This is a genomic window from Hansschlegelia beijingensis (assembly GCF_014196425.1).
Classification (GTDB): Bacteria; Pseudomonadota; Alphaproteobacteria; order Rhizobiales; family Methylopilaceae; genus Methylopila; species Methylopila beijingensis.
On the sequence record NZ_JACIDR010000005.1, the window covers coordinates 1 to 55,551 of the forward strand.

Annotated in this window: 52 protein-coding genes, 2 pseudogenes and 1 riboswitch (1 of these 55 only partly in view); of the genes and pseudogenes, 34 read left to right on the forward strand and 20 right to left on the reverse strand. The window is 67.6% G+C overall.

Going from position 1 to position 55,551, the window contains the following annotated elements; translation table 11 throughout:
* Window positions 1-410 (forward strand): annotated as a pseudogene (locus GGR24_RS14180) (vitamin B12-dependent ribonucleotide reductase); the annotation flags it as partial.
* On the opposite strand, the gene GGR24_RS17945 reads toward GGR24_RS14180, so the two are convergent.
* Entirely contained in the window at window positions 407-613 is a 207-nt protein-coding gene (locus GGR24_RS17945; RefSeq protein WP_183396039.1) for a transposase, read from the reverse strand. The pseudogene GGR24_RS14180 and the gene GGR24_RS17945 sit on opposite strands and share 4 nt — an antisense overlap.
* Window positions 614-633: 20 nt before the next feature.
* The gene (locus tag GGR24_RS14190) at window positions 634-1,101 is read right to left on the reverse strand and encodes a DUF411 domain-containing protein (protein ID WP_183396040.1); all 468 of its coding nucleotides are present in this window, start codon (window positions 1,099-1,101) and stop codon (window positions 634-636) included.
* 378 nt (window positions 1,102-1,479) lie between these two features.
* On the opposite strand from GGR24_RS14190, the gene dsbD reads away from it, so the two are divergent.
* Window positions 1,480-3,300 (forward strand): protein-disulfide reductase DsbD, encoded by a 1,821-nt coding sequence (gene dsbD / locus GGR24_RS14195; protein WP_246398510.1) that lies wholly within the window; start codon window positions 1,480-1,482, stop codon window positions 3,298-3,300.
* 9 nt (window positions 3,301-3,309) lie between these two features.
* Here dsbD and GGR24_RS14200 read toward each other — a convergent pair whose 3' ends face one another.
* Window positions 3,310-4,686, reverse strand: coding sequence for an ATP-binding protein (locus GGR24_RS14200; RefSeq protein WP_183396041.1), 1,377 nt, complete (start codon window positions 4,684-4,686; stop codon window positions 3,310-3,312).
* On the reverse strand, window positions 4,683-5,345 hold the full coding sequence (locus tag GGR24_RS14205; protein ID WP_183396042.1) for a response regulator: 663 nt from the start codon (window positions 5,343-5,345) through the stop codon (window positions 4,683-4,685). Before GGR24_RS14205 ends, GGR24_RS14200 begins: the two co-directional genes overlap by 4 nt.
* Window positions 5,346-5,464: 119 nt before the next feature.
* On the opposite strand from GGR24_RS14205, the gene GGR24_RS14210 reads away from it, so the two are divergent.
* The 3 genes and pseudogenes from GGR24_RS14210 to GGR24_RS14220 all read left to right on the forward strand — a co-directional run bounded on the left by GGR24_RS14210 (window position 5,465) and on the right by GGR24_RS14220 (window position 8,206).
* Window positions 5,465-6,103, forward strand: a complete 639-nt coding sequence (locus GGR24_RS14210; protein ID WP_183396043.1) for a DsbA family protein — start codon at window positions 5,465-5,467, stop codon at window positions 6,101-6,103.
* A gap of 18 nt (window positions 6,104-6,121) precedes the next feature.
* Window positions 6,122-6,784: pseudogene (locus GGR24_RS14215) on the forward strand (L,D-transpeptidase family protein); the annotation flags it as partial.
* 66 nt (window positions 6,785-6,850) lie between these two features.
* Complete coding sequence (locus GGR24_RS14220; protein WP_183396044.1) at window positions 6,851-8,206, forward strand: ferredoxin reductase family protein; 1,356 nt, start codon at window positions 6,851-6,853, stop codon at window positions 8,204-8,206.
* An 84-nt stretch (window positions 8,207-8,290) separates the two neighbouring features.
* On the opposite strand, the gene GGR24_RS14225 is transcribed toward GGR24_RS14220, so the two are convergent.
* On the reverse strand, window positions 8,291-8,986 hold the full coding sequence (locus tag GGR24_RS14225; RefSeq protein ID WP_183396235.1) for a VIT1/CCC1 transporter family protein: 696 nt from the start codon (window positions 8,984-8,986) through the stop codon (window positions 8,291-8,293).
* Between the two features lie 288 nt (window positions 8,987-9,274).
* Between GGR24_RS14225 and GGR24_RS14230 the strand changes: the two genes are divergently transcribed.
* The 9 genes from GGR24_RS14230 to GGR24_RS14270 all read left to right on the forward strand — a co-directional run bounded on the left by GGR24_RS14230 (window position 9,275) and on the right by GGR24_RS14270 (window position 18,307).
* Window positions 9,275-9,607: an ArsR/SmtB family transcription factor gene (locus GGR24_RS14230; RefSeq protein ID WP_183396045.1), complete on the forward strand. Its 333-nt coding sequence runs from the start codon at window positions 9,275-9,277 to the stop codon at window positions 9,605-9,607.
* Window positions 9,608-9,611: 4 nt separating this feature from the next.
* The gene (locus GGR24_RS14235; RefSeq protein ID WP_183396046.1) at window positions 9,612-10,037 is read left to right on the forward strand and encodes a YeeE/YedE family protein; all 426 of its coding nucleotides are present in this window, start codon (window positions 9,612-9,614) and stop codon (window positions 10,035-10,037) included.
* A gap of 1 nt (window position 10,038) precedes the next feature.
* On the forward strand, window positions 10,039-10,485 hold the full coding sequence (locus GGR24_RS14240; protein ID WP_183396047.1) for a DUF6691 family protein: 447 nt from the start codon (window positions 10,039-10,041) through the stop codon (window positions 10,483-10,485).
* Between the two features lie 356 nt (window positions 10,486-10,841).
* Entirely contained in the window at window positions 10,842-11,054 is a 213-nt protein-coding gene (locus GGR24_RS14245; protein WP_183396048.1) for a hypothetical protein, read from the forward strand.
* A gap of 450 nt (window positions 11,055-11,504) precedes the next feature.
* Window positions 11,505-13,754, forward strand: coding sequence for a TonB-dependent hemoglobin/transferrin/lactoferrin family receptor (locus GGR24_RS14250; protein WP_183396049.1), 2,250 nt, complete (start codon window positions 11,505-11,507; stop codon window positions 13,752-13,754).
* A 54-nt stretch (window positions 13,755-13,808) separates the two neighbouring features.
* A complete protein-coding gene (locus GGR24_RS14255; protein WP_183396050.1) occupies window positions 13,809-14,531 on the forward strand; it encodes a ChuX/HutX family heme-like substrate-binding protein in 723 nt (240 codons plus the stop codon).
* Between the two features lie 41 nt (window positions 14,532-14,572).
* Window positions 14,573-15,397 (forward strand): ChaN family lipoprotein, encoded by an 825-nt coding sequence (locus GGR24_RS14260; RefSeq protein WP_210286208.1) that lies wholly within the window; start codon window positions 14,573-14,575, stop codon window positions 15,395-15,397.
* A 9-nt stretch (window positions 15,398-15,406) separates the two neighbouring features.
* On the forward strand, window positions 15,407-17,107 hold the full coding sequence (locus GGR24_RS14265) for an ABC transporter ATP-binding protein/permease (protein ID WP_183396052.1): 1,701 nt from the start codon (window positions 15,407-15,409) through the stop codon (window positions 17,105-17,107).
* Between the two features lie 936 nt (window positions 17,108-18,043).
* Entirely contained in the window at window positions 18,044-18,307 is a 264-nt protein-coding gene (locus tag GGR24_RS14270) for a PepSY domain-containing protein (protein ID WP_183396053.1), read from the forward strand.
* Window positions 18,308-18,442: 135 nt separating this feature from the next.
* Here GGR24_RS14270 and GGR24_RS14275 read toward each other — a convergent pair whose 3' ends face one another.
* The 7 genes from GGR24_RS14275 to GGR24_RS14305 all read right to left on the reverse strand — a co-directional run bounded on the left by GGR24_RS14275 (window position 18,443) and on the right by GGR24_RS14305 (window position 25,193).
* Window positions 18,443-18,862, reverse strand: a complete 420-nt coding sequence (locus GGR24_RS14275; RefSeq protein ID WP_183396054.1) for an EF-hand domain-containing protein — start codon at window positions 18,860-18,862, stop codon at window positions 18,443-18,445.
* 226 nt (window positions 18,863-19,088) lie between these two features.
* Complete coding sequence (locus GGR24_RS14280; RefSeq protein WP_183396055.1) at window positions 19,089-19,997, reverse strand: DUF6925 family protein; 909 nt, start codon at window positions 19,995-19,997, stop codon at window positions 19,089-19,091.
* Window positions 19,994-20,788: an ABC transporter ATP-binding protein gene (locus tag GGR24_RS14285; RefSeq protein WP_183396056.1), complete on the reverse strand. Its 795-nt coding sequence runs from the start codon at window positions 20,786-20,788 to the stop codon at window positions 19,994-19,996. Before GGR24_RS14285 ends, GGR24_RS14280 begins: the two co-directional genes overlap by 4 nt.
* Window positions 20,788-21,786 carry a FecCD family ABC transporter permease gene (locus tag GGR24_RS14290; RefSeq protein WP_183396057.1) on the reverse strand — a complete coding sequence of 333 codons (999 nt, stop codon included), beginning with the start codon at window positions 21,784-21,786 and terminating at the stop codon, window positions 20,788-20,790. The genes GGR24_RS14285 and GGR24_RS14290 overlap by 1 nt, the downstream gene beginning before the upstream one ends.
* Window positions 21,783-22,619, reverse strand: coding sequence for an ABC transporter substrate-binding protein (locus GGR24_RS14295; protein WP_183396058.1), 837 nt, complete (start codon window positions 22,617-22,619; stop codon window positions 21,783-21,785). The genes GGR24_RS14290 and GGR24_RS14295 overlap by 4 nt, the downstream gene beginning before the upstream one ends.
* Window positions 22,612-23,208 carry a DUF7676 family protein gene (locus GGR24_RS14300; RefSeq protein ID WP_183396059.1) on the reverse strand — a complete coding sequence of 199 codons (597 nt, stop codon included), beginning with the start codon at window positions 23,206-23,208 and terminating at the stop codon, window positions 22,612-22,614. Before GGR24_RS14300 ends, GGR24_RS14295 begins: the two co-directional genes overlap by 8 nt.
* A 59-nt stretch (window positions 23,209-23,267) precedes the next feature.
* On the reverse strand, window positions 23,268-25,193 hold the full coding sequence (locus GGR24_RS14305; protein ID WP_183396060.1) for a TonB-dependent receptor plug domain-containing protein: 1,926 nt from the start codon (window positions 25,191-25,193) through the stop codon (window positions 23,268-23,270).
* 222 nt (window positions 25,194-25,415) lie between these two features.
* Window positions 25,416-25,616, reverse strand: a riboswitch (cobalamin riboswitch).
* A 167-nt stretch (window positions 25,617-25,783) separates the two neighbouring features.
* On the opposite strand from GGR24_RS14305, the gene GGR24_RS14310 reads away from it, so the two are divergent.
* The gene (locus GGR24_RS14310) at window positions 25,784-26,359 is read left to right on the forward strand and encodes a DUF2062 domain-containing protein (protein WP_183396236.1); all 576 of its coding nucleotides are present in this window, start codon (window positions 25,784-25,786) and stop codon (window positions 26,357-26,359) included.
* A gap of 95 nt (window positions 26,360-26,454) precedes the next feature.
* Here the strand turns inward: GGR24_RS14310 and GGR24_RS14315 are convergent, their stop codons facing one another.
* The 4 genes from GGR24_RS14315 to GGR24_RS14330 form a co-directional block, all read right to left on the reverse strand.
* Complete coding sequence (locus GGR24_RS14315; RefSeq protein WP_210286210.1) at window positions 26,455-27,915, reverse strand: aspartate ammonia-lyase; 1,461 nt, start codon at window positions 27,913-27,915, stop codon at window positions 26,455-26,457.
* A gap of 135 nt (window positions 27,916-28,050) precedes the next feature.
* A complete protein-coding gene (locus GGR24_RS14320; protein ID WP_343066262.1) occupies window positions 28,051-29,529 on the reverse strand; it encodes a sodium:solute symporter family protein in 1,479 nt (492 codons plus the stop codon).
* A gap of 196 nt (window positions 29,530-29,725) precedes the next feature.
* Entirely contained in the window at window positions 29,726-30,208 is a 483-nt protein-coding gene (locus GGR24_RS14325; RefSeq protein WP_183396061.1) for a cupin domain-containing protein, read from the reverse strand.
* Window positions 30,209-30,272: 64 nt separating this feature from the next.
* Window positions 30,273-30,992, reverse strand: coding sequence for an FCD domain-containing protein (locus GGR24_RS14330; RefSeq protein WP_183396062.1), 720 nt, complete (start codon window positions 30,990-30,992; stop codon window positions 30,273-30,275).
* Window positions 30,993-31,228: 236 nt separating this feature from the next.
* On the opposite strand from GGR24_RS14330, the gene GGR24_RS14335 reads away from it, so the two are divergent.
* The 10 genes from GGR24_RS14335 (at window position 31,229) to mnhG (ending at window position 42,588) form a co-directional block, all read left to right on the forward strand.
* Window positions 31,229-32,233, forward strand: a complete 1,005-nt coding sequence (locus tag GGR24_RS14335) for a zinc-binding dehydrogenase (protein WP_183396239.1) — start codon at window positions 31,229-31,231, stop codon at window positions 32,231-32,233.
* A 48-nt stretch (window positions 32,234-32,281) separates the two neighbouring features.
* Complete coding sequence (locus GGR24_RS14340) at window positions 32,282-32,701, forward strand: PaaI family thioesterase (protein ID WP_183396063.1); 420 nt, start codon at window positions 32,282-32,284, stop codon at window positions 32,699-32,701.
* Between the two features lie 473 nt (window positions 32,702-33,174).
* Window positions 33,175-34,668 carry a class I adenylate-forming enzyme family protein gene (locus tag GGR24_RS14345; protein ID WP_183396064.1) on the forward strand — a complete coding sequence of 498 codons (1,494 nt, stop codon included), beginning with the start codon at window positions 33,175-33,177 and terminating at the stop codon, window positions 34,666-34,668.
* A gap of 25 nt (window positions 34,669-34,693) precedes the next feature.
* Window positions 34,694-35,965 (forward strand): pyridoxal phosphate-dependent aminotransferase, encoded by a 1,272-nt coding sequence (locus tag GGR24_RS14350; RefSeq protein WP_210286211.1) that lies wholly within the window; start codon window positions 34,694-34,696, stop codon window positions 35,963-35,965.
* Between the two features lie 553 nt (window positions 35,966-36,518).
* Window positions 36,519-39,461, forward strand: a complete 2,943-nt coding sequence (locus GGR24_RS14355) for a monovalent cation/H+ antiporter subunit A (RefSeq protein WP_428978231.1) — start codon at window positions 36,519-36,521, stop codon at window positions 39,459-39,461.
* Window positions 39,458-39,805 (forward strand): Na+/H+ antiporter subunit C, encoded by a 348-nt coding sequence (locus GGR24_RS14360; protein ID WP_183396067.1) that lies wholly within the window; start codon window positions 39,458-39,460, stop codon window positions 39,803-39,805. The genes GGR24_RS14355 and GGR24_RS14360 overlap by 4 nt, the downstream gene beginning before the upstream one ends.
* Window positions 39,802-41,427 carry a monovalent cation/H+ antiporter subunit D gene (locus GGR24_RS14365; protein WP_183396068.1) on the forward strand — a complete coding sequence of 542 codons (1,626 nt, stop codon included), beginning with the start codon at window positions 39,802-39,804 and terminating at the stop codon, window positions 41,425-41,427. Before GGR24_RS14360 ends, GGR24_RS14365 begins: the two co-directional genes overlap by 4 nt.
* On the forward strand, window positions 41,424-41,915 hold the full coding sequence (locus GGR24_RS14370) for a Na+/H+ antiporter subunit E (RefSeq protein WP_183396069.1): 492 nt from the start codon (window positions 41,424-41,426) through the stop codon (window positions 41,913-41,915). Before GGR24_RS14365 ends, GGR24_RS14370 begins: the two co-directional genes overlap by 4 nt.
* Window positions 41,912-42,193 carry a K+/H+ antiporter subunit F gene (locus tag GGR24_RS14375; RefSeq protein WP_183396070.1) on the forward strand — a complete coding sequence of 94 codons (282 nt, stop codon included), beginning with the start codon at window positions 41,912-41,914 and terminating at the stop codon, window positions 42,191-42,193. Before GGR24_RS14370 ends, GGR24_RS14375 begins: the two co-directional genes overlap by 4 nt.
* The gene (mnhG, locus tag GGR24_RS14380; RefSeq protein WP_183396071.1) at window positions 42,190-42,588 is read left to right on the forward strand and encodes a monovalent cation/H(+) antiporter subunit G; all 399 of its coding nucleotides are present in this window, start codon (window positions 42,190-42,192) and stop codon (window positions 42,586-42,588) included. Before GGR24_RS14375 ends, mnhG begins: the two co-directional genes overlap by 4 nt.
* Before the next feature lie 123 nt (window positions 42,589-42,711).
* Here mnhG and GGR24_RS17880 read toward each other — a convergent pair whose 3' ends face one another.
* On the reverse strand, window positions 42,712-43,749 hold the full coding sequence (locus GGR24_RS17880; RefSeq protein WP_183396072.1) for a LuxR C-terminal-related transcriptional regulator: 1,038 nt from the start codon (window positions 43,747-43,749) through the stop codon (window positions 42,712-42,714).
* On the reverse strand, window positions 43,746-44,780 hold the full coding sequence (locus tag GGR24_RS14390) for a LuxR C-terminal-related transcriptional regulator (protein WP_183396073.1): 1,035 nt from the start codon (window positions 44,778-44,780) through the stop codon (window positions 43,746-43,748). The genes GGR24_RS17880 and GGR24_RS14390 overlap by 4 nt, the downstream gene beginning before the upstream one ends.
* A 355-nt stretch (window positions 44,781-45,135) precedes the next feature.
* On the opposite strand from GGR24_RS14390, the gene GGR24_RS14395 reads away from it, so the two are divergent.
* The 5 genes from GGR24_RS14395 (at window position 45,136) to GGR24_RS14415 (ending at window position 50,734) form a co-directional block, all read left to right on the forward strand.
* Entirely contained in the window at window positions 45,136-46,752 is a 1,617-nt protein-coding gene (locus GGR24_RS14395) for a trimethylamine N-oxide permease (protein ID WP_183396074.1), read from the forward strand.
* A gap of 62 nt (window positions 46,753-46,814) precedes the next feature.
* Window positions 46,815-47,414 carry a dimethylamine monooxygenase subunit DmmA family protein gene (locus GGR24_RS14400; RefSeq protein WP_183396075.1) on the forward strand — a complete coding sequence of 200 codons (600 nt, stop codon included), beginning with the start codon at window positions 46,815-46,817 and terminating at the stop codon, window positions 47,412-47,414.
* Window positions 47,411-48,373: a 2Fe-2S iron-sulfur cluster-binding protein gene (locus GGR24_RS14405; protein WP_183396076.1), complete on the forward strand. Its 963-nt coding sequence runs from the start codon at window positions 47,411-47,413 to the stop codon at window positions 48,371-48,373. The genes GGR24_RS14400 and GGR24_RS14405 overlap by 4 nt, the downstream gene beginning before the upstream one ends.
* Window positions 48,374-48,440: 67 nt before the next feature.
* Window positions 48,441-49,481, forward strand: a complete 1,041-nt coding sequence (locus tag GGR24_RS14410) for a heme-dependent oxidative N-demethylase family protein (RefSeq protein WP_183396077.1) — start codon at window positions 48,441-48,443, stop codon at window positions 49,479-49,481.
* A gap of 95 nt (window positions 49,482-49,576) precedes the next feature.
* A complete protein-coding gene (locus GGR24_RS14415; protein ID WP_183396078.1) occupies window positions 49,577-50,734 on the forward strand; it encodes an aminomethyl transferase family protein in 1,158 nt (385 codons plus the stop codon).
* A gap of 149 nt (window positions 50,735-50,883) precedes the next feature.
* On the opposite strand, the gene GGR24_RS14420 is transcribed toward GGR24_RS14415, so the two are convergent.
* Window positions 50,884-51,147 (reverse strand): PepSY domain-containing protein, encoded by a 264-nt coding sequence (locus GGR24_RS14420; RefSeq protein WP_183396079.1) that lies wholly within the window; start codon window positions 51,145-51,147, stop codon window positions 50,884-50,886.
* A 109-nt stretch (window positions 51,148-51,256) separates the two neighbouring features.
* On the opposite strand from GGR24_RS14420, the gene GGR24_RS14425 reads away from it, so the two are divergent.
* The 3 genes from GGR24_RS14425 to GGR24_RS14435 are packed head-to-tail and all read left to right on the forward strand — an operon-like array spanning window position 51,257 to window position 53,582.
* Entirely contained in the window at window positions 51,257-51,565 is a 309-nt protein-coding gene (locus GGR24_RS14425) for a PepSY domain-containing protein (protein ID WP_183396080.1), read from the forward strand.
* A 2-nt stretch (window positions 51,566-51,567) separates the two neighbouring features.
* Window positions 51,568-52,233: a response regulator gene (locus GGR24_RS14430; protein WP_183396081.1), complete on the forward strand. Its 666-nt coding sequence runs from the start codon at window positions 51,568-51,570 to the stop codon at window positions 52,231-52,233.
* Entirely contained in the window at window positions 52,230-53,582 is a 1,353-nt protein-coding gene (locus tag GGR24_RS14435; protein ID WP_183396082.1) for an ATP-binding protein, read from the forward strand. The genes GGR24_RS14430 and GGR24_RS14435 overlap by 4 nt, the downstream gene beginning before the upstream one ends.
* 43 nt (window positions 53,583-53,625) lie before the next feature.
* Here GGR24_RS14435 and GGR24_RS14440 read toward each other — a convergent pair whose 3' ends face one another.
* Window positions 53,626-54,510, reverse strand: coding sequence for a LysR family transcriptional regulator (locus GGR24_RS14440; protein ID WP_183396083.1), 885 nt, complete (start codon window positions 54,508-54,510; stop codon window positions 53,626-53,628).
* Between the two features lie 399 nt (window positions 54,511-54,909).
* On the opposite strand from GGR24_RS14440, the gene GGR24_RS14445 reads away from it, so the two are divergent.
* Window positions 54,910-55,551, forward strand: the 5' end (the start) of a protein-coding gene (locus GGR24_RS14445) for a sodium:solute symporter family transporter (protein ID WP_183396084.1). The gene runs 840 nt beyond the window's last position; the window shows 642 of its 1,482 coding nt (coding positions 1-642); its start codon is at window positions 54,910-54,912; its stop codon lies off the right edge, out of view.

Here is a 55,551-nt window from a genome sequence, read left to right on the forward strand (position 1 = left end):
GCGGCGACTGCCAGCAAACGGCCCCGGCGCCCGCCCCCTTCACCACGGGGAGTGTGCGCGGGCGGCAGCTGCCGGGGGTCGTGCCGCCTGCTCCTGCGGCCGCGCCGCGCGGCTCGGCCGCCGCCTCCAACGTCACCGCCATCGGCGGCCGGCCGGCCGCGACCGCGATCTCCGGCCAGACCGCGACCGCGCTCAAGCGCGACCCGGCGCCCGAGGAGGCCCTCAGCCACCTCGCCTGGGAGGCCCCCTCCCCGGCCCCGGCCGCCAAGACCGCCGACGCCCGCCGCATGGAGGCCCGCCTCAAGGGCTACGAGGGCGAAAGCTGCTCCGAATGCGGCAACTTCACCATGGTGCGCAACGGCACCTGTCTGAAGTGCGACACCTGCGGCTCGACGAGCGGCTGCAGCTAAGAGACCGGTCGGTCAGCAATGTGGAGGCGACCAAAGTTTCCACGAAATGTGACCCAGGTTTCTACGTGAAGACAAAAAGTCGCCTGGAAGCTGCTGGGGCGGCAAGTGGGACCCGTCGGGCGTTTTCGCCCGGCGGCGGACTTCTTCCAACGATAGAAAGTCGCCACCGAGACGCCCAGCTTGCGGCAGATCTCCTCGCCCAACGTCCCGTTCTCAGGGATGGCTAAACGGGTGTCACACCGCGGAAAGCCATGAAGACACTGGCTCCGTCCTCGCCGAACGCCATCACGTCATATCTCTCGGGAGCACGGCCCTCGACTTCCATACCCGGCGAGCCGATCGGCATGCCGGGCACCGCGAGGCCGTGGACCTTCGGACGCTGGGCCAGCAGGCGGGCGATGGCCGCGGCTGGGACGTGCCCTTCGAGGACGTAGCCGTCGATCTCGGCGGTGTGGCAGGACCTCAAGGCGATCGGGACCCCAAACTTCGCCTTGATCGCGTTGATGGCCGGAACAACTGCGACCTGCGCCTCGTAGCCGGCCGCCCGGACGTGCTCGAGCCACGCTTCGCAGCAGGCGCAGTTCGGATCCTTGTGGACCTTCATCACCTGAGCCGCCCTTGCAACGCCTGCAGCCACAAGCGGAGCGATCAAGGCGCCCACCACGAAACTTCTCCGGCCAATCTGCGTCATCGGTTCTCTCCTGCGCCAGACCCTCGTGGCCAGACCGGCCCGAGCGAGTCGCCGCTCGGTCCGTGGGCATGCCCGGAGTGGTCCTCGCCACCATGATCGTGCCCGGCATGGTCATTGTGTGCGCTCATCGTCGCCCCGTCCTCAACCGCGACCTTGGCGGGCGTCCCTCAGCATATGCTCGAAGAATTCGCGCCGCGCAGCGAAGTCGGGGGTCGACCTTGACGCAAACGGCCGTGAAGTCCGGGCGAGGAAAACCGAGGACAGAACGTTGCGCATCGGAGGGCTGATCGCGGGGGACAGCCGCCGCCAGCCGGCTCTTTAAGATCGCCGTAAGCTTCGACACCGACACGCGGCGCTCTTTGGTCGGAGAGCTCCGCTATGTCTTTCGATCGGTTCGTCGTCGCGGCCGGCATGGCTCTAAGCATCATTACGTCGACCGCGGCTTATGGGGCGGTGGACGCGCCGCCGCCTGCAGAGGAGGCGATCTCGCTGACCGCGAGCCGAGCATCGGACGGGATGCTCAAACTGTCTTGGACCCTTGCGCCCGGCGTGTACCTCTACCGCGACAAGATCGCGGCGACGTCGGGCGGCCGGCCGGTCCCGGTCGACACGCCGTCGCCGAAATCAAAAGGCGATCCGGCCTTCGGCGTCGTCGAGATTTACGACGCGAGCTTCACCGGGCTGATCAAGGACCGCCTCGTCGATGCGTCCTTGCCGCTTGAGGTGACCTATCAGGGCTGCGCGGAGCGAGGGATCTGCTATCCGCCGGTCACACAGCAGATCAACGTCGCCGAAATCGAGCAGCCTGGCGCGCCGACTTTCTTGACGTCCCGCCCGGCGCCTACCGCCGCCGACGATCGGGCGGCGGCTGAGTCCAGCCCCTCGCCGCGGATCGCGACTCCATCGTCTACGCTGGGCATCGGGTCCGATCTGCGAGGCGATCTCACGATCGTGCTGGCGACATTCTTCGGTCTCGGCCTGCTGCTGGCGCTGACGCCTTGCGTCTATCCGATGATCCCGATTCTCGTCGGCGTTCTTGCGCGTTCGGGCGAAGCGTTGTCGCCGCGGCGGGGGCTGGCGCTATCGCTCGCCTACGTGATGGCCATGGCGAGCGCGTACGCCGCGCTGGGCGTCGCTGCGGCCTGGACGGGGCAGAACCTGCAGACCACCCTGCAGACGCCTGCCGCGCTGACCGTGGCGAGCCTCGTCTTCGTCGGGCTCGCGCTGTCGATGTTCGACGTGTTCCAGCTGCAGGCGCCGTCAGCGATCGCGTCGCGGATCGCGCCGTTCGGGTCCCGGGCGCGAGGCTCCGTGCTCGGCGCCGCGTCGCTTGGCTTCGTTTCGGCGCTGATCGTCGGCCCTTGCGTGACGCCGCCGCTTGCCGCGGCGCTCGTCTATGTCGCCCAGACCGGCGAAGTCGCGCGCGGATCGTCCGCGCTCTTCGCACTCGGGCTCGGCATGGGCGCTCCGCTCGTGGCCGTCGGCGTCTTCGGCGCGAAGATCCTGCCGAAGTCGGGCGGGTGGCTGACGGGGATCAAACACGGCTTTGGCGTCGTGTTCCTTGGGGTCGCCATCGCTCTTGTCGGACGCGTCGCGCCGCCGGCCCTTACGCTGACGCTCTGGGCGCTGCTTGCGATCGGGCTCGGCGTATTCCTCGGCGCCTTCGAGGCCGTCGGAGGAGACGCCGCCGCCGGGCGGCGCCTCTCAAAGACCGCCGGCGTCGCCGCGGTCGTCTATGGCGCGACGCTGGTCGTCGGAGCGGCCTCCGGCGCCGACGACGCGCTGCGCCCGCTGTCGCGTCTTGCTGTAGCGCGGGCGCAATCCGAAACCCACTCGACGGGCGTCACCGTCGACAATGCCGAAGGACTGGCGGCCGCCTTGAAGGAGGCGCGCGCGTCCGGGCGCCCGAGCCTCGTCCTGTTCACCGCAGACTGGTGCGCAGCGTGCGCCGAGAACGAAGCCGCGATGGAGGCGAGCGGCGCGGTCCAGGCGAGGCTGCAAGACTTCGCGGTGATCAGGGTCGACGTTACTGACAACGATCCCGACGCCAAGGCCGTCATGAAAGACCAGAGGGTTGTCGGCCCACCAACAGCACTGCTCTACGACCGTATGGGCGCTGAACTGCCCGGTCTTCGCTCGATCGGCGCGATCGATCTGGAGGTCTTCCAAGAAAACCTGCGGCGGGCATCCGGTGGTTGAACGCAATCTTCAGGCGGCCGCTTCAGGCCGTCGCGCCGCGACGGCTGACCGCCCTGCGTCGAAAGCAATGCGCGCGATGAGCCCGGCCCGATCCGTGCGGTTCTGGAAGACCAGCCGGGCGCCGCATTGGTCCGCCGCCGCCGCCGCGATTGCGAGGCCGAGCCCCGCGCCCTCGCCGGTTGCGACCTTGGCTGATCCGCGAAAGAAACGTTGCGTTAGGCGATCAAGCTCTTCCTCTGGCGCGCCCGGCCCTTCGTCGACAACGTCCAGCACTGTCCCGCCGGAGCCGACGCGGCAGGCGACGACGCCCTGCGGCGGCGTGTGCTCGAGGGCGTTTTCGAGCAGGTTGCGCAACATCAGCAGGAGGTGCTCACGGGGAGCGCATATGGTCGCGGCGCGAGCGTCGCTCGTGACCTCCACCCGCGCCGACCCAGCGGGCCTCGAAAGTTCGAGCGCGTCCTGGATCGCGGCGCTGAGGGTGATCGTCTCTGGCGCCGCCCGGATCGCCTCGGCGTCCAGCCGGGCCAGCGCGAGAAGCTGGCTAACCAGTCGGCCCGTCCGGTCGACGGCCGACAGGATCTGCTTCAGCGCCCTGTCGCGGATAGCAGGCTCCTTCGCGGCCACGGCGATCTGCGCCTGCGTCTTCAGACCTGCGAGCGGCGTGCGCAGTTCGTGCGCGGCGAAGGCCGTGACGTCACGCTCGTGACGGCGCGCCCGCTCGACCTTGTCGAACAGCCCGTTCAAAGCGACCGTCAGAGGCCTGATTTCGGAGGGCGCCGCTCCGGCGTCGACCGGACTCATGTCCTCCGCGTCACGCCGAGCAAGTTCATGCGCGATACGGTTGAGCGGCTTCAGTCCCCGTCCTACGCTCGCCCAGATGATGAGGCCGAGCAGCGGCAGGATCAGCGCCGCGGGCCAGAGCAGCCCCTTGATGAGGTCCGCGACGAGCTTCTCGCGCAGGCCGAGCCGATCGCCGACCAGCACGCGGATCCCCTTGGCCTCGTCCTCAACCGCATAGACGCGCCACAACTCGCCGTTGACGACGCGCTCAGAGAACCCGGCGCCCCGGTCGCTGAGCTTCTGGTCCGGCGCGCCGCTCGACCGCGCGACGAGCCGGTCGTCAAGCGACCAGATCTGACATGACAGCTGCCGCTCGTAACCGCCGGGAGCTGGGAGCGTCGCGGGCGCGCCTGCGTCCGGCTTCGCCGGCATGTCGCCGCTCGCCACAAGGGACGCGACCATGCGCGCCGCTTCCTGCAGGCGGGTGTCGAGCACATGCTCGACCTCCTGGCGCGCGCCCACATAGATCCAGGCGGCGGCGATTAGCCAGAGCGCGCCGGTCGCCCCGATCAGCGTCGCGAACAGGCGGACGCGCAGCGAGCTCACGCGGGGCCTCCCATCCGATAGCCAAGGCCGCGCACGGTCTCGATCGCCTCCCGGCCGAGCTTCGCCCTGAGGTGGTGGACATGCACTTCGACGGCGTTGCTCTCGACCTCCTCCTGCCACCCATAGAGCCGGTCTTCGATCTCTGCGCGCGAGGCGATCGCGCCTCGCCGCTCCATGAGCGTCGACAGGACGGCGAACTCCCGGCGCGAGAGAGCGAGCGGCGCGCCGCCACGCGCCGCCGTCCTGGCCGCCGGATCGAGCGTCACGTCGCGCCAGGCGAGTATCGCGCTCGCCCGGCCGGCGCCACGTCGAGCGATCGCCCGGATCCGGGCCGCGAGTTCGTCGAGGTCGAACGGCTTGCCGAGATAATCGTCCGCGCCGGCGTCGAGACCATCGATCCGGTCAATGATGTCGTCGAGCGCTGTGAGCAGCAGGATCGGCGTCCGGTCGCCGCCGGCCCTCAGCCGCTTCAGCACGTCAAGACCGCAGCCGTCCGGCAGCATGCGGTCGAGCACCACGGCGTCGAAGGCGCTGGTCGCGAGCGCGGCTTCGGCATCTCCGCATGAGGAGACGACGTCACACGTCGCTCCGGCCAAGCCGAGACCGACCCTGAGGCCGTCAAGCAGCACGGGGTCGTCCTCAACGACCAGCACCCTCATCGTGATGGCTCCCGTTCGATCTGTCTTGTCCGTTTCGGTGCGGTTCGCCGCTTAAGCCTGGCTTAAGGCGGCTGAAGCCTCTGGCGCGGGTCTGAAGCAATCGCCGGAGCTCGATCTTCATGTTCTGCACGTTCGTCACCAGACGCTTCGCTTTCGCGTTCGTCCTCGCGCTAACGGCGGCGCTGCCGTCGATCGCCTTCGCCGATGACGCCGATGTCACCCGTGAGATGATCGTCAACGACCCGGCGGCTCCGATGGCCGGCAATCCGCAAGGGGACGTCACGATCGTGGCCTATTTCGACTACAACTGCCCCTTCTGCAAAAAGTCAGCGCCGGCGCTCGAGAAACTGGTGAAGTCGGACGGCAACGTCCGGGTGGTCTACAAGGACTGGCCGATCCTCACCGAAGCCTCGATCTATGGCGCGAAGCTTGCGCTGGCGGCGAAGTACCAAGGCAAGTACGACGAGGTCCACAAGGCGCTGATGTCGATCTCCGGGCGCAGAATCCCGGAGGCTCAGATGCTCGCCGCGGTGAAGGCGTCGGGCGTCGACATGGCTCGGCTCGAAGCTGACGCAAAGGCGTATGCGGCGGAAATCTCGGCGCTGCTCAAGCGCAACGACGCCCAGGCAAGGGGCCTTCGCCTGCAGGGCACGCCTGTCTATCTGATCGGACCGCTTCTGGTCGCCGCCGCGCCGGACTATGCGCAGTTCAAGGATGCCGTCGCCGAGGCGCGTAAGCGCGCCGACAAGCCGTCCTGACCGCGGAAGCCCATAGTCATGTCGGTTCCCGCCTGCTCCCGTAGGGCGATGATCATCGCTCTGCCGCTGCTGCTCAGCGCGTGCGCCAGCCTGCGCTCGCCGGTCCAGCCCGTCGGCGCGCCGCCGACGCCGCCCATCGATCCGTTTCAAGCCGCGCGCTATGGCGCGATGCCCGACGAGCCCTTTGAAATTCAGCCGGTCGATCTCAGAAAGATGGACCCGAAACACCTCAAGCAGGAAGTCGATTTCCCCACCGACCAGCCGCCCGGAACCATCGTGGTCGACCCGCATTCCCGCTTTCTCTATCTCGTCCGGGAGAACGGCAAGGCGCTCCGTTACGGTGTCGGGGTCGGCAAGGCCGGGCTCGAGTTCCAAGGCTCGGCGTCGATCCAGATGAAGCGGGAATGGCCCCGCTGGACGCCGACGCCCGACATGATCAGGCGGGAGCCCGAACGCTACGGCCCCTGGAGGGCCGGCATGGATGGCGGCGCGCGGAACCCGCTCGGCGCGCGCGCCCTTTATCTGTTCAAGGACGGCAAAGACACGCTCTATCGTATCCATGGCACCAACGAACCGCAGAGCATCGGCAAGGCGGTCTCGTCGGGCTGCATACGAATGCTGAACCAGGACGTCATCGATCTCTACGGCCGCGTGCCGCAAGGCTCGAAGGTCGTCGTGCTCTGACGCCGCCTTCGCTGGTTCGTCGAAGCTTGCCTGGCAACGGAGCTTCGGAGGGCGGAGGGAGGCATGAGACGCATCACGATCGCATTCTGGGCCACCCTTCTGCTCGCCGGAGCGCTGTGGCTCGCGGCCGATCCGGAGAGCCTGCGCCCGTCCGGCTTCTTCCCCCTCCGCGGCTCGATGGTTCAGCTCAGCGGCGTCCTGGCGATCATCTGCATGAGCCTCGCCATGATCCTCGCCACCCGCCCGAAATGGCCGGAGGGCTGGATGGGCGGGCTCGACAAGATGTACCGGCTGCACAAGTGGCTCGGCATCGGCGCCCTGGTCCTGGCCGTCGTGCACTGGCTCTGGTCGGAAGCGCCGAAATGGGCCGTGCGCCTCGGCTGGCTCGAGCGGCCGCAGCGCGGACCCCGGCCGGTTCCGGATCATGCGATCGAGCAATTCCTCCGAACGTGGCGGGGGACGGCGGAAACGATCGGCGAATGGGCCTTCTACGCTGCCGTGTTGCTGATCGCGGCGGCGCTCATCCACCGCATCCCGTACCGTCTGTTCTACAAGACGCACCGCCTGCTGGCTGTGGTCTACGTGGCCCTGGTGCTGCACGCGCTCATTCTGGTCCGGCCGGCATATTGGTTATCGCCGCTCGGCGTCGTGCTCGCGGTTTCCCTGGCATGGGCCACATGGGCCGCCCTGGTAGTGCTCTTCCGGCGCGTCGGCGCCGGTCGGAAGGCGGCCGGGACAATCGAGCGGTTGCACTACGATCCGGCCCTTCGCGTGATCGAGGGCATCGTTGACGTTCCGCAGGGTTGGCCCGGCCACAAGCCGGGGCAATTCGCTTTCGTCACCTCGGATGAGGACGAGGGAGCGCATCCATACACGATAGCGTCCGCCTGGCGCCCGTCCGACCACCGGCTGACCTTCATCGTGAAGGAGCTCGGCGACCATACGAGGCGCCTGCCGGACAGGTTGCGGATCGGGCAGCCGGTGACGGTTGAGGGACCCTACGGGTACTTCACCTTCGATGACGACTGTGCGCGCCAGATCTGGGTCGGCGGCGGCATCGGGATCACGCCCTTCATCGCCCGCATGAAGCAGTTGGCGATGGACCGGCGCGACTATCCGGACCGGCCGCACGGACAGGCGGTCGACCTGTTCCACGGCACGGCCGAATACAGCGAAGATGCGATCCGCAAACTGACCGCGGACGCGGCTGCCGCCGGAGTGCGCCTCCACGTCCTGCACGACCCCCGCGACGGAAGGCTTAGCGGCGACGCGATCCGGGCCGCCGTTCCCGGCTGGCAAGCGGCCAGCGTGTGGTTCTGCGGCCCCCCGGGCTTCGGGGCGGCGCTGCGAGACGACCTGGGGCGACATGGCCTGCGGGTCTCCGAGCGCTTCCATCAGGAACTGTTCGAGATGCGGTGAGTGCGCAGTCCGCCCGGCCGAAGCGGGCGGAAGGACGTTCGTGTCCGAGGAGGCGCGCTTGAGCTCGCGCGAGCTCCGCGCCGCTCAGATGGCGCGCCCCACAAGCGCGCCGATGAGTGCTGTCGCGCCCATCGCGACGGCGCCCCAGAAGGTCACGCGAAGCATCGGGCGCAGCACACCTGCCCCGCCCGCCCGTGCCCCGACGGCCCCGAGCACCGCCAGCCCGGCAAGGGAGCCGATCGACACCGCCGCGCCCGTCAGTTGCGTCGGAGCCAGCACGGCTATGACGAGAGGGAGAAGAGCCCCGCTTGCGAAGGTCGCGGCGGAGGTGAGCGCAGCCTGCACCGGTCGCGCGGCGACGTGCTCGGCAAGGCCGAGCTCGTCGCGGGCATGGGCGGCGAACGCGTCCTTCGCGGTCATTTGCTCGGCCACCTTGCGGGCGAGGTCGGGCTCGACGCCGCGTTCCACATAGATCTGCGTCAGCTCGTTCAGCTCGGCATCCGGCATGGTCGCGAGCTCATGCCGCTCGCGCTCGAGGTCGGCCTGTTCCGTATCGGCCTGGGAACTGACGGAAACATACTCGCCCGCCGCCATCGACATCGCGCCGGCGACGAGGCTTGCGATGCCGGCCACAATGACCTCGCCGGGCCCCTTCGCCGCGGCCGCGACACCGACCACCAGGCTGGCGGTCGAGATGATCCCGTCATTGGCGCCGAGCACGGCGGCGCGAAGCCAGCCGATCCGATGGATGAGGTGCGTTTCCCGATGCAAAGGGTGCATGTCGTCCCCTCGTGAACCCGACAACCCTATTCTCGCGGCGAAGAGGCGCAACGCGCGTCGCTCTCTCCCGTGCTCAGGCGAACCGGATTTCCTCCTGACGGCTGGGAGCATCGTCCCGATACCTCGGGCTCAGCGTCGCCCCGCCGCGTCGGACCGTCGCCGGATTCGCCAGCTGGGCGTCGGCGCTGCGCGCTCAGGCAAGACAAGAAGCGAGCAGGATCGCTCCCCCCGCCCTTGCGGGCATATGAGATCTCTCTAAATTAGCATTTGCTGTATTAATTAGCTCCGATGACCCGCTCCCCCGTTTCCCTCGATGATCTCGAGACCGCGACCGAAGTCGCGGACATCCTCCGTGCGCTCGCCAACGAGCGCCGGCTGATGATCGCCTGCAAGCTCGTGGAGTGGGGGGAGGCGAACGTCACGACGCTCGCGGGAGCCGTCGGGCTCTCGCAATCCGCTCTGTCGCAGCATCTGGCGAAGATGCGCGAGGAGGGAATTGTGACCTTTCGCCGGGAGAGCCAGACGCTCTGGTATCGGATCGCCGATCCCCGGATCGAGCAGCTTTTTGCGACCCTGCACGGGCTCTTCTGCAGCCCGAAAGCCACGGGCGCTTCGGAGTAGCCTCATGACCGCGTTCACACCTCTCTCAGCGCTGGCGGGCGGCCTGATGATCGGCGCCGCCGCCGCGCTCCTGCTGCTGCTGAACGGCCGGATCGCCGGGATCAGCGGCATCCTCGGGGGCCTCCTGCCGCCGCAGGCCGGCGACGCCGCATGGCGCGTCGCCTTCGTCGCGGGGCTCCTTCTCGCGCCGGTCGCCTACGCGGCGCTCGGCCATGCGACGCCGGCCGTTTCGCTCGAGGCCTCCACGCCGCTGCTCGTCGTCTCGGGGCTCCTCGTCGGGTTCGGCGCCCGGCTGGGATCGGGCTGCACCAGCGGGCACGGCGTCTGCGGCATCGGACGCGGGTCGCGCCGCTCGCTCGTCGCGACCGCGATCTTCATGGCGGTCGCCGTCGCGACCGTCTTCGTCACCCGCCACGTCCTCGGAGCCTGAGATGGCGCGCATCCTCTCCGCCTTCGCCATTGGCCTGCTCTTCGGCTTCGGCCTCCTCGCCTCGCAGATGGCGAACCCCGCTAAGGTGCTCGCCTTCCTGGACGTCTTCGGCGCCTGGGACCCGAGCCTCGCCTTCGTGATGGGCGGCGCCGTGATCGTCTCGTCCTTGGGCTATCTCGCGGCGCGCCGCCTGGGCCACGCCGTGCTGGCGCCCAAGCTCGACATCCCGAGCCGCCGGGACATCGACCCGCGCCTCGTCGCGGGCGCCGCGCTCTTCGGTCTCGGCTGGGGCCTTGTCGGGATCTGCCCCGGCCCCGCCCTGACGCTGCTGTCGATCCTCCCCCGCGAGGCCAGCATCTTCGTGGCCTCTATGCTCGTCGGGATGGCGCTGTTCCGGCTCGTGCCGCAGAGCGGGGTGGCGTCCACGCTCCGGGAGGCGGATGCGTGACCCTCCGCTCGTCACGGCGGGACGCCCGACAGCCCGTTGCCGGAGATCTCCCCGGACAACTGCCGGGAGGGGCGTCCTGGCTCTTACGGGGCTTCAAGGAGCGCGCTGCTGACTGCCTCCGGAAAGCAGGCGCCCTCAGCTTCTGAATAGGGTCAGCCGCAGCCGGTCTTCAGCAGCCGCTTGGCGCCAGCAAAGAAGGATGCGATTCGTCCGGTTTTCCTCGGTCCTAAGGAGAACACTGCCGGACTCTCGATGTTCCGCTTCTGCTTGGCGCCTTTAATCCGCGGCCCAACATGGCGCGGGCGCTGATCCGTCCTAGTTGTCCGCCAACAAGCAGACAACCCAGGAAGATTGCGATGGCCACCATAGATGCGGCGTCGATCGTTCAAGCCCGCAGAACGGTTCTTGCGGCCTTGAACGAAGCATTCGCTGACCACACCAGTCGGGGCTTCAAGCCCTACGAATTCGGATCCGATGTCTCCCCGTTGATCAACGCCTTCGCCGCTTTGGCGATCCTCGAACAAGAGGAGCCCTCTGAGCCTGGCGCAGCAAGCCGCTCCGATGATTGAGGCGGCCCGGCCTGGCGGGCGGACTGTTCCAAGACGGCCACCGGAACGCCGAGGAACCGCGCCTCGGCTGAAGATCCCTCGCTAGAAAGTGACGACGGCCGCGGACGACGGGAGGCGGGTGCGCATCCGGCGTCAGCCTTCGACATGAGCGAGGGCTGGCGTGGCGGGTGCTCGGCGCGGATCGGACGAGCAGTCGTCATCGGGGCTCGCGCCCCCGACGACCTTGTAATTTTTCCATCTATAAGAAAGAGCGGTCGCTTCTTCCAAGTATTCCAAGTTGAAGCCCATCAACTCTCTTGATCGCATCTTGTCTGGCGCAAGGTCTTTGCCCTAAACGGCTCGGGCAAATCGGGGCTTCGCGTTATGACCAGACTTCTCCTTGCCGCCGCGGGCGTCGCGGCGGGTGTGGGCGCTTACGTCTTTTCGTGTGCGGCTTCAGCTCAACCGCAGATGGCCGAGAACAATGCGCTCGACACGCGGCGACTGGAGCCAAGTGCGGACTCCGAGCCGCTGGAAGAGATTTCAGTCACGGCTACACGGCAGCCGACGCAGGTGCTCGACGTGCCAGGCGTTGTATCCGTCACCACACGCAAGCAGATCGACGAGCGGCAGATCCGCGACGCTCAGGACCTGGTGCGCTACGAACCTGGCATCAACGTGCCGCGGCAGACCTCGGGCACGGATCCATTCGGCAACCTCGGGTCGTTTAACATCCGCGGGGTGTCCGGCAACCGCGTGCAGATCCAAGTCGACGGGACACGTGTCCAGGAGCAGATCACCGACGGCAACCGCGGCTTCTTCGACTTCCCGACGCTAAAGGCGGTGGAGATCCAGCGCGGCCCCGGATCGGTGCTCTGGGGGGCGGACGCGCTCGGCGGCGTGGTGTCGTTCCGCACGCTCGACCCCGGGGATCTGCTAGACGGAACGAGGCCGGTCGCCGGCCGGACGGAGACCTCCTTCGACAGCTTCAATGACCGCTTCAGCAAGACCGGCATGGCGGCGTCCCAGCTGACGCCGGAACTGCAGGCGATCTTGATCCTGAACCAGGCGAGTTACCACGAGGGCAAGCTCCGCAAGGCGCGCGCGGACGGCGGCGACTGGGGATGCCCACGCGTCCCGGATGCAATCCGCTGCGACGAACTGAACCCGCTCGACGGCACGTCGTGGAACGCGCTCAGCAAATTTGTCTGGACGCCGACCGACGACCACAAAGTTACGTTGACAGGCGAGATCTTCGACTCGACTGGCAAGATCCAGCAGTTGTATGATTACGGACTTCAGCCGACCGGCGCCTTCAACGGCGAATACGAACGCAAGCAGGACCAGACGCGCGAGCGTCTGTCGCTTGCGCATGAATGGAACGTCGGGACGACGTGGCTGGACCAGCTGCGCTGGCAGGTCTCGTTCTCGCCGCAGAAGCGGGAGCTGAATTCCGATCGGTTCACGCGCACCGCGCTTGGCGTCGAGCGTCGGACCTACGATCTCCTGAGATACGAGGAGAAGTTCCTGCAAGGCGACCTGCAACTGACCTCGGTCGCCGAGACTGGGCCAGTCAGCCACCGCTTCACCTACGGCTTCCAGGGCGACTTCACGAAGACGAATTATGAGCGGCGGACGCTTGTCACCGACATCGCCACGGGCGTGACCACGCCCGGCGTTGTCAGCGGCTTCGCCAACGCCGAAACTATGCGCGGCGATCTTTACCTGCAGGACGAGATCAAGCTCTTCGGCGACCGGCTGAAGGTCACGCCGGGCGCGCGATGGGCGAACTACCAGATCGATCCGAAGGGAGGCGTCTACACGCCGATCCCCGGCTTCGGCGATCCCGAGAAGCAGAACTCCAGCAGACTGATCCCGCAGATCGGCGCGCTCTACAAGCTGACCGACGAGTACTCGGTCTACGGACGCTACGCCGAGGGCTTCAAGATGCCGACGGCGCAACAGCTCTACACGTCCTCGCCTGGCGTCGCCTTCAACCTCATCCCGGCCCCCGACCTCAAGCCTGAAAGCGTCAAGTCCTATGAGGCCGGATTGCGGGCTCAGTATGGTGCGTCAGACTATTTCCAAGAAGCGTGGTTCTCGGCAGGCGTCTTCAAGGCGGATTATGCCAATTTCATCCAGAGTTTCTACAACGTCCCTGGCACCAACGACTATACCTACCGCAACCTGTCCCAGGTTAAGATCTGGGGCCTCGAGGCGTCCGGCGAGGTGCGGCTGTCCGATCGCTGGTCCGTCAACGGCACGTTGTCCTGGCAACGCGCGAACCAGCGCGCGGAACGCGGCGCGGCCAAGACGCCATTCGACGGCGCGATCCCGTTGGTCGGCGTGCTCGGCGTAAAGTGGCGCGATCCCGCGCTCGGGCTCGAGATCGAGGGCGTCGGCACCTTCGCGCAAGGGGTGAAGCGTGCGAGCTCCGACGGCCAAGACCTGCCGGAAACGCTGCAGATCTTCAAGCCGGGCGGCTACGCCGTATTCGACCTGTTCGCCAACTGGTCCCCCCCGATCGCGGTTTCGGGCTCGATCAGGGCGGTGACGTTCCGCGGCGCGATTCTGAACATGTTCGACAGGCGCTACTTCAAGACGCCGCTGCCCTACACGTTCAACGTCAGGCCCTCGAGCGCGGTCGCGATCTCCAACCCTCTGGAGCTTCAGACCGCGCCCGGCCGGACCTTCAAGATCAGCGCCTCCGTCGACTTCTGATCGCACGCGTCGTCGCCCGCGCGAGCGACACCTGTTCCTCATTGGAGATTCATCATGACCGAACCTGCCACCCGGCCGGAGCGCGAAGCGCTGCCCATTGCGCCGCGCGAACTCATCGACCGCCTGCCGCTGCTCGGCCGCGCAATGCTCACCGCTACCAAGGGCGGCGCGACGCATGAGCGGATAGGCCTGGTCCAGAAAACGGCGGTGGAGGGCGACGCTGCCTTGCTTTCGGGCGATTGCCACGACGCGCGCATCGATCTCGGCACCCTCGCGCGCGTCGTTGCGGACCGCTCCGGCAAAATGAAGGACCGCGTGCTGCCGCGGTTGGAGTTCCAGACCGCGGACGGCGAAACGGTCTTCAGCGTGATTGCGCTGGACGGGATCGAGCCGTTCGAGGCGGCGCTCGCCTCGACCCCCGTCGGAAAGAGCCTGCCGCCAAAAGAGAAGCCCGCCGCGGGCCCAGCTGAACTCGCGGAGGATGACCCGGGTCAGGCGCCCTTCGCCGCGGCCCGCGACGCCGGCGGCGAGGTCACGATCGCGCTCGCGCTGCCGGGGCTGGCCCAGCGTTGGCGCGGCCGCGTCGCCGAGATCACGCCGGCGATGGGCTTCATCAACGTGATGACTTCGGACTTCCACCTGCACCTACGCGGCGGCGCTATCGCGTCGTGGAGGCGAGAGGAAATGGAGGACGGGCTCATGTTCTCGGCCGAGGATCATCTCGGCGCACCGACCGGCCTCACCATTTCTGGCCCCGCATCATCGTTTTCGGCATGATCCGCGAGGTTCCTCACGCCCGCGCCGCCTGGCTTGACCCCATGACCGGCGCGCCAGTAGAGCAGGGCGAACTGCTGCGCGGCCTCGCGGCCAAGCGCGCAGTCCTGCTCGGCGAGACCCATGACGTTGCGGAGATCCACCGGTGGCAGCTGCAGGTCACGACCTGCCTTCATCTGCTGCAGCCGCGGCTCGCGGTCGGATTCGAGATGTTTCCGCGGCGCCTTCAGGGCGCGCTCGACGCCTGGGTCGACGGCGCATTCACTACGCAGGAATTTCTCGAGGCCTGCGAGTGGCGATCAGTTTGGGGATTTGATCCCGAACTCTACCTGCCGCTGCTTCACTTCTGCCGGCAGCAACGCGTTCCGATGATTGCGCTAAACTGCCGCCGCGCCCTCGTGACCGAAGTCGGCCGCGACGGCTGGGACGGGATCCCAGAGGCTGAGCGCGACGGGCTGACGCCGTCTTCGCCGGCGCAGCCCGCCCATCGCGAATGGCTGTTCGGGCTCGTCGACGGAAAGCGCATAGGCGGAGCGGCCTCGGCCGCGGATCCCGGCTTTGACCGCTTCGTGCGCGCGCAGCAGGCGTGGGACCGCGCCTTCGCCTGCAACATCGAACGCGCCCTGGCAGAAGATCGAGCAACGCTCGTGGTCGGGATCATCGGTCGCGGGCATCTGGAATACGGATACGGCACGCCGTTTCAGCTCGCGGACCTCGGCGTGAACGACGTCGCCGTCCTGCTGCCGAACGAGGAGCCGACGCTGAGGGTGCAGCCGGACCGGAAGCGCGCCGACGCGATCTTCCGGCTTGATCGGCCGGAGCCGCCGTCCTCGTTGAGGTCGACGCCGCCCGGCCGGATCTCGGCGTGAGGCGGTTCGATGATCGCGTTCCTCCGCCGCCTGCTCCGACTTCTGCGGCTGTGCGCCTCCGGGGCGCGGGGCCGGATCGGGCTGGTCTATCTCGTGGCCGTGCTGGCGCTCGGCTTTGCCGGCATCTGGATTTCCGTCCGCATCATCGCCTGGAACGCGGCCTTCTATAACGCGCTCCAGCAGGTGAACGGCGCGGAGATCCTGGCGCAGATCGGCGTCTTTGGTCTGCTCACCGCCGCGAGCGCGACGCTCTATCTCGTGGGCCGCTATTTGCAGAAGTTGCTGGAAATCACTTGGCGGCAGCGGATCACCGAAATCGCGCTGGATCGGTGGTTGCGGGACCAAGCCTACTGGCGGCTGCGCGCCGGCAATGGGTCGGAGGTGGAGATCGACAACCCTGACCAACGCATCGCCGACGACTGCCGGATCTTCGTGGAGCGCGCCACCGGCGAAGGCCTGGAGTTCATCCAGGCCCTCGTCGCAGTCGTGTCCTACTTTGCGGTGCTGTGGGGCCTTTCAACCTTCACGCTTGCCTTCGACGTGGGGGGCGTCAACGTCGAGATTCCGCGTTACATGGTGTGGGCCGCGCCGATCTACGTGGCGCTCGCGAGCGGGCTGACGCACTGGTTGGGCGCCCCGCTGAAGCTGCTGAACTTCGAGCAGCAGAAGCGCGAAGCCAACTTCCGCTTCGCTCTCGCGCATCTCAGGGAAGCGGCGGAGGCCGTTGCGTTGCACCGGGGAGAAGCGGCGGAGCGACGGAGCCTCGACGTCCACTTCGCCGCGATCGCTGCGAACTGGCGCAGCCTCATCAGGCGCGAATTCATCCTTGGCTGCTTCACGCGGCCCTACATGCAGACCGTCCTGCGCATCCCTATGTTCCTGGCGCTGCCCGCCTTCATCGCCGGCAAGGTGACGCTGGGCGGTCTCATGCAGGTTGCGTCGGCGTTCTCCAATGTGGTGACGACGCTGTCGTGGTTCATCTTCTCCTACCGCGATCTTGCGGAACTTGCGGCGACCGCAAGCCGTCTCGATCAGTTCTTGCTGGAAACCGACACGGCCGCCGCCGGCAAGACGGGAGCGCTGTCCGTTTTCCCCTCAGCGGACGGCGCTCTGCGGCTGAAGGGCGTGAGGCTCGAAGCGCCGAACGGCGACGTAATCGCGCAACTGCCCGACTTAACCGCCACGCCAGGGTCGTGTTTGTGGATCAAGGGTCCATCGGGCCTTGGCAAGAGCACGCTCATCAAGGCCATTGCGGGGCTCTGGCCGCACGGCGCTGGAACGATCGAGCGCCCCAGCGGAATACTGGCCTTCCTTCCGCAGCGTCCTTACACGCCGCTTGGCGGGATAACCGCCGCGGCGCTCTATCCCGCGCCGGAGGACGAGAACGCGGCCGAGCGAGCGCGACGCGTGCTTGAGGGACTCGGTCGCGATCCTGAGAGTGAACAATCGAGCTCCTCGGCGTCCGCACAGCTTGGTCTCTCTGGCGGCGAACTCCAGAAGCTCGCGCTCCGCCGGCTAATGGAGGAGCGCCCTGACTGGGCGTTTCTCGACGAACCGACCAGCGCGATGGATGAGGAGAGCGAACGCTCCGCGCTCGTGGCGCTCAGGGCGACGCTTCCTCGTTCAGCGCTCGTGATCGTTTCGCACCGACGGCCCGCAGGCCTGGAAGAAGTCATAGAACTCGATCTCGGCAGCTGCAGGCGGAGCTGAAGTCCTTTTTCGTCTGCGAGGCTTTCCGCCCTTCTCTGAGCTTGGGCAGCATCTGCTTCCAGCAAATCCGCTTTGCCGCTCGCGGCCGACCCGCAGCGATCCCGATCGGTCAGGACCAACTCGCATTCCACATGTGCGAAGAGGCGAACTAAAGGTGCATGCTCCTCCGTCGACATCAGCGAAGGGTCAGCAGCACTCGAGGCCAAGGCCACTGCTGAGAGATGCCGCCACAGCGCGCCAACGCGATGGAACCCGACCTGGCAAGCGGATCCTCCCGCGCGGGGAGCAGATCCGGACCGCGGAACGGATTCAACACCGGGTCACTCGGATCCCGCTTCGCGCTTGGCCACCAACCCGTGATCCGAATCTGCCCGGCCTGAAGCCCTGCGCGCTCACGACGATTTCAAGCACTTCTACTGGACGGCGAGAACCGGAGCGCGCCGGGATCTTCCCAACTTTGGGTCCGGTTCTCAGGCGGCTCCAAAATGCCAGAACCCTTCTCGGCGCTCGGGCATCTCTCGAGCGCTGGGAGGCTGAACGTTCCGGGCGGCCTTGTGGCTGCCCGGAATAGCCTTGAGCACGTCGCCAGCGTGCAACGGCTTGAACGATCGACGCCGCATCGGTGGCGGTCATCGCTGTTTGCTTTTCTGGCAGACCATCAGACGGATCGCCCCCTCGCGCGATCCCAGCGCCGGGCCGCAGGCGCCAGGCAGAAGCGGAACATCCAGAACCCGGCAGTGTTCTCCCTCCCATCAAGGGAGACGAGATGGATCGCATCTTTCAGCGACCATGGTCATCACCGCGCCCGGGCGCACGGCGATGAGCGTTGCGTCCGCGCGCCAAAACGGGCGGCGTCTCCAAAGGACCGTAAAGCTGCGCCCCTCGGCCGGCCCAAGGCGGCGAGGCGCCAACCTCGCAGAACGCAGGAGACGTCATATGACCACCACCTCCAGGATCGGGCTCGCCGCCCTGCTCTCGCTCGTCCTCGCTTCTCCGGCGCTGGCCGACCGCGCCGGCCCCGACTGGATCAGCGCCGAGCAGGCGACCCAGAAGGCCAAGGCCGCGGGTTACTCCTCCGTCACGAAGATCGAGGCCGATGACGGCCACTGGGAGGCCAAGGGCGTCAAGAACGGCCGCGTCTACGAGTTTCACATCGACCCGAAGACCGGCGCGATCTCGAACGAGCATCTCGACGACTAGGCACGTCTCTAAGGTCCCGGCTCATCGGAGCCGGGACGGAGCGCATCCAAAAGCCATCGCGGCGCTTGCGCAGCGGGCCGCGGACTGCCCATCAGAGCCGGAGACGCGGCGGCGAAGCCGCGGAGGCCTGTCGCGTCACTTGACGATCATCACCACGACGCCGCGCCCTGCCTTGGAGTCGAGTTCGGCCGCAGTCAGCTTCCCGTCCTTGTTCGCGTCGGCTTGCGCAAAGCGCGCCCGGGCGATGGTGAGCCACTCATCCATCTCGAGCGTCTCGTCGCCATCCTTGTTGACGCTCTTCCACTCCTCCTCGGTGACCCGGCCCTTGACCTCGTCCGGCTCGAGCGTGGAATCGCCGTCCGGATTGATCGCCCCGAAAGTCTTCTGCGCGAGCGCAATGACTTCCGTCATCTCCAGCGTATCGTCGCCATCCGTATTGAGCTTCTTGAGGATGTCGGCGCCACTCGCCTTGGTCATCGTCTCTGCCGCGAGCGCAGGCGTGAGCGCGAGTAAAGCAGAAGCTACAAGGGCGGCGGCGACTTTTCCGGTCTGCATGTTACCTCTCCCGATATAAGAGCTTCATGGCCGTTTATTATGTCGCGGTGGGCCGCCTCGCCACCGCCAGCAAAAGCGCCTGCTGAACAAGAAAGCGCGAGCGCGCCGGCTGGCCAAACGACCACCGGAACAGGCTTCAGGAAGGCGCCCGTCCCAGAGGGCGCCAGGCGCCTCCCGGTCGTCGCCCGCGCCGGTCCTGGCGGGAAGCCGCGCACGCCGGCTTCCTTCAAGGCGCCGTGGGGAGCCCGCGCTGCAGCGCTCCGACGCGCGCCGCCATCCTTTCAGGCCGGGTCAGCGGCTTGAGATCGTCGCCGTGGATCTCGTAGGCTGCGGCGCGTTTCACCGCCACGAGACGCTGGTCGCCGAACCGGTCGAGCAGCGACTGGAAGGATGCGTGGCGTTCCGGATCGAACGGCGCCGGAAGGCCGCGCGCGTCGCGATACGGGTGGGGTGGCGCAAAGCCGCCGCAAGGCGCGAGATGTTCCGGGATCGGAGCGTTGGCGGCGTGGGTGCGGCCGGTGCGCATCAGCTTCGGCAACACGTGGGTGTGCGGGCCAGGCGGTGTGGTCGCGCCTTCCGCAGGGATCGGCTGAAAAACCTCCGCCCTGCCGATCCGGGTCATGAACACCCGGTGTGGGCTGGCCTTCAGCACCGCCGTGAGCGCACCGTGCGAGGCGTCGAAGAAGGACCGGCCTTCGGCCCGCCTCAGGATATCGATCAGCCTGAGGTCGCTCGTCCGGACGCAGGCGTCGACCTGAGGCCTGTCGAGCCCGAGATCGAACAGAAGACACCGACGGTCGTCCGCCCGCACTGCCTGGTGGTCACGCCCAAGCTCTGTGATGACCTTCCGCCGGTTCATGGCGCAGGCGTCCCTCGGCAGGCAGAGCGCGACATGATGGCCCCACGACTTCGCCCGGCTCGCCGCGGTCTCGTAGGCGAAGAGCGCGAGATCCGCCGTCGCCTCGAGGCGAATGGCGCCGCGGGCGGTGAACGCTGCGAGGCCGCCATCGTCGGGAAACGCGACCGGCTCGTCGGCGTCGCGCATGAACTCGGCGACGACGCCGAAGGTCCCGATGTGCCAGTGGGTTTCGGGCGAGCGGAGATGGCGCTCGAGCAGCGCCTGCACTTCGGTCATCGGTTTCTCTCCAAATGCGGATCGATCCGCCGCCAGGGGGCGACCAGCGGCTCGCCATGGGCGACGGCGCGCGCCAGCGTGACCCCGTAGGCGGCGGCCGCGGCGCTGTCGGTGAGCACCGCGGCCGGCGCGCCGTCGCCGATCACGCGGCCGCCCGCCATCAGCACGAGGCGGTCGCAGAAGCGGCTCGCGAGCGTGAGATCGTGGAGCACCACGACGACGCCTATGCCGCGCCGCGCCGCTTCGTGAAGCCGCTCCATCACGCCGAGCTGATGAGCGGGGTCCAGCGCCGCGACCGGCTCATCGGCCAGCAGCCATTCGCTCTCCACCGCGAGGGCCCGCGCGAGGAGAACGCGAGCGCGCTCGCCGCCTGAAAGCGCGCTCATAGGGCGTTCGCGGAAAGCGCAGGCGTCAGCCGCCCGGAGCGCGCGGTCCACGGCGGCGGCGTCGCCGGCCGCCGCGGCGCGGCCGAAGCGGCGATGCGGGAGGCGCCCGAGCCCAACCACGTGGTCAGCGCGCAGCGGCCAGTGCGCCTCCGAGGTCTGCTCCAGGTAGGCAAGGCGCCTCGCCATCGTCCGGCGGCCGATGTCCGCGAGCGTTCGGCCGCCGTAGCGCACGGCCCCCTCGTCGGGCTCGCGCAGCCCGGCGAGCGCGCGGAACAGCGTGGTCTTGCCGGCGCCGTTCGGCCCGATCAGCCCGACAAGCTCACCCGGCCGCAGGATCAGCGAGACGCGATCGACACGCGCGACGCCGCCAAGCCGGACAGTGAGGTTTTCAGCAGCGATCTCCATCACGCCTCCCGCCTCAGCCGCCACAGCAGCAAGAGGAAGAAGGGCGCGCCGATCAGCGCCGTGACGACGCCGAGCTTCAGCTCCGGCCGCACCCCGACCACCCGGACCGCGATGTCGGCGGCGAGCACGAGGGCCGCGCCGCCGAGGCCGGAGACGAGCAGCAGCCGTCCCGGCCTGCCGCCGACGAGGGGGCGCAGGAGGTGCGGGACGACGAGACCGACGAAGCCGATCGCGCCCGTCACCGCGACCGCCGGACCAACGGCGAGCGCGGTCCCGACAATGAGCAGCAGCCTCACCCGGGCCATGTGGAAGCCGAGGCTGGTCGCCGTGTCCTCGCCGAGCGACAGCGCGTCAAGCGCGGGGCCGCACACAAGGATCATGAGCCAGCCGGCGATAAGCAACGGCGCGGCGAACTGAACGTGCGTCATGCTTCGGTCGGCCAGCGACCCCATCAGCCAGAACATCACCTCGGTCGCCGCGTAGGGGTTCGGCGAGAGGTTGAGCGCGAGCGCCGTCAGCGCGCCCGCAAGGCTGCTGATGGCGACGCCCGCGAGGATCAGCGTCATGGTCGCCGAACCGCGGCCCGCAAGCGCATAGAGCAGCGCCACCGCGACGCCGGCTCCCAGAATGCCGCCGGTGGGCAGCGCCAGGCCGAAGCTCGCCGAGAGGCCGGAGTAGAACGCCATCACCGCGCCGAAAGCGGCCGCGCCCGAGACGCCGATCACGCCGGCGTCCGCCAGAGGATTGCGGAGCAGACCCTGCATCGCGGCGCCCGCGAGCCCAAGGCTGAAGCCGACCAGGGCGCCGATGATCGCGCGCGGCAGGCGCAACTCCATCAGCACGAGCGCGCCGAGCGAGGTTCTGCCTGCGAGAAGATCGGCCAGCGCGCCGCCGACGTCGATCGTCGCGTAGCCGATCCTTACGGACGCGACGAAGGCCACGAGCACGAGCGCCGCGAGCGCGCCCGCCAGCGGGGCGTAAGGCGGGGACGGGCTCACGGCGCGCTCCCCGCCGCGTCGACGAGGATGTCGTAGGCGTCGGCGATGCTCGGCCCGTAGCAGGTCCAGAGTCTTGGCGGGATCTTCACGACGCGGACCCGGTCGCCGAGCTTCGCGAGGATCGGGTGGCTCAGAACTTCGGTGGCAATCGCCGGCGGGCCGGCCCGGTCCCCGTCGACGATCAGCAGGTCGACGCCGGCCAGTATGATCGTCTCGAGCGGCAGCTGGCCGTAGGTGTCGAGCTTCAGCTCCGCCGCGACGTTCACGAGCCCGGCGCGCCGCATCAGCTCGTCGCTGAGCGAGCCAGGGCCGGCCGTAAAGCCGTTGGGGCGGAGAACCGCAGCCCGCAGCTTCGGCGTGCGGACAGGAGTGGGGCGCGACATCCGACGCTCGAGTTCGGCGATCATCGCATCGCCGCGGTCGCCATGACCGATCGCGTCGGCGACCCGGCGGATCTCGGCCTTCACCTGATCGAGCGTGCCGGGCGCGTCGGCGTCCACTACGGGCACGCCGATGCGCCTGAGCACCGAAACGGCGGCTCGGGCGGTGTAGCGGCCGGCGAGCACAAGATCGGGCCTCGCGGCGACGACCTCCTCGGCGAAGCCGTGGTTCTGCGGCACGTCCATGACGCGGTCCGCCACGTTCGATCCGGCCGACGCCGCCGACAGCCAGCTCACCGATGCGACCTGCGCAGGATCGGCCAGCTGGACCAGCAGTTCGTCGGTGCAGAGGTTGATCGAGACGACCCGGGCGGGCGCGGCGGCCGCGGCCGATCCACACCAGAGGCCAAGGCACGCCGCCGCCAGGACGAACGCGAGAAAGCGCTCAGCCATGGGCGAAGCCGCGCCCCTCTTCGTCGAGCGCCTCCGGGTCGCGGCCGAGCCAGCGCTTCGAGACCGCCCGCCACGTCGCCAGTCGCGAAAAGTCCGGCGTCGCTGAGAGGCTGTCGTCGTCCTCGATGAAGGGGTTGGCGAAGAAGATCGAGATCATGGGCTCGCCGGCCCCGTTCCACATCTCGAAGCCCCACGTCGCCGGCTTGCCGTCGCGGCCATATCCGCGAAACAGCTGCGCCTTCGAGGGCTTCCGTCGCAGCGTCAGTTCTGGCGCGACCGGAAAGCGCTCCGAGCCACGGTTCTCGCCTATGCACAGATGGAAGTGGCCGCCATGGCCGAACATGACGGTGAGGTAGCCGTCCGTCAGGCCGATCTTTTGCGGAGCGCCGGGGCATCGCCACTCATAGGCCGCGCCCTCGATCAGCGGGCCGAACCGTATGCCCGCCCAGTGGTTCTCGAACACGTCGCGCAGGAACGCTTCGAGCGTGGCCTCATCGGCGCCGAGCGCCCAGATCTCACGCCTCACGGCGCCCTGGTCGTCGCGGATGATCTCGGTCGGCTCGCGCCGCGAAAAACTCTCTTCAGGCATTGCGCCACCCGGGTCTTGAAAAAGGGCGGCCGCCGGGGACGAGCCGGCGGCCGGCGTCGTCAGAACGAGAGCTTGAGGCCGCCATAGGCGCCGCGCCCGGGCGCGTCGTAGGTGAGGACCTCCTCGTATTTCCTGTCGAAGAGGTTCTCGACCCGCCCGTAGACCTCGGCGTTCTCGGTCACCTTGTAGGACGCCGCGACATTGACGAGCGTGTAGGCCTTCAGCGGCACGCTGGTGCGCGCGTATGTCGTCGCGTCGTAGGCGAAGTCACGCTGGCGGCCGTTGTGGACGACCCCGAGATTGACGTTCGCGCGGCCCTCGAAGAACGCGTAGTTGGCGTTGAAGCTCGCGACATGCCGTGGCCGCCGCACGAGCGTCGCGCCCGTCGCGTCCTCACCGTCGGTGAAGGTGTAGGCGGCGCGCAGCGTCAGCCCGTCGATTGGCCTGACGGTCAAGCCGAGCTCGACGCCGTCGATCTTTGACGTGCCCGGAACGTTGATCGGCCGGTTGACGAAGCCTGTCGGATCGCCTGGGTCGGCGACGGTCTCGCTCGAGATCAGGTCGCGGACGCGCTGCTGGAAATAGGTCGCGTCGACGACAATCCGGTCGCTCCACAGCGGCTGGTCGAAGCCGACATCCCAGCCTTCGCCGCGCTCGGGCTTGAGATCGCCGTTCGGGACGAAGTTCCCGGAGAAGCCGAACAGCTCGAACGTCGTCGGGTTCTTGACGCCCGTGCCCCACGAGGCGCGCAGCTTCGTCTTGGTGTGATCGAAGGTGTAGGCGCTCGCGACCCGGTAGGTGGTCGCCTCGTCGAACCGGTCGTTGAAGTCCTGACGGATGCTGCCGGTGACGAACAGCTTCTCGAAGAAGCCGATCTGGTATTGGCCGACGAGGCCGGCGTTATCGATGTGCTTGCGCAGCGGGTTCGGCGCGTCGGCCGGGAACGGGAAGGCCGTGAAGCTCTTCACCGCGTCGCGCGTGTGGTCGGCGCCGAAGGTCAGGACGTGGCTCGCGGGCAACGCGCCGCCGGTCTGGAAGCGGATGTTCGTCTGGTAGTCGAACCGCGTCATCTCGCCGAGCGAGGCGTAGGTCTTGAGGTCCGTGCCGTCGAAGCTGCGCCGGTCCTGCCGCGTGTAGGACATGCCGAGCACATGGTCCCAGGCGCCGTCGAGCAGCGTCGCCCTGGCCTGCGCGCGGCCGAAGAACTGCTTGCCCTTCTCGGTGTCCCGATTGTCGACCGCGGCCGCGAACGGGTAGCCGTCCGACGCCGCGCCGAAGCCGTCGCGGTCGGCGTCGAACTCCGTGTAACGAGCGACGCCCGTGAACTCGACGTTCTCGGTCGGCCTGACCGAGACCTTGGCGAGACCGGTCCCGCTCCTGTAGCCGTCGCGGTCGAGCGAGCCGGGCGGCGCGTACGCGTCGAACCGCTTGGCCGTCGAGACGCCGCGGGTGCTGAACCCCTGGCCGGCGATCAGGTAGTCGTAGGCCTCCGTCCCGCCAGAAACCGAGGCCGTTCCCGTCACCGTGTTGAACGACCCACCTTCGATGGAGGCTCGGAAGCGGGTCGGGCCCGGCTCGCCCTTGCGCGTCACGATGCTTATCACGCCGCCGATCGCGTCAGAGCCGTAGAGCGCGCTCTGCGGCCCGCGCAGCACGTCCACGCGCTCGACCTCGAGGTTGAGCAGGTTGGCGAAATCGAACTCGGCGCTCGTGCCGGGATCGTTCATCCGGATCCCGTCGATGATCACCAGCGTCTGGTTGCCCTCCGATCCGCGAATGCGGATCTGGGTCAGGGCGCCGACCGGTCCCGTGCGGTTCACCGCGACGCCCGGGAGTTCCCGCAGGACGTCGGAGACGACGCGGATCTGGCGCTGCTCCAGCTCCTTTCCGGAGATCGACGAGACCGCGCTGCCGATCGCGGCCTGCGGGCCTGCGATCCGGTTGGCGGTGACGGAGATCTCCTCGAGCTCGGCTGCGTCGTCCAATGGGGACGCGTGGGCCGCAACGACGGAGGTGAGGCTGAGAAAGATGGCCGCGGACACCGCCGGGCGCGCGCACGCGCCCTGTGAAAAGCAAGAAAGGCTGGACATCGAGACCCCGAGCGGGACGAGTGGCACGTCACCGCGAACTCGAGGTCTTGCCGCAGACGCACGTCATGCGCCCGCGGTTCGCCCACCATCGGTGCACCCCGCCCGACGCGTTCGCGTGTGACCACACGACTGACGGCAGGTCTCCTGGCTCGCGGGTCGTAGCGCCCTCCGTCGCCTTCCCAGACCGCGTGGGTCCAGTGGCCGATGACGAAGTCGCTCGCCGCTCACAGTAGCGGGGGCTGCCGCGGCATGAGGTCCGAAAACCCGCACCGCGTTCCCTTTTGATCCCCGAGGGGAACCGTCGCGGCGGAAGCTATGGCGAGACTGTGAACGGTGTCAACGCGTCAAAGGGAGACCGTCCCCAGGCGGCTGCTGGGACCACTGCTCGTGTCAGCGCCGGCGGTGGGCGGCTGGTCTCACACATGATTGATGCTCGGTACGGCGCTGATCGGAGCAAATCACTCTGCGATCTCTATGTTGCGCCCATGTTGTTCGCGCGTCGCTCTCGCCTTCCGTTGGTCGCCAGGATCAGGAATTTCGTCTGGCCTTCCGCGGGGTTCAGGCGTGCGATCGCCTACCTCGCAAAGCGCGTGGCGCGCCTGCGAGCTTCCCCGCATGCGATCGCGGCCGGATTCGCCTCGGGCGCCGCCGCCTCCTGCTTCCCTCTGATCGGATTGCATTTCCTGCTGAGCTTTGCGCTCGCCTGGTGTCTGCGCGGCAGCATGGTCGCGGCGGCGCTCGGCACTGCGGTCGGCAACCCGCTCACGTTCCCGATCCTGTTCGCGGCCGCCTACAGGCTGGGCGCCGCCATCCGCGGCGAGGAGGCGGCCCTCCCGGGAGCGATCGATCAGGCAGGGTCCGAACTCGCCGCCGAAGGGATCTTCAGCGGCTCTCTCGAACACGCCTGGCCGCTGTTCACGACCACAATGATCGGGGCGGCTCCAATCGCGCTCGCGACGTTCGCCGCCTTCTACATGCTGGTGAGGTGGTCCACCGCCAGGGTGCAGGCGGCGCGCAGGGATCGCCTCGCCTCAAAGGCTCTCCGCGGCCGCACGGCATGACGCGCGCCGCTGAAAGACCTCTGGCGCCGGCCCCCAGGGCAGATGTTGGAGGTTCTCCGAGGACAGCACCGCCGGGGTCACGGGCCGGCGTTCGCCTAAAGCTCCGAAAGAACCCCCGGCGCGGGCTGCCCCGAAGGCTTCACCCTGCGAGGCTTCGTGAGGATCACCGGATCGCTCGTGCGTTCGATCATCTCGGGATCCAGACCGGGAGCCTCCTCGAGCACTTCCCGGATCGATCTGCCGGAAGTGAGCACCTCCTTCGCCAGTTCCGCAGCCCGCTCGTAGCCGATGAAGGGCGTGAGCGCCGTCGCGACCGCCGTGCTGGCCTCGAGGTGCTGGCGGCAGCGCTCGCGGTTGGCCGTAAGGCCCGCGACGCATTTCTCGCGGAGGACGTCCGTCGCGTTCGTGAGCAGCGTGATCGAGTTCAAAAGGTTGTAGGCGATCACCGGCTCCATGACGTTCAGCTGAAGCTGGCCGGCTTCGGCCGCAAGCGTCACGGCGAGGTCCGCGCCGATGACCTGGAAGGCCACCTGGTTCACGACCTCCGGAGCGACGGGGTTCACCTTCCCCGGCATGATCGAGGAGCCAGGCTGAAGCGGCGGCAGGTTGATCTCCGCGAGGCCGCCGCGCGGGCCGCTTGAAAGAAGCCGAAGATCGTTCGCGATCTTGGAGAGCTTCACGGCCGTGCGCTTCAGCATGCCCGAGAAGAGCACGAACGCTCCCGTGTCCCAGCAGGCCTCGATCAGGTCTGTCGCCGGCACCAGCTTGAGCCCCGTCAGCTTCGCGAGCTCCTCGACGGCGACGGCTTGATATTCAGGGGCGGCGTTGATGCCCGTCCCGATGGCGGTCCCGCCGAGATTCACGTCGAGGAAGTGAACCGAAAGATCGTCGAGCCGCGCCACATCCTCACGCAAGGTGGAGGCGAACGCCTTGAACTCCTGCCCGAGCGTCATGGGCACGGCGTCCTGCAGCTGGGTCCGTCCAAGCTTGATGACGTCGGCGAACTCGTCGCCCCGCTGCTGAAACTCGTCTGCGAGCCGGGCCACCGCCCCTTTCAGCGCTCCGTAGCTGAACAGCACCGCAAGCCGGATGGCGGTCGGATAAACGTCGTTGGTCGACTGCGAAAGATTGACGTCGTTGTTCGGGTGGATGACCTCATAGCGGCCCCGGGCGAAACCCAGGAGCTCCAGCGCTCGGTTTGCGATCACCTCGTTCGCGTTCATGTTGGTGGAGGTGCCCGCGCCCCCCTGGAAAACGTCGATCGGAAACGCCTGGTCCAATCGACCGGCGATGACGTCGTCGCAGGCGGCGCAGATCGCTTCGGCCGTCGCCTTCGGAAGATCGCCAAGGCGGGCGTTCGCGATCGCCGTGGCCTTTTTGACCTGCCCCAACGCGCGGATGAAAATGGGGAAATGGCCGATCGGCACGCCCGAGATCGGGAAGTTAGCGATCGCGCGAGCGGTCTGGGCTCCGTAATAGGCGTCGGCCGGCACTTCGATGGGGCCGAGCGGATCCCGCTCGACGCGTTTCGGGCTATCTTCAGCCTGGGTCATCATCGGTTCCCCTTGCGGAGGCAGCGCCGAACGGACCGCCGGCCGACCGAGAGGCTGTGTCGCCATCGCGGAGCGCCTTCCGACGGCTCGACGGATGAGACCGGGCGGATCGGACCGACCGACCCGCCCGGATCAACCTCACTCGGTGGCTGAGCGTGAGGGCTGGAGCGCGGCGAGCGAGGCGGTTTCGCCACCCCAGATCCGCTTGCCAATCTCGCTGATGGTCATGACGACCAGGGGCACCAGCAGCGCCACATAGGCGTTATCGATCCCGAACGGGTTGCCCAGCAGGAACCAGCCGACGGTGACGACAAGCGACGTCAGGATGCTTATCAGCGCGCCGAGCTTCGTCCCGTAATACGGCGCGTAGAACACGAACAGCACGAGCACCGAAAGGGACGCGCGCAGCGCCTTCCCCAGGAACGTCATCTTGAGGATGTCCGGCGTAAAGATCGCCAAAGCGATCGGCAGCAAGCCCACGACGACCGTCGCGATCTGAACGAACCGCAGAGATTGCTTCGACTCCTCGCCCCCAGCGACGAGGGGCAGGTAGAAGTCCTTGTAGAGAAGCGTCGCGGTAGAGACGCTGATCGCGGCGATCGTTCCGAACAGGGACGCAGCAAGACCGGCGGCGACGACGCCCGCCATCAGACTGTCCATGTGGCCGATCAGCTCCGAGAACGCGCTGATCGACTTGACCTCCGGGAACATGACCTTCGCGCACATGCCGACCAGAGCGGCCATGATTCCGAAGGGCACCATGAGGATCGCGGTGTAGAAGCTCGCCGCCTGCGCCTTGCGTGCGTCACCGACCGTGTTGATGGCCTGGATCACATACTGCGTTGAGAATGTCGCGCCGACGCCGGCGATGAACCAGGCGAAAATCTGGCTCCAACCGACATTGGTCCACGAAAACATCTCCGGCGGCAGCTTGGCCTGCAGCTGATCGAACCCGCCGACGCTGGTGACGCCGAAGTAAAGCGCGAGGCCGACGCCGATGTATTTGACCACCGAGTGGATCACGTTCGTGTAAATGACGGAGGTCATGCCTCCCATGCACACGTAGAGAACCGCCACCGCGCCACAGATGACGATGGCGAGATTCCGGTCCACGTGAAGAAGGCCGCTCAGGACCGTTCCTCCGCCGGCATAGAGCGACACCGCCACGATCTGAAGCGCGAAGATCATGACGACTGACGTCGCGACCTTGGTCTTGTGTCCATAGACCTGCGCAAAAACGCCGGAGATGGTGTTCTGGCCGGAGTTCTTATACTTACCTGCCAGAAGAAAAGCGTAGAAAAGGAAGCCGACGCCGAGCGCAATGATGTTCCAGGACGCCGAGATGCCAGACTTGAAGGCCTCCTGCGTCGTGCCTACGCTTGCCGCCGTTCCGATGAACTCCGACATAAGCAGAAAGCCGACCAGGACCGCCGGAACGCTTGCGCCGATGCCGCTCGCCGTCGTGAACGAGTGCGCGCTGGTCACCGACCGGCGCGCATATGAGCTGATGAGCCCTAAGGCCACCATGTAGCCGATGACGATCGCCACGGCCATGTAATTGGCTTGCATGTCCCCTCCCACCCCGCCGCCCGTTGGACGGCAAACACGCGCCGTCATTCGAGTGACGGCGTCTTTTTGGGATGAACATGTTCAGATGCGCTTTAAAACATGTCAATAGAATAAATCGGCTAGCTGACAATGGGCCGTGAGCAGTGACGCTCTGACAAGCGCAGCGACGTAATAAGGCGGAGGTGCGCACGGGGAGCAAGACGCTCCATGCGTGCATTCAGATGGCGTAGATCTTCTTGTTCAGTTACGACAACTCACGCGCGAGGTATTCGCGATCCACAGACGTCGCAACAGCCTTATGGTTGAAGCCGTAGATATGAACGGTCATGGCCATATCGGACCCGATGTTTCGGATGCGATGAATGTTGGGCCGTCGCGGCCTGAGCGCCGTGATCGCGCCGCGAGGCCGATCATGCGCCTTCGCCAGGCGAACGAATTCGGACCCCTCGTCCTCGGGTTCGAACCATTCTTCCAGCACCGTCCCGTCGACGACGCCCACCACGCAAGGGCAATGGTGGTCATGGATCGGCGTGCTCGCTCCTGCGCCCCAGGCGAACGCCCAGGCGCTGGTCATGCCGTCGCCGAACAGGAACCTCTTCTCATACTTCCCCGGCTCTGCGACCAGCCCGAGAGAGAGCACGTCGGTCGGGTCGGAAACGAAGACGTCGAGGAGCCGCTGAGCCTTATCGATGAAGAGTTCGTCCACCGAGATGGCGAGCGTCGACAACCGCGCAAGCCGCTCCCTCGTGGTCGTGTCCGTGGTGAGTGTCTTCACTTGCATAGCCTTTCGATCAGCCGGCGCCGATCTTCACGTCGAGCAGGGACGCGCTGGATAGAAGGGCGTCGAGCACCATCGCTCGAGAGGCCCGAACCTGGTCGACGGTCACTTTCTCCGCCGTGTCCGCATCGCCGGCCGCGAGCGCGTCGATGAGCGCCTGATGCTCCGAGTGCATCTCGTTGCCTCGATCACGGAGCGACAGACCGAAATGAAACATGCGCTCCAGCTCGACGAGCAGCTGGCTCAACACGGCGACCAAGCGCTCGTTGCCGGTGGCCGCTGCGACGCACAGATGGAATTCGCTGTTGCGCTGAAGGAAAACCGCTTCGCTGTCCCGGTCGCCGGGCTGGTAGTCGGCCAGACAAAGTCGGTCGAGCCGATGGAGATCGGCGGCGTCGACCCGCCCCGCCGCGAGGCGAACACACGCCACCTCGATGATCTCACGCATCTGGAAGAGATCGTTCAGATCCCTCAGCGTGATCGGCTTCACCTTGTAGCCTTGGCGGCGAACCGGCTGCAGCAGGCCCAGCAGAGATAGCCGATCGACCGCCGCCCGCGCGCCCGCGCGGCCCACGTTGAAATGGTTCGCGAGCTCGATCTCCGTCACGATCGCGCCGGGCATGATCTCGCAGCGGACGATCGCCTTGCGGATTTCCTCGAACGCAACGTCGCTTTGCCGGCGGGCGGACCCGGGGTCACGTGGCGCGCGCTCGATCTTTAGAACATGTCCCATAGACCCCCCATAAACATATCACGAAAGAGTTGCAAGGCACTCCGACGCGCGACGGCCGCGATTATACCGCGCTGTCGCCCTGCGTGAAAGCGTTGGAAAATGAGCACAACAGGGGCGCATCAGCCGACTTCGGAGGTGTTTGACCAGTTCGTTGGAGCACTAGACAGGCGAATTTTTTCGTTTAGGAAGGCGGCTATAAACATGTTTAAGGGGGGTTTCAGATGTCTTCGACCACGATGCGCGCGCTGGTTCTGGCGGAGCACGGATCCCTGGAGAACCTCCGGGTGGTCGAGGACCACCCCAAGCCGACCGCCAGCGAAGGTCACGTCGTCATCCGCGTGCGGGCGTCTTCCTTCAATTATCATGACGTGTTCACCGTCAGGGGCATGCCGGGGATCAAGGTTCCTCTGCCGGTCGTCATCGGCCTCGATATGGCCGGCGAGATCGATGAAGTGGGAACTGGCGTCAGCGGGTGGTCGAAAGGCGATCGGGTGCTCGTCAACCCGCTGAACAAGCGCCGGGGCCTGCTGGGTGAGATGATGGACGGCGGCATGGCGGAGTACTGCCTGGTCGCCGCCGAGCAGCTCATTCGCATGCCCAATGGCGTTTCCTTCGAGGACGCCGCATCGCTGCCGGTGGCTTACGGCACGGCCCACCGAATGCTTGTCACCCACAACACCGTGAAGGCGGGGGACAGGGTTCTGGTTCTCGGCGCCTCCGGAGGCGTTGGCACGGGCTGCGTGCTGCTGGCGAAGCTCGCCGGCGCCGAGGTGATCGCCTGCGCCGGCGGCGAGGACAAGATGCAGCGCCTCCGTGACCTCGGGGCGGATCACGTCATCAACTACAAGGAAGTCGACTTCTCGAAATGGGCCATCGAGAAGTTCGGCAAGCCCCAGCGCAGAACCTACGAGGGCGGCGTCGACGTCGTCGTGAACTTCACCGGCGGCGACACCTGGGCGCCTTCGCTCAAGTGCCTGAAGCGCGGCGGCAAGCTGCTCGTCTGCGGGGCCACGGCCGGGCACGACCCGAAGGAAGACCTTCGTTACGTGTGGAGCTTCGAGCTTCAGATCATCGGATCGAACAGCTTCTACGACGACAACCTCGCCGATCTCATGCAGCTGATCGCGGAGGGGAAAATCAAGCCGGTCGTGGACAAGATCCTGCCGCTCGATCAGGCCATCGAAGGACTGAGGCTCATCGAACAGCGCGAGGTCATGGGCAAAGTCGTCATCACGCCCTGATCTGCCCCGACGACCGTTCTTCTATAACAAAAAAAAATGGGGAGCATAATGTCTGAGGTCGAACTGACGCCGGCGCAGGTCGAGGAGATGATCGCTCGCGGGCCCTTCAACAAGTGGCTTGGTCTTCGCATCCAGAAGGTCGACAAGGAAGGCATCGAGCTAATCGCGACCTGGCGCGAAGAGTGGGTCGTCAATCCGCAGCGGCGTTACACCCATGGCGGCATTCTTGCCGCGCTGATCGACTTGACCGCGGACTGGTCGCTTGTGGCGCACACCGGTCGCGGCGTGCCGACCATCGACCTGCGGGTGGACTATCACCGCGCCGCCATGCCCGGCGATCTGATCGCGCGCGGGAAGATCGTGAAGCTTGGCAGCCAGATCTCGGTGGCCGAAGCGTCCGTGTTCGATATGGAAGAAAAGCTGCTGGCCAGCGGCCGAGGCGTCTATCTCACAACGCCTCCGGCTTAGCGGCGACCGATAATAATCGCCGCCAAGCAGCGCGCAGCGGCCCGGGAGCCTCGACAAAGCGGGGTTCGGCCGGCTCGACTTCTGGTCGATCGGTCGGAACCGTTGAAGCCAAGGATCCGTGCGCGTTCTCGCGGTCTTCGCCGACGGGTGTTCGCCATCCGTCGGCGTCGATCCAGCAACTCCGAAGCGCGAACTGCTCGACCCGCCCGTCTTCATGAACGTCCTGGCTGTCATGGCGCCAGATCCTCGCTCCGAAGCGTCGATCTCGCCGACCGCGAAGCTTGAACTCCACTCCGTGGGCGCGTCCGCCGGATCGCCGCTCCCGGAGGAGCCGGGTGGGTGAGCCTTTCGACGCTCTTCAACGCAGCCTCGGCGCCGGACGCCCCGTCCGGCCCCGAAACCGGGCCGCCCATTCTCCTTCGGGTCAGGCCGTCGCGTGACATCCGATTCAGCGAGACTTGGTGAACCCATCAATGAACGCCCCATGCAATCTTGGTTCGATCATCAGCAACGCACCCGAACCCGCGAAAACCGCCATCATCGATTTCGACGGACAAAACTCACGCGAGGTCAGCTATGGCGCTCTCGACGCGCTCGCTGACGGAGTGGCCAGGGCCCTCGTCGCGAGAGGTTTCCGCAAGGGACAGCGCGTCGCGATCCTGGCGGCCAACAGTTCCGATCACCTGGCGGTGCATTTCGGCGCAATGCGCGCCGGACTGGTCTCTGTTCCCGTCAACCATCGCCTTCCGGCCGACACCGTCCACCGGATCCTCGAAGACAGCGGGGCTGTCATCGTCTTCTGCGACGCAGAGCGGCGAAGCGCTGTCCCTCCCGGCGCCGCGACGGTCGTCTTCGACCAGGACGGCGGGCTCGAAAGCTTCATCGACCGCGGCCCCTTCACGGCCGTCGAAACGGCGCCGGACGATCCCTCCACGATGCTCTACACCTCGGGATCGACCGGACGCCCGAAGGGCGTCGTGCTGAGCCACGCCGGCCAGCGTTGGGTCGTCGACATGCGGCTTGCGATGCAACCGGTCGAGAACGAGCGGTTCCTGATCGCCGCGCCGCTCTATCACCTGAACGCGCTCGCCCTGGCGCATCTGATCTTCTCCGGCCGCAGCGAGATGGTGCTGATGCCGCAGTTCAAGGTCCGGTCCTACATCGCGGCGATCGAGCGCTTCCGCTGCACCTGGCTGACTTCGGTCCCGCCGATGATCGCCATGATGCTGGAGGACCGGGAAGCCGTCGCAAAAGCGGACTTCTCCTCCGTGCGCAACCTCCGGATGGGTTCAGCGCCGGTCAGCCCGAGCCTGCACCTGAGAATTTGCGAGCAGTTCCCGCAAGCGAAGATCGTCAACGCCTACGGGACGACCGAAGGCAGTCCGGTCGTCTTCGCTCCCCATCCCGGCGGGAAGCCGACGCCGCCGGGCTCCCTCGGCTGCCGACATCCAGCCGTCGAGCTGCGCCTGATCGACGAAACGGGCGCTGCAAGCGACAGCGGCGTCCTTCAGATGCGTTCGCCCGGCCTGATGAGCGGATACCACAACCGGCCGGACCTCTCCCCGTTCACGACCGATGGTTTCTACGTCACGGGTGATCTGTTCCGAAGGGACGCCGACGGATTCTACTACTTCCTTGGCCGTTCCGACGACATGTTCGTGAGCGGCGGCGAGAACATCTTCCCCGGAGAGGTCGAGCGGACGCTCGAGATGCATCCGGACGTGGTCCAATCCTGCGTCGTTCCGATCGACGATCCGATTAAGGGCCAGAAGCCGGTCGCATTCGTCCGCCTCAATAACGGTTCGACCATCGACGCCGACGCCTTGAAGGCTTTCGCGCTGGAGCGGGGACCCGCTTACCAGCATCCGCGAGCCATCTGGTTCCTCGAGGACTTCCCGCTCGCATCAACGAACAAGATCGATCGAGCCGCGCTGATGAAGCGCGCGCGCGAACTCACACAACCCTGACTGACGGTCACCAGGATCTGTACACATGAATCGGTCTACAGCGTTTCGCGACGTGCCTTTCATGGGCGTCATATGGGTCGTGGACGAGGCGATGAAGCTCGGCTTCCGCAATCTCGACCCGGACTGGTGTAACCTCGGCCAGGGCATGCCTGAGATCGGACCGCTGAAGGGCGCGCCGGACCGGCTGAACGCGATCAACGTTGCGGTCGGGGATCTCGCCTATGGTCCCGTGGGAGGGATCGATGCGCTCCGGGAGCGGGTCGCCGACCACTACAACCGGCTCTTCCGTCAGGGCAAGGCGAGCCAGTACACGAAGGCGAACGTCGGCATCGCAGCCGGCGGCCGGCTGATGCTGAGCCGCTTCGTGGCGGCGCTCGGCGAACACCGGCTGGGCCACGTCGTCCCGGACTACACCGCCTACGAAGACCTTCTCGACTACCACCGTCATCGGATCACCCCGGTCGCGATCGAGACGAAGCCGGACACCAACTTCCATATACCGGCCGATCGCTTCGATGCGATCGTCCGGGACGAGAAGCTGAACTCGTTCCTCATCTCGAACCCCTGTAATCCCACGGGGAACCTGATCGAGGGGGACGAACTGGCGAAGTATGTCCAGGTCGCTCGGGAGCGTGATTGCTGGCTCTGCCTTGACGAGTTCTATTCCCACTTCATCGTGGATGAGGATGGGAATCCGGGCGCTGGTCCAGTCTCGGGGGCGGCGTATGTCGACGACGTCAATCGCGATCCGGTGGTCATCATCGACGGCCTGACCAAGAACTACCGCTATCCCGGTCTGCGCGTCGGGTGGATCGTCGGGCCGACCGATGTCATCGAGCAGGTGACGAGGACCGCGAGCGCCATCGACGGGGGGCCGCCTGTCCCGATGCAGCGCGCCGCTTACGACCTGCTCGAGCCGAGAAGGGCTGACCAGGAGACGAACGCGGTCCGCGCCGCTTTCGCCGACAAGCGACGCCTGATGGTCAACGAGCTGACCAAGATGGGCGTCAACGTTCAGAACAGCGGGCGCGGCACCTTCTATCTGTGGGCGGACCTCAAGGATCTTCCGCCTCCCCTATCGAACTCTGACGAGTTTTTCAGGAAGGCGCTCACGCGCAAGGTCATGACCGTCCCGGGGCGCTTCTTCGATGTGAATCCGGGCCGGGTTCGTGCCGCCGAGATGATCGGCGAGACGTGGACTCGATTCTCGTTCGGGCCGCCGATCGACAACGTTCGTCTTGGTCTCGACCGCCTCCGGTCGATCTGCGACCAGGCTCAATTGGCCAAAGCCAGCTGAGTCACAGACAGGGCGTCGAGGCGTAAGCGGCGTCGCAGCCATCGCGTCGCGACAGGCAAGGGAAGCGCCGTCGCCGAAGAGGTCGGCGGCCTTTTCGCCGCGACCGTGGGGTCAAGCAGCAGGGCGCGCTGAGCGCGGTCATCGCTCTGCCGATTTCGATCCTGAGCGCCCCCGGCCGGCTCGTTGACGATCGTTGAGGATCTGCTGCGCGAGCGCGGGGCTCAGCGGGGGCGGCAGCGTCGGTCCCGCCCACGGCGGATCATCCGTGCCGCGGGCATCTCCAGGCGGCGGCGCCGGTCCTTTGCATCAGTTCCGAGCGCACCCTGACGGCGCCCGTCCCGTTCGCGACTCGCGGCGAACGGCGGGCAAGAACGTCATCCTCGACGGGACGACGTTCCGACCCGCTGATATCGCCGCGCACATGAGGCTATTCCGCGCCGCTCGCGAGGAATTCAGGAACGCCCGCGGTTAGTTGGAGGCAGAGCGGTTGTCCGGCTCGGGCTAAATCAGCGATACAGAGCCAGCGCCGCAGGAGGCTCGGCGCTTCCCAAGGATGCTGATGTCTTACGCTTTTTCACTGGTGGTCTTGCTCGCGCTCCCGTTCGCCGGGAGTTGCGTGGCCGCGCTGCTGCGTGAAAACGCCCGCAACGCCGAGGCCTGGCTCGCCGGCGCCGTCGCGCTCGCGGGCCTCATCCTGGTCGCCTCCTGCTATCCCCAGATCGTCGACGGCGGGGTGATCCGCTACACCGCCGAGTGGGCGCCGGAGCTCGGGCTCCGGTTCAGCATCCGGATGGACGGCTTCGCCTGGCTGATGGCGACGCTCGTCACGGGCATCGGCTTCCTGGTCGTGCTCTACGCCCGCTACTACCTGTCGCCCGCCGATCCGGTTCCGCGATTCTTCTCCTTCCTGCTCGCCTTCATGGGCGCGATGCTCGGCGTCGTGCTGTCGGGGAACCTGATCCAGCTCGTCTTCTTCTGGGAGCTGACGAGCCTCTTTTCGTTCCTGCTGATCGGCTACTGGTACCAGACGGCGCCGGCCCGCGACGGCGCGCGCATGGCCCTCACCATCACCGCGACCGGCGGGCTCTGCCTGTTCGCGGGCGTGCTCATCATCGGCCACATCGTCGGGAGCTACGAGCTCGACCGGGTGCTGGCCTCCGGGGCGCTGATCCGCGCGCACCCGCTCTACGTGCCGGCGCTGGCGCTCGTGCTGCTCGGCGCGCTGACCAAGAGCGCGCAGTTCCCGTTCCATTTCTGGCTGCCGAGCGCGATGGCGGCGCCGACGCCAGTCTCGGCCTACCTGCACTCCGCGACCATGGTGAAGGCGGGCGTTTTCCTGCTGATCCGGCTGTGGCCGGCGCTCGGCGGAACCCAGGAATGGCTCTGGCTGGTCGGCGGCGCGGGCCTCGTGACCTTCATCTTCGGCGCCTTCTGCGCCTGCTTCCAGCAGGACCTAAAGGGTCTGCTCGCCTACTCCACCATCAGCCATCTCGGCCTGATCACGCTGCTCACCGGACTCGACTCCCCGCTCGGTCAGGTCGCCGCGATCTTCCACCTGATGAACCACGCGACCTTCAAGGCGTCGCTGTTCATGGCGGCGGGGATCATCGATCACGAGGCCGGCACCCGCGATATCCGGCGACTGAGCGGGCTCTGGCGGTTCATGCCGGTCACCGCGACGCTCGCCATGGTGGCGGCCGCGGCGATGGCGGGCGTGCCGCTGCTGAACGGGTTCCTCTCCAAGGAGATGTTCTTCGCGGAGACGATCGAGATCCACGACAACTCGCTGATCGACCAGGCGCTGCCCTACATCGTGACGCTCGCCAGCATGTTCACGGTGGCCTACTCGATCCGCTTCATCCGCGACGTGTTCTTCGGCCCGCCGCCGCAGGACCTGCCACGCACCCCGCACGAGCCGCCCTTCCTGATGCGGCTGCCGGCGGGTCTTCTGGTGCTCGCCTGCCTGGTCGTCGGGGTCGCGCCGACGATGACCGTGGGGCCGGCGCTCAACGCCGCCGTCCGCGCCGCGCTCGATGCGCCGCCGCCGCCCTACAGCCTCGCGGTCTGGCACGGCTTCACCTTCGAGTTCTTCATGAGTTTCGTGGCGCTCGCGGGCGGGGCGGCGATCTATGTCCTGCTCCGGCCCTATCTCCTTCGCGGCCTCGACGGGCCGCCCCTGTTGCGGGAGCTGAGCGGGCGCCGGATGTTCGACCGCGTGCTCGTCGCGATATCCTGGCGTCTCGCGCGCTGGCTCGAGGGCGTGTTCGGCACGCGCAGGCTTCAGCCGCAGCTGCAATGGCTGACGATCGTGGCCGTGACCGCGGCCGTCTCGGCCCTATTCGCCGTTGGCCTGTCGGTCGGAAACGGCTCTTCGAGCGGGCCGGACCTCCCCTTCGCCCTGCTCTGGGTCGTCGGCCTCGCCTGCGCGGTCGGGGCCGCGAGCCAGGCCAAGTACCACCGCGTCACGGCGCTGATCCTGCTCGGCGGCGCGGGGCTCGTGACCTGCGTGACGTTCGTCTGGCTTTCCGCGCCCGACCTCGCCCTCACGCAGCTGGTGGTGGAGACGGTGACCACGGTGCTGCTGCTGCTCGGCGTCCGCTGGCTGCCGAAGCGGTTCGAGCCCGCCGAGCTCAACGGCGAGGCCGGCCGCGTGATCCGCTGGTACCGCGTCCGCGACCTGCTGATCTCGCTTGCGGTCGGGGGCGGGCTCGCCGCGCTCGCCTACGCCGCGATGACGCGGCCGGCGCCGGACAGCATCTCCCGCTTCTTCGTTGAGAACGCCTACCTGAAGGGCGGCGGAACCAACATCGTGAACGTCATCCTGGTGGACTTCCGCGGCTTCGACACGCTGGGCGAGATCACGGTGCTGGGCGTCGTGGCGCTCACCGTGTTCGCCCTGCTGCGCCGCTTCCGCCCGGCGCCGGACAGCATCCCGGTGCCCGAGCAGCAGCGCACGCAGAACCTGTTCGACGAGAGCCTCCCCGAACGGGAAAAGGGCGCGATCGTGCGCGACGCGATGGCGGTTCCGGCCCTCATCATGCGCCTGCTGTTCCCGGTGGTGGGGACGATGGCCGTGTTCCTGCTGCTGCGCGGGCACGATCTGCCCGGCGGCGGCTTCGTGGCGGGCATCACGATGGCGGTCGCCTTCCTGCTGCAATACATGGCGCTCGGCACGGCGCAGGCGGAGGAGCGCCTGCGCGTGCTGCCCGTGCGCTGGATCGGCGTCGGGCTGCTGCTGGCGGCCGGGACCGGAGCGGCCTCGTGGCTGTTCGGCCGGCCGTTCCTGACCTCCTATTTCGGCTACGCCGACCTGCCGCTGATCGGAAAGGTCCCGACGGCGAGCGCTTTCGTGTTCGACCTCGGCGTGTTCTCGCTGGTGGTCGGCGCGACCGTGCTGATGCTGATCGCGCTCGCCCACCAGTCGGTGCGCAGCCATCGCATCGCCGCGGAGCAGGAGGCCGAGACGCCCGCAACCGCCGCCGGTGACGCCCGATGACGGAGATCGTGCTCGCCATCGGCATCGGGACGTTCGCGGCGTCGGGCATGTGGCTGCTGCTGCGGCCGCGCACCTTCCAGGTGATCATCGGCCTGTCGCTGCTGTCCTACGCCGTTAACCTGTTCATCGTCGCGATGGGCCGCCTCCACACCGACATGCCGCCCGTGCTGGAGAAGGCGGGCCCGGGCGATCCGGCGCTCTACGCCGATCCGCTGCCGCAGGCGCTGGTGCTCACCGCGATCGTCATCAGCTTCGCGACCACCGCCTTGCTGCTCGTGGTGCTGCTCGCCGCGCGCGGCCTGACCGGCACCGACCACGTCGACGGCCGCGAGACGCCGCCATGAGCGCGCTCGCCGACCACCTGATCATCGCCCCGATCATCCTGCCGCTTGTGGCGGGGATCGTGACGCTGCTGCTCGGCGAGCCGCGGCGCAACGTGAAGGCCGGGATCAACGTCGCCTCGAGCTTCGCGCTGGTCGCGATCGCGGTCGCGCTGCTCGTCAAGGCGGACGCGGCGGACGGGCCCGTCGGCGTGTACCGGCTCGGCGACTGGGCGGCGCCATTCGGCATCGTTCTGGTGGCCGACCGGCTCTCCGCGATGATGCTGCTGCTGACCGCGATCCTCGGCTCGGCCGCCGTCGTGTTCTCGCTCGCGCGCTGGCACCGGGCGGGCGCGCATTTCCACTCGCTGTTCCAGTTCCTGCTGATGGGCGTGAACGGCGCGTTCCTGACCGGCGACCTGTTCAACCTGTTCGTGTTCTTCGAGTTGCTGCTGGTCGCGTCCTACGGGCTCGCGCTGCACGGCTCGGGGGCGGCGCGGGTCAGGGCGGGCCTCCACTACATCGTGGTCAATCTCGCGGCCTCGCTGCTGTTCCTGATCGGCGTCAGCCTGATCTACGCCGTCTCCGGCACGCTCAACATGGCGGACCTCGCCGCGCGCATCCCCGGGATCGCCGCGGGAGATCGGCCGCTTCTGGAGGCGGGAGCGGCGATCCTCGGGACCGCCTTCCTGCTCAAGGCCGGCATGTGGCCGCTCTGCTTCTGGCTGCCGACGAGCTACGCGGCGGCGACTCCGCCGGTGGCCTCCGTCTTCGCGATCCTCACCAAGGTCGGCGTCTACGTCCTGCTGCGGCTCTGGCTGCTGCTGTTCGGGGACGGCGCCGGCGCCTCGGCGCAGTTTGGCGGCGACTGGCTGCTTTATGGCGGCCTCGCCACCGTGGCGTTCGGCGCGATCGGCTCACTCGCCTCGCAGGACATGGCGCGGCTCGCGGCGTTCTCGGTTCTGGTTTCCTCCGGCACCGCGCTCGCGGCGATCGGTCTGGGGCAGACCGGGGTGACGGGCGGGGCGCTGTTCTATCTCGCAAGCTCCACGCTCGGCGTGGGCGCGTTCTTCCTGCTGGTCGAGCTGGTGGAGCGCGGTCGCGAGCCCGGCGCGGACGTGCTCGCCGTCACCCGCGAGGCCTATGGCGAAGGGGAAGAGGAGGTCGACGAAGAGGACGAGGTCGGGCTCGCCATCCCCGCCACCATGGGCGCGCTCGGCGTGGCCTTCATCGGCTGCGCGGTGATCATCGCGGGGCTGCCGCCGCTCTCGGGCTTCGTCGCCAAGTTCGCTCTGCTGACCGCCGCGCTGAACCCTGCGGGCGCAGGCCAGAACGTTGCGCCGGGCGCGGCCTCCTGGATTCTCCTGGTGGTCCTGATCGTGTCGGGGCTCGCCGCGCTGATCGCCATGACGCGCGCGGGCATACGCGTGTTCTGGGCCGCGCCGGACCGCTCGGTGCCGCGGATCCGCGTGATCGAGATGGCGCCTGTCGCAGCGCTCCTGCTCCTGTGCGCATGGCAGACGGTTCAGGCCGGTCCCGTGATGCGCTTCATGCAGGCGACCGCCGAATCGCTCCACGCGCCGCAGAATTACGTTCGCGAGGTGCTGAAGCCCGGCGCTGCGCCGTCCGGGGGGACGGAGCCATGACGCGCCTCCTGCCCTACCCCTTGCTCTCGGCGGCGCTGCTGCTGCTGTGGCTCCTCGCCAACCAGACGGTGAGGCCGGGCCAGATCCTGCTCGGCGCCGCTGTCGCGCTCGTCGGCGGCTGGGCGCTGACGGCGCTGCAGCCGCCGAAGGCGCGGCTGCGCCGCCCCGCCGCAGCCCTGCGTCTCGGCGGGCGGGTGCTGGTCGACATCATCCGCTCCAACATCGCGGTCGGCCGCATCGTGCTCGGCCTGAACGGGCGGCGGGAGAGACGGTCGGGCTTCATCGACATCCCGCTCGAGCTGCGCGACCAGAAAGGGCTCGCAGCCCTCGCCTGCATCATCACCTCGACGCCCGGCACCCTGTGGGTCAATTTCGATCCGGCGCGTGGGACGCTGATGATCCACGTCCTCGACCTGATCGACGAGGAGGAGTGGGCGCGCACCATCAAGGGCCGGTACGAAACGCTGCTGCTGGAGATCTTCCAATGAGCGCGGCGATCCTGTCCTGGTCGCTTTGGGCGGCGCAGATCATGCTCGCGCTCGGCATGAGTTGCGCCGTGTTCCGCATGCTGCGCGGCCCGCGCGCGCAGGACCGCGTTCTGGGGCTCGACACGCTCTACATCAACGCGATGCTGCTGCTGCTGACCGTCGGCATGGCGTCCGGCCGCACGCTTTATTTCGAGGCGGCCCTGATCATCGCGCTGCTCGGCTTCGTCGGCACGGTCGCGCTCGCCAAGTTCCTGCTCCGCGGCGAGGTGATCGAATGAGCGCCGCGGCGGAGCTGCCGGTCTGGGTCGCGATCCTCACGGCGGCGCTCGTTCTGCTGGGCGCGGCGCTCGCGCTGGTCGGCTCGATCGGGCTGCTGCGGCTGCGCGGCTTCTACGACCGCGTGCATGCCCCGACCCTCGGCGCGACGCTCGGCGCCGGCTCGATCGCGCTCGCCTCCATGATCTATTTCAGCGCGCTCGAAACGCGGCCCGTGCTGCACGAAGCGCTGATCCTCATCTTCGTCGCCGTCACCACGCCCGTGACGCTGATGATCCTGGTGCGCGCCGCCTTGTTCCGCGACCGGGCGGAGAATGACGATCCGCTCCTGCGGCCGGGCGAGGGCGTGGCCCGATTGGACGCCGATGCGCGCGATCCGAGGGAAACCCGGGGATAAGCGGAGAAGCCGTCCCGCCTGCCGGGGCCGGAATCTTCGGTGATCCGCTCGTCGGAAAGCGGGTGAACGCCGGATCGTTTTAGGTGCTTCACGCGCCGGAAGCGGTCCTCGGCGCGATCGCGATCATCCGCGTACGCCGTACTTCTGGATCAGCGCGCGTTCGGAGGTGAGACCGGACGCCCTGTAGATGGCGAGCTTGTAGTTCTTGATGGTTCCCTTGGCCAGCGACAGCACCTTCGAGATCGAGGACGTGGAGCCGCCCGCCAGCATCAGATTGAACACTTCGCACTCCCGCGGGTTCAGGCGCGCCAGCAGACTGGCTCGCTCGATCGCGGCGGTTCTTTCCTCCGGATCCGCTGAATACGGCGCGAGCGCGAAAAGCCGGCCCTCGGGCGCCAGCGGGAAGTATCGGTCCAGGACATCGCAGGTGAGGATGCAGTCGTCGAGGCATTCCGCGCCCTCGCCGGCCATCGCCTGAACTGCGTCCATGATCCGCGGATCGGCTTGCGCTGCGGAACGCCACGCGGCCGTCGAGTGGATCTCGACGCCATGGCGGTCCTGAACCAGCGCGGAGCCGTCGAGAAACGCCGGGGATGCGGAGTCGCCGCGCTGCACACGCTCGAACAGCCGGCCGATATGGGCGCGGTGCAGGCCGTCTACTGTGGGAAAGGCGAGGCGCGCGATCTCGAGCTCTTCGTCGGTAAACTCCCCGGTCTCACGCTCCAGGAACAGTCCAAGCGACGAGCGCCCTATCGTGGAGACGAAAAGCCCCACCTCGTCGGTGACGTTCGCGGCCGGCTTGAACGCCTGATTGTACGGGTAGGGATCGACCGAACCCACCTCGCCCTCGAACCGGGAGAGAGCTCTGACGCCGGTTTCGAGATGAAGCCGCCAATGGGCGGCGAACGGGTCGATCGAGGCGCAGCTCGCATTGTAGTGCTCCACCACGTGGGACGGCACGCCGTGGGTGGACATCACTTCCGGCAGGGCGACGTCGGAGAAGCGGATCACCCAGCGCGCGCTGTGATCGATCAGGGCGCCCACGAGCTCCAGAAGCGCGTCGTGGAAGCGCTCGGCGCCGAGCGTGAGCGAGGTCGCGCCCACCAGGTCGAACCAGGCGCGGCTTCCATACGCGATGGGCGGGCGAGCGGACGCCGTCACAGATGCTTCGCGAGGTGCAGAAGCTTCATGACGAGCTCGCCTTCGGAGGAGACGCCGGTCTTGCGGTAAAGCCTCGTCTTGACGTTCCGGATCGAGCCCGCGCCGACGCCGAGCGCGCGGGAGATCTCCGCATTGCCGCGTCCCTCGAGCGCAAGCCGCAGCACGTCGCGCTCGCGCTGGGTGAACAGCGCGAGCGTCTTCTCGATCGCGTCGGCGTCCTCGCCGCCCCTGACGTGGGCGAGTTGCTCCAGCACGCAAAGCAGGCCGTTCGGGGCGAGCGGGAAGTCCGGCCCCATGCGCTCGGCGCGGATGACGACGTCGCTGAATTCATGATCGCCCCCGCCCGCCTCGATGATGGCGGGCAACCTCGCCTTGAGCTCGGGACGGCGGCGGAGCGCCTCCTCCCAGGCGGCGCTCGCGTGGACCTGCGAGCCCGAAGGATCCACCACCAGCGTCGGCCGGCTCGCGAGGCCGCCGGCCGGGCCGGCCCGGCCGGCCTTGATGTCGCTGAACAGCCACCCGAGATGCGCGCGGCAGAACTGCTCCACCATCGGATAGAGCGTGCGCAGAAGCGCGAGCTCGTCCTCGGTGAAGAGGCCCCGCCTCCGCTCGAGGAAGATCGCGAGGCAGCTCTGCGCCGTGACGGGAAGGAGGATGCCGACCTCGTCCTCGATGTTCGCCACGGCGCGGAAGATGTCGCTGTAGCGCGCGTCCTCTTCGCTGGCCGGACGGATCGCCGAAAGCGCGAACACGCCGGCCTGCTTGTTGACGCTCCACCGCGCGGAGAACGGGTCGACGACGGCGCACTGCTCGCAGTAGGCCTGCCGCACGCGCTTCGACACCCGGTGGGTGAAGACGACGTCGGGGCTCGCCTGCCCGGCGTAGCGAATGATCCAGAATGAGTCGGTGGGCACAGTGAGGCCGAGCAGCTTCATCAGCTCCTCGTGAAACAGCGGCGTCCCGATGGATCGCGCCAGAACGCCGGCTTGGCCGCTCCACCGCGGCGCTCGGAACACCGACGCGCCGGTCATGCCCCCCTGCTCCCTGATTCCTCGCCCGGCCTGGCCGGCGGCACCGTGAACCACCGATCATGCCAAATATCACCATTGCGTAGCCGGCGCGCCAAGGCATCCTGACTGGAAAATAAAAATACCCAGAGGAAACGACCTGCAGGAGTTCTTCGCGCCCCAGAGACCGCGGCGCGCATCTCGATCATCGACCGGGGAATGACCAGTCGGACGCGCGAAGCGCGCCGGACACAGGACATCTACGGCTGAAGCACTGCAGGACGCGGCCGCCAAGCGGGTTCGCGAACGGGGTTCTGCGTCCGGCCAACAAGCCGCCGCGGACCGCCACAAAAAACAAGAACTGCGAGGAAACGCTTCGATGAACAGCGCCATAGCCGACGCGGCGGCGTTTACGCCCGCCGAACGAGAACTCCGCCGAAGCATCTCCTGGACCGGGGCGTTCTGGGTGGCGAGCGGCGTTCCGCCCCTGGTCCTGTTCTCGATCGGCGGCATCGCCGGCACCACGGGCACGCCGGCCTTCGCCATCTGGGCGGCCTCGATGATGATGGGCTTCATCCAGTCCTTCGTCTACGCGGAGCTGGCGGGCCTGTTCCCGAACAAGTCCGGCGGCTCGTCGGTCTATGGCGCGGCGGCCTGGTTTCGCTACGCCAAACCGGTGTCGCCGCTCCTCGTGTGGTGCAACTGGATCGCTTGGACGCCGGTGCTCTCGCTCGGCTGCACGATCGCTGCGGCCTACATCCTGAACGCCGTCGATCCGGACCCGAACTCCGCCCTGCGCACATGGTCGCTCGCGAGCGGCACGCTGGGCTCCGTGTCATTCTCGCTCAACGCCGCCTTCTTCATCGGCGTGGCGCTCATGCTCGCGGCCTTCGCCATCCAGTATCGCGGCATTAGCGGCACGGCGCGGGTGCAGCAGGTGATCGGGCTGCTGGTCATCATCCCGCTGCTCGTGATCGGCGTGGCGCCGCTGCTCAAGAACGGCGTGAACTGGGAGAACTTCTCGCCCTTCGTTCCGCTCGCGGCCGCCTACGAACCGGCGCCGGGCGCGTGGAACACCGCGGGATGGACGCTCGTGCTCGGCGGCATGTTCATCGCCGCCTGGTCGACCTACGCCTTTGAAACGTCGATCTGCTACACGAGCGAGTTCAAGAACCCGAAGACCGATACGTTCAAGGCCATCTTCTACTCCGGCCTGCTCTGCATGGCGGTCTTCCTGCTGGTGCCCTTCACCTTCCAGAGCGAGCTTGGCCTTACGGGCATGCTCGAGCCTTCGATCGCCGACGGCTCCGGCGTCGCGGCGGCCCTCGCCCGGATGGTCGGCGGCGGACCGATCATCGCGAGCGGCCTCGTGATGCTCATGATCCTCGCGCTGCTGCTTTGCATCATGACCGCGATGGCGGGCGCTTCGCGCACGCTCTACCAGGGCTCGCTCGACGGCTGGCTGCCCAAGTATCTCGGCCGCGCGAACCGCCACGGCGCGCCGATCGCCGCGATGTGGACCGGGCTGATCGTCAACCTCTTCCTTCTCGCGATCGCCTGCGCCGACGCCACCTCGTTCTTCTTCATCCTGGCGGTGTCGAACTGCGGCTACATCATCTTCAACTTCCTGAACCTGAACTCCGGCTGGATCCACCGGATCGACAACGCCCATCTCGAGCGGCCCTACAAGGCGCCGACGGCCATCATCGCGATCGGCGTGCTGTTCGCCTTCGTGAACGCGATGTTCCTGGGCGCCGGCGCGAAGGTCTGGAACCCGTGGGCGCTCTGGGCCGGGCTCATCGCCGCCGGCGCGATCATCCCGGTCTTCCTGTTCCGCCACTACGTGCAGGACCGCGGGCAGTTTCCCGCCCAAATGCTGCGCGACCTGCAGATCGACGGCGCGGTCGCGCGCCGGAGGGCGGGCGCGCTCCCCTACCTCACGCTCGCGGCCGGCGTCGCGACCGTGATCCTCGCAAACTTCATCTTCCAGCTCTGACGGCGCGGGCCGCGGACGCAACCGCTGCGCCCGCGGCCTCACCCCAAGACGGAGAACCACGCATGAACACCGACGTCATGGACAGCAGGCCGACCTATGGCGGCCTCCGGCTCGACCCTCGCGCGAAAAGCCACCTGGTCGTGGTCGACGGCGACGGCGCCCCGGCAGTGCTCGACGCCTTCGCCGGCGCCGAGGACGAACTCAACCGCACCACCATCCTGTGCGCCCACGAGGACGTGGCGGCGGGCGGGCTTGAACGGCTCTGCGCGCTTCGCGCCGCGCGCCTTCAGCTGAGCGGCTCGTCCGAGGACCTGCTCACGGAGTTCGAGCGCGTTCTCGACGGCGCCGATATGAGCGTCCGCATCTACGTGGCGGGCCGCGAAAGCTTCATCGGAAAGGTCGTCGCGAGCGCGGCGCTCCGCGGCGTCGTGCCGGACTCGGTGGTCGCCGAGCGGCGGGGCGGCGTCTCCCGGCGCGTCCAGTGCGTGCACTGCAAGCATATCGACGAAGGCGTCACCGCCTCGCCCTATCGATGCTCCGGCTGCGGCCAGCACCTGCTGGTCCGCGACCACTTCTCGCGTCGCCTCGCGGCGTTCCAGGGCGTCCGCATCGACGCCGAGATCCCCGGCGAGGTGCCGCCCGCAATGGAGCTCGCGTCGTGAGCGGCGGCGTCGAGATCGCCGTGGTCGTGGCCGAAATCGAACAGGCCGCCCGCAACGTGAAGCGCTTCCGTTTTGCGGCGAAGGACGGCGGGTCCCTCCCCCATTTCGCGGCCGGATCGCATGTCGTGGTCCTGATGCGCGACGGCGAGCGGACCATCCGGAACGCCTACTCGCTGATCGACCGGGCGGAGGACGGCTCCAGCTACCGCATCGGCGTTCTCCGGACGCCGAACTCCCGCGGCGGATCGAAGTTCATGCACGAGCGGGTCTCGGTCGGCGACGAGCTCAGGATCACCATGCCGGTGAACCTGTTTCCGCTGTTCCATCCCGGCCGCAAGCATCTGCTGATCGCGGGCGGCATCGGCGTCACGCCGATCTACGCCATGGCGGACGAGCTCCAGCGGCGCGGCGCGCTCTACGAGATCCACTACGCCGTCCGCGATGAAGCCCACGGCGCCTTCATCGACGAGATGCGGGCGCGGCACGGCGACCGGCTCAAGCTCTACCGCCGCGACCTCGAGGAGATCCTGGCGGTCGACCAGATCCTGCCGGGCCAGCCGCTCGGAACGCACCTCTATGTCTGCGGTCCGGAAGGCATGATCGAGGCCGTTCTGGAGGGCGGCCTCGAGGCCGGGTGGCCGAAGGAGCACCTGCACGCCGAGCGCTTCCAGACGCCGCCGACGGGCGAACCCTTCGCGCTGCGTCTCGCGAAAGCCGGCCTCACCTGCGAGGTCCGGGGCGACCAGAGCATGCTCGAGGCGCTCGAGGAGGCGGGCTTCGATCCCCCCTCTCTCTGCCGCGGCGGCGCCTGCGGGCAGTGCGCGGTCGACGTCCTCGAGGCCGACGGCGAGCTGATCCACAACGACCACTACCTGTCGGCGGCCGAACGCGCCTCCGGCGAGAAGATCATGCTCTGCGTCTCCCGTCTGAAGGGACGCGAGCTGGTCCTCGACCTGTAACGGCAAGTCACAAGAGACCGCGAACGCGGCTCATCCCGCTTTGCGCGAGGATGACGGAGGAACGCCAATGACGGTGCACTTCAAGCAGGAAACCTTCCGGGACGACTACACCTACTCGAACTCGCCCGAAGCGATCCGCAGGTTTCCGTTCCCGTTCGACAAGGACGAGTACATGTACTCGGTCAACATCGAGCAGCACATGCCGGGGCCGGCGAAGTCGCCCTTCGAGTTCCCCATCGACATCGACGAGCATTACGTCTCGGAGATGCGCGACCGGGCGATCACGCTCGCGCAGGATCCGAAGCGCTGCCAGTCGCTGCCGCACATGATCACGGCGGAATGGGACCTGGTCGAGCTCCTGATGGAGTCGATGGCGAAGCACTATCCCGAGCTGTTCACGCTGACCCAGGACGGGGACCGCTGGCGCTGGATCAACCGGCCGCTCGACATCGACCAGACCTTCACCTTCGGCGACGCCTCGACGCTCCCCTACCCGCCGATGGAGTACATAACGCGGCAGTGCCAGGGCGACTTCGCGTTGCTCGACCAGCGCCTCGACAATCTCTGGATGGACGCCGGGATGATCACGTCCCAGGCGGACTGGTCGCTCGACTTCGACATCGGCATGAACTTCCTGGAGTGGCACGCGCCGGTGCCGCTCGCGAAGGACATGGCGATCTTCGAGCGCGCGCTGAAGTTCCTGCTGAACCTTCAGCAGGGCCGGCCGGTGCGGCGCCTCAACTGGACCATGACGATCAACCCGCGGCTCGATACGAGCCCGGAGAATTACGACAAGTGGGGCGCGGACCGCGCGACCGTGACGCCCGAGAACGTCGGCCGGAAGGTGCACCTGCGGGTCGAGCTGCAGGCGATGTGGCGGCTGCCGCGGTCGAACGCGATCGTGTTCTCGATCCGCGGCTACCTCATCAACATGGACGAGCTCGTCACCGTGCCGAAATGGGCGCGGCGCTTCCATCGCGTGCTGCGCGAACTTCGGCCGGAGCTCGCCGAATACAAGGGACTGACGCGCTACCGCCAGACCACGATCGACTGGCTCGCGAAACACGATGACGGCGCCCCGACCTCTCCCGGATTCCAGCCGGACTGAGAGCGGCGCCGGACCACGACCACCCATCCGCCCACCCCTGCCGCAGCCGTTCGCGACCGACGGCTCGACGCGGCCAAGCATGAGGACCAATAGCGATGACCCTCGATCCCTTCCCACGGAAGAACGCGCTCGCCCAGCGGCACGCCGAGCTCGGCGCAAGCCTCGACACGGAATGGAACGGCCGGCTGATCCCGCAGCGCTACGCCACCGACCCCTATGAGGAGGTCGCCATCGTGCGCTCGAAGGCGGGGCTGTTCGACGTCTCCGGCCTCAGGATCATCAACGCTTCCGGCCCCGACGTGGTGGCCGTGCTGAACCGGATGCTGACCACCGACGTCGACAAGCTTCAGCCTGGCGCCTCCGCGATCTCCAACATCGTGGACGAGACCGGCGCGCTGATCGACGACGTGCTCGTCTATCGCGACGGCCCGACCGAGTTCCGGCTGAGCCATGGCGGGGGCAAGCTCGACGAGGCGATCGGCGCCTTCTTCGAGGGTTCGCAGTCGAGCTGGAGCAAGGACGACGACGTCCACATCCTGTCGCTGCAGGGGCCGCTCGCGCTCGACATCCTGGCGCCGCACGCCGACATCGACCTCTCGGCGATCCGCTATTTCGAGCATCGCCGCGGCAAGCTGTTCGGCAAGGACGTCTCGATCGCCCGCGGCGGCTACTCGGCCGAGCGCGGCTACGAGGTGTTCTGCACGGCAGCCGACGCGGTGTTCCTGTGGGACAAGATCATGGAGGCCGGAAAACCCGTTGGCGCCTGCGCGGCGTCGTGGGACTGCCTCGACATCGTCCGGGTCGAAGGCGCCCTGCTCTTCTTCCCCTTCGACATGCCGAACGGCGACGAGACTCCGTGGGAGGTCGGCGCCGACTGGACGGTCGATCTCTCCAAGCCGGACTTCAACGGCAAGGACGCGCTGGTCCGCCGCAAGAACGAGATCCGCTACGCCAATGTCGGTCTGGAGATCGAGGCGCACGAGGCCATCGAGCCGGGCGCGAAGGTGCTGAAGGACGGGCGCGAGGTCGGCCGTGTGAACTCCACCACCTACAGCCGCCACCTAATGAAGTCGCTCGCGCTCGCGCAGGTGACGCCGGATCTGACCGCGCTCGGGACCGAGTTCGAGATCCGCTCGTCGAAGGGCTCGGCGCGGGCTCACGTCGTCCGCACGCCGTTCTACGATCCTGACCGCCTGCGCACCCATCCGCTGGCGGAGCGGGAGGAACGGACGCCCGCCTCGCGCGCGGCCTGATCCAGACCTCTGCTGCCCACGCGCCGCCTCGGGTTTCGAGGCGGCGCGTCCCACAGAAGCGATGTCCGGACCGGCGTTCCGGCCACGCCGCGACGGTCGGGCGAGAGGTTCGGTCCCGGCTTCGGCGAGCCGGGAACCTTGAGACCTCGTCAGTCGTCGAGATGCTCGTTCGTGATCGCGCCGGTCTTCGGGTCGATGTGGAACTCGTAGACTTGGCCGTTCTTCACGCCCTTGGCCTCCCAGTGACCGTCATCGGCCTCGATCCCCGTGACCTCGGCGTAGCCCGCTTCCTTGGCCTTCTGAACCGCCTGCTCAATGCTGATCCAGTCGGGTCCGGCGCGGTCCGCGAGGGCCGGAGCCGCGAGGCCGAGCGAGAGCAGGACGGCGAGCCCGATCCTGGAGGTGTTGGTCATGTGAGGTCTCCTGCGTTCGGTTGATGGCGTCCTTCTCGCAGCCTCCGCCCATGTTTCCCTGATAGGCTCTGTCAGCGGATTATCAGCTTCGGGCCCGTAAACTCTCGCCATGCCGAAACCTGTCGCGGCCTTCGCGGCCGCAACCCTTTGTCTCCTGCTGCTGCAGCAGGCCGCCCCGGCGTCGGCGGACGCGAGCGACCAGGATCGCGCGCGGCAGGCGCTCGAGCGCGGAGAGATCCGGCCGCTCGACCAGGTGCTCGCCGCCGCACGCAAGGCGCTGCCGGGCGAGGTCGTGAAGGTCGAGCTCGAGCGCGACGACGGACGCTGGATCTACGAGATCAAGGTGCTGACCGCAGAGGGCGAGCGACGCGAGGTCGAGATCGACGCGCAGTCACTGGCGGTCCTGGAGATCGACTGACCGTGCGCGTGCTGGTGGTCGAGGACGAGCCACGGATCGCCGCCGACATCCGGCGGGGCCTCGAACAGGCGGGCTTCGCGGTCGACGTGGTGGGCGACGGCGAAGCGGCGTGGTTCCAGGCCGACGTCGAGACCTACGACGCCATGATCCTCGATCTCGGGCTGCCGAAGCTCGACGGGCTGAGCGTCCTGAGGAAGCTGCGGAGCGCGAACAACGCGCTGCCGGTCCTGATCCTCACGGCGCGCGACGGCTGGCGCGAGCGGGTGGACGGCATCAACGCCGGCGCAGACGACTATCTGTCGAAGCCGTTCCGCATGGAGGAACTCGTCGCGCGCCTCCACGCCATCCTGCGTCGCACCGCAGGCCAGGCCTCCCCCATCCTGCGCGCCGGCGAGGTCGAACTCGACCCGCGCACCAAGCTGGTCACGGTTTCGGGCGAGGCGCTGTCGCTTACGCCGCTCGAGTACCGGCTGTTCGCCTATCTCCTGCACCGCCGGGGCGATGTCGTATCGGCGGGCGAGCTGCTCGATCATGTCTACGAAAGCGGAACCGACCGCGAGGCCAACGCCATTGAGGCGCTCGTGGCGCGGCTGCGCCGGAAGCTCGGCCCCGCGGTGATCGAGACCCGGCGCGGCCATGGCTACGTCGTTCCGGCCGGCCTGCAGTGACGCACGGGTCGCTGCGCCTCAGGCTGAGCGTCGCGGCGGCCGCCCTGATCGCGCTCGCGCTGCTCGCCAGCGGGGCCGGCCTGTTCCTGATCTTCGAAGCGGCGCTCGACCGCCGCACGGCGGACGAGCTGAACCACACCGCAAAGCTGCTCGCAGGGAATGTCGGGTTCGACGCCGCGGGCGACATCGTGGTCGAGCAGCCTCCGGGCGATCCGCGCTACGCGACCCCCTATGGCGGCCTCTACTGGCAGATCGAGAGCGCGGGCAGGAAACCGCTGCGCTCGCGATCGCTCTGGGACAAGTCGATCGCGCTCCCCCAGAAGCCCGCGGCCGACATGGCCCACCACGCGTGGGCTGACCTGCCGGGTCCGGACGGCGGATCGCTGATCGCGGTGTTCAGGACGGTGCGGATCAAGGGCGCTCCGGGGGAGCCGCTCGTCGTGATCACCGTCGCGATGGACCGTGCGCAGCTGGCGGCGAGCCGCGACCTGGTGCTGAGGCTGCTGCCGGTCTCGCTCGCGGCGCTCGGCGTCCTGCTGGCGCTCGCCATGGCGGCCTTCGTGCATCGGGCGCTGAGCCCCTTCCGGGCCCTCCGCGCGGAGCTCCAGACCCTGCGCGAGGGACGCGCCGCCCGGCTGCGCGGCGGTTATCCGACCGAGGTCCAGCCGCTCGTCGACGACCTCAACCGTCTGATCGCGCAGCAGGAGGAGGCCCTCGAGCGCGCCCGCAGGCAGGCCGCCGACATGGCGCACGGCCTCAAGACGCCGCTCGCGGTGCTCGATGCGCTGGCGCGCCGCATCAGGGATCGGAACGCCGGTCTCGCCGCCGAGATCGAGGAGCAGTCGCTGGCCATGCAGGAGCAGGTGTCGCGCGCGCTTGCGCGGGCGCGAAGCGCGGCGGCGTCCGGGCTTCAACAGCGCCGCACTCCGATCGCGCCGGTGATCGACCAGCTGGTCTCGGCGACGAAGCGCCTGCCCGGCGCCGAGCGGATCGACTGGCGCGTGGACGTTCCCCCGGACGCCGCCTATCCCGCCGGCGAGGGCGAACTGCTCGAAATGCTCGGCAACCTGGTCGACAACGCCCGGAAGTGGGCGAAGCGGGAGGTGATCGTCACGGTCGCGACCGCAGGGGCCGGAGGGTCGATCGTGCTCGAGGACGACGGCGCAGGGATGGACCCCTCCGAGATGGCCGCGGTGGACCGCGGGCGACGCTGGGACGAGACGGTCCCGGGCACCGGCTTCGGCCTCGCGATCACGCGCGACCTCGCGGCCGCGACCGGCGGCCGGCTTCACCTCTCCAGGGGGGCTTCGGGCGGCCTCCGGGCCAGCATCGAATGGAGCGGCGACTGACGATCTCGCGTGGGCCGGCTGCGTTTCTTCGCCCGCGGCGGGGCTAGCCGCCGGCCTCTTGCGCCGCTTGCGCCACGAGGCTGGCGAAGGCCTCGATCTCCCGCTCCCTCAACGAGAACATCCAGTAGCGCAGCGGAATCTCGATACGCCCGATCCGCTTCAGCTCGCCGGCGGCGAGCGCATGGCGCGCGGCTCGTTCCGGAACGATCCCCGCGCAGCGCCCGGCCTCGAGCGCCGACAGCGCCGCTGCGCTCGAGGACACCTGAAGCCGCTTGAAGGCGAGCCGTCGCGCGTCGACGCCCTGCTGATCGAACGCCGCGACGATCAGAGGCGTCAGATCGCTCTGCTCCCACAGGATCGGCCCATGGTCGACGAGCGAGCCCCAGTTCGGCGTCCCATAGGCTTCTGCGACCGCAGGCGCGCCTGCGAGCACCAGCCGGTCGGCGAACACCCCGAGATGCCGGAACTGAGGGTGGCTCGGCGCGATCTCCGTCACGCCGACATCCGCGGTGCCGCGCATCACCCAGGCCTTCACCTCCTCGTCTGTCCCCCGCAGGAGGTCGATGCGCGGCATCTCCCTGGCCCCGCCGATCCGCGAGACCAGCTCCGGCATCCAGAAGTCATAGGCGTTCGGCGTGCAGGCGACGATCGGGTAACGGTCCTCCTCGGACCTGCGACTCTCGACCCGGCGGATGGTGAGTTCGACGTCGCGCAGGATGCGCTCGGCTTCGGTCAGCAGAATCTGCCCTGCCTCGGTGACGGCGAGCCGACGCCCGGAGCGGTCGAATAGAAGCACGCTGTGGCGCTCCTCGAGTTTCTTGATCGAGACGCTCACCGCCGACTGCGTGAGCCCGAGCTTCTCCGCCGCGATCGTGAAGCTGCCGTACTGGGCGGCCGCGACGAAGATCCTCATCTGCTCGAATGTCATGCGGTCATCTCGAAACCGGGCCGTGCCGCCCGGAAGGGAGCGCCCTCAATTTCCATGCCAGAGAACGGGGATTGTCGCGCGCCCTTGGCGGGGCCCGGCGGTGACTTTTCTCCAGGCGCCCCCAGGCGGGCGGATCAACTTCGTTCATGCGGGTCAGCGCCTCGACGTGCGAGATCGAGCCCGCTCATGAATTCCAGTTCACTGCCCTGAATCAAAATCATGCAGAGCCGCATATTCAGTCAGCGGTGGCCTCTCTCCCGCGCATCGCGTGGCGCTACGGCGCTCGAGCCGTGAAATTTTTGGCAGCGCCATGTCCCGGCCATCTGCTGGCACATCGCTTGCGGACCCCTCCGGCGAACAGGGCGTCGCCTCCGACGTCCTATGCTTCGGAGCGGGGTCATGGACAAAACACAACTTGCGGCTTCACCCGAACTGACGCAGGGGCTCGGCCTCACGTTGATGATCGGCTGCGGACTGGTCTTCCTGGTGATGGCCTACGTCATCAAGTCGAAGCTCGTCCGCAACACGCACGACTTCATCATCTCCAACCGCCGCATCGGGCTCGGCTTCGGCGTCGGCGCGATCGTCTCGGTCTGGACCTGGGCCATGGCCGTGATGATGAGTTCGGCCATGACGTTCCAGTGGGGCCTGTCGGGCCTGTTCTGGTTCGTGGTGCCGAACGGCTTCGCCATCATGGCGGTGATCCCGCTCGCCAAGGCGCTGCGCCGCCGGATGCCGGCCGGCTACACGATCAGCCAGTTCATCCACAACCGCTTCGAGCAGTCGCGGGTCGCGTCCGGCGTCGTCACGGTTACCATGATCTTCGGCATCCTGCTCGAGATCCTGATCAACCTGAAGGGCACCGCGGTCGTGATGTCGACCGTGTTCACGATCGACTGGCGGCTTGCGACGCTGCTCACCGTCTTCGTCGTCCTGGCCTATTCGTACTTCGGCGGCCTCTGGACCAGCGTGATGACCGGCACGGTCAACACCTGGATGATCACGGTGCCCTCGGCGATCGTCGTGGTCGCGGTGTTCGGC

What these genes read in the sequence shown, in the direction of transcription:
- GGR24_RS14345 (WP_183396064.1), top strand. Translation starts at nt 33,175, where the DNA reads ATGAACGCCCCATGCAATCTTGGTTCGATCATCAGCAACGCACCCGAA.
- GGR24_RS14275 (WP_183396054.1), bottom strand. Translation starts at nt 18,862, where the DNA reads ATGCAGACCGGAAAAGTCGCCGCCGCCCTTGTAGCTTCTGCTTTACTC.
- GGR24_RS14375 (WP_183396070.1), top strand. Translation starts at nt 41,912, where the DNA reads ATGAGCGCGGCGATCCTGTCCTGGTCGCTTTGGGCGGCGCAGATCATG.
- GGR24_RS14425 (WP_183396080.1), top strand. Translation starts at nt 51,257, where the DNA reads ATGCCGAAACCTGTCGCGGCCTTCGCGGCCGCAACCCTTTGTCTCCTG.
- GGR24_RS14420 (WP_183396079.1), bottom strand. Translation starts at nt 51,147, where the DNA reads ATGACCAACACCTCCAGGATCGGGCTCGCCGTCCTGCTCTCGCTCGGC.
- GGR24_RS14210 (WP_183396043.1), top strand. Translation starts at nt 5,465, where the DNA reads ATGTTCTGCACGTTCGTCACCAGACGCTTCGCTTTCGCGTTCGTCCTC.
- GGR24_RS14230 (WP_183396045.1), top strand. Translation starts at nt 9,275, where the DNA reads ATGACCCGCTCCCCCGTTTCCCTCGATGATCTCGAGACCGCGACCGAA.
- GGR24_RS14285 (WP_183396056.1), bottom strand. Translation starts at nt 20,788, where the DNA reads ATGGAGATCGCTGCTGAAAACCTCACTGTCCGGCTTGGCGGCGTCGCG.
- GGR24_RS14280 (WP_183396055.1), bottom strand. Translation starts at nt 19,997, where the DNA reads ATGACCGAAGTGCAGGCGCTGCTCGAGCGCCATCTCCGCTCGCCCGAA.
- GGR24_RS14370 (WP_183396069.1), top strand. Translation starts at nt 41,424, where the DNA reads ATGACGCGCCTCCTGCCCTACCCCTTGCTCTCGGCGGCGCTGCTGCTG.
- GGR24_RS14250 (WP_183396049.1), top strand. Translation starts at nt 11,505, where the DNA reads ATGGCCGAGAACAATGCGCTCGACACGCGGCGACTGGAGCCAAGTGCG.
- GGR24_RS14190 (WP_183396040.1), bottom strand. Translation starts at nt 1,101, where the DNA reads ATGACGCAGATTGGCCGGAGAAGTTTCGTGGTGGGCGCCTTGATCGCT.
- GGR24_RS14440 (WP_183396083.1), bottom strand. Translation starts at nt 54,510, where the DNA reads ATGACATTCGAGCAGATGAGGATCTTCGTCGCGGCCGCCCAGTACGGC.
- GGR24_RS14300 (WP_183396059.1), bottom strand. Translation starts at nt 23,208, where the DNA reads ATGCCTGAAGAGAGTTTTTCGCGGCGCGAGCCGACCGAGATCATCCGC.
- GGR24_RS14260 (WP_210286208.1), top strand. Translation starts at nt 14,573, where the DNA reads ATGACCGGCGCGCCAGTAGAGCAGGGCGAACTGCTGCGCGGCCTCGCG.
- GGR24_RS14295 (WP_183396058.1), bottom strand. Translation starts at nt 22,619, where the DNA reads ATGGCTGAGCGCTTTCTCGCGTTCGTCCTGGCGGCGGCGTGCCTTGGC.
- GGR24_RS14330 (WP_183396062.1), bottom strand. Translation starts at nt 30,992, where the DNA reads ATGGGACATGTTCTAAAGATCGAGCGCGCGCCACGTGACCCCGGGTCC.
- GGR24_RS14365 (WP_183396068.1), top strand. Translation starts at nt 39,802, where the DNA reads ATGAGCGCGCTCGCCGACCACCTGATCATCGCCCCGATCATCCTGCCG.
- GGR24_RS14265 (WP_183396052.1), top strand. Translation starts at nt 15,407, where the DNA reads ATGATCGCGTTCCTCCGCCGCCTGCTCCGACTTCTGCGGCTGTGCGCC.
- GGR24_RS14235 (WP_183396046.1), top strand. Translation starts at nt 9,612, where the DNA reads ATGACCGCGTTCACACCTCTCTCAGCGCTGGCGGGCGGCCTGATGATC.
- GGR24_RS14415 (WP_183396078.1), top strand. Translation starts at nt 49,577, where the DNA reads ATGACCCTCGATCCCTTCCCACGGAAGAACGCGCTCGCCCAGCGGCAC.
- GGR24_RS14225 (WP_183396235.1), bottom strand. Translation starts at nt 8,986, where the DNA reads ATGCACCCTTTGCATCGGGAAACGCACCTCATCCATCGGATCGGCTGG.
- GGR24_RS14350 (WP_210286211.1), top strand. Translation starts at nt 34,694, where the DNA reads ATGAATCGGTCTACAGCGTTTCGCGACGTGCCTTTCATGGGCGTCATA.
- mnhG (WP_183396071.1), top strand. Translation starts at nt 42,190, where the DNA reads ATGAGCGCCGCGGCGGAGCTGCCGGTCTGGGTCGCGATCCTCACGGCG.
- GGR24_RS14395 (WP_183396074.1), top strand. Translation starts at nt 45,136, where the DNA reads ATGAACAGCGCCATAGCCGACGCGGCGGCGTTTACGCCCGCCGAACGA.
- GGR24_RS14240 (WP_183396047.1), top strand. Translation starts at nt 10,039, where the DNA reads ATGGCGCGCATCCTCTCCGCCTTCGCCATTGGCCTGCTCTTCGGCTTC.
- GGR24_RS14220 (WP_183396044.1), top strand. Translation starts at nt 6,851, where the DNA reads ATGAGACGCATCACGATCGCATTCTGGGCCACCCTTCTGCTCGCCGGA.
- GGR24_RS14400 (WP_183396075.1), top strand. Translation starts at nt 46,815, where the DNA reads ATGAACACCGACGTCATGGACAGCAGGCCGACCTATGGCGGCCTCCGG.
- GGR24_RS14270 (WP_183396053.1), top strand. Translation starts at nt 18,044, where the DNA reads ATGACCACCACCTCCAGGATCGGGCTCGCCGCCCTGCTCTCGCTCGTC.
- GGR24_RS14335 (WP_183396239.1), top strand. Translation starts at nt 31,229, where the DNA reads ATGCGCGCGCTGGTTCTGGCGGAGCACGGATCCCTGGAGAACCTCCGG.
- GGR24_RS14320 (WP_343066262.1), bottom strand. Translation starts at nt 29,529, where the DNA reads ATGACGGCGCGTGTTTGCCGTCCAACGGGCGGCGGGGTGGGAGGGGAC.
- GGR24_RS14355 (WP_428978231.1), top strand. Translation starts at nt 36,519, where the DNA reads ATGCTGATGTCTTACGCTTTTTCACTGGTGGTCTTGCTCGCGCTCCCG.
- GGR24_RS14340 (WP_183396063.1), top strand. Translation starts at nt 32,282, where the DNA reads ATGTCTGAGGTCGAACTGACGCCGGCGCAGGTCGAGGAGATGATCGCT.
- GGR24_RS14315 (WP_210286210.1), bottom strand. Translation starts at nt 27,915, where the DNA reads ATGATGACCCAGGCTGAAGATAGCCCGAAACGCGTCGAGCGGGATCCG.
- GGR24_RS14410 (WP_183396077.1), top strand. Translation starts at nt 48,441, where the DNA reads ATGACGGTGCACTTCAAGCAGGAAACCTTCCGGGACGACTACACCTAC.
- GGR24_RS14255 (WP_183396050.1), top strand. Translation starts at nt 13,809, where the DNA reads ATGACCGAACCTGCCACCCGGCCGGAGCGCGAAGCGCTGCCCATTGCG.
- GGR24_RS14245 (WP_183396048.1), top strand. Translation starts at nt 10,842, where the DNA reads ATGGCCACCATAGATGCGGCGTCGATCGTTCAAGCCCGCAGAACGGTT.
- GGR24_RS14205 (WP_183396042.1), bottom strand. Translation starts at nt 5,345, where the DNA reads ATGAGGGTGCTGGTCGTTGAGGACGACCCCGTGCTGCTTGACGGCCTC.
- GGR24_RS14390 (WP_183396073.1), bottom strand. Translation starts at nt 44,780, where the DNA reads ATGACCGGCGCGTCGGTGTTCCGAGCGCCGCGGTGGAGCGGCCAAGCC.
- GGR24_RS14310 (WP_183396236.1), top strand. Translation starts at nt 25,784, where the DNA reads ATGTTGTTCGCGCGTCGCTCTCGCCTTCCGTTGGTCGCCAGGATCAGG.
- GGR24_RS14360 (WP_183396067.1), top strand. Translation starts at nt 39,458, where the DNA reads ATGACGGAGATCGTGCTCGCCATCGGCATCGGGACGTTCGCGGCGTCG.
- dsbD (WP_246398510.1), top strand. Translation starts at nt 1,480, where the DNA reads ATGTCTTTCGATCGGTTCGTCGTCGCGGCCGGCATGGCTCTAAGCATC.